Below are 57,671 nucleotides of genomic sequence, written 5' to 3'. Positions count from 1 at the left end.
ATGACTAAATTCATGTAATGCTGTACCTTGTGGAGGTGTTAATTTACCTTCACGTACTGCAATAATTTGATTTTCTAGGAATGTTTCTACTCTATCTCTTGCTTTTTTAGCTTCTCTATAACCTTTGAATGCAGTACCGATATTTTTGAATGAATCGATCATAGTATCCATATCTTTAGCACAGCTTTCGATTTCTTCAGGAGAAGCGATAATGCCTGCCCATCTAAATCCAACTTTAGTTAATAGAATGATAGATTCTTTATAAACGTTAACTTCGTCCATTCTTTCCATACGTTCAGTATTCATAAACCAAGTACTACGTGTAAGTTCTCTCAAATATTCTAAGTTTTCTTCAGTCATTAATGACATAAATAGAGCTTTACGGTCTATGTGTTTTTTACCACCAGTAGTATGTATAGCGCCTTTACCGAATAAAGTATTAACAACACGTTTAGGTAACGTACCTTGTCTTTCAATTAATTCATTGTTATAAAAAATCTCTGCAGCTTCTTTACCGCTAAATACAACTGTTCTTCTTCCACCTAATGCTCTTAATTCAAAAATATTTGTATCAAATTTCTCAAGTCTATTTGGTACATATTTATAGCCTTCTTTTAAGACTTTTAATGTACTGTCTAGACCTCTATCTTTTGGTATTTGCTTACCCATAAAGTTAATGCCCCCTAGAATTTTTGTAAATTTCATATACTTACATATTATTTCATTTTCTGCGAAAATAATCAATCAACTACTATTATCAATTGAAAATTTTATATCTTTGTCAACTAATGCATGCCTTTTTGACCACTCAATTAGCGTATCTGGATAAACGACATCATCTTGAATCGATTGACTTAGATTATCAACTGGAAAACTAAGTATAAATCGTTGATCAATAATTTCTTCAACAATATTAAAAAATGATAAATTCCCACTTGTTGGTCTTCCGACAAGATTGACTATTCCCGATTTTGCTATTTTATAAACGAGCCATTCAGCTGCATAAGATGTATCCTTATCAATTAAGACCACAATTTCTTCAAATCGACTTAATCCGATAAAATCAATTTTATCATCATCAAAGAGTTTCCAATCACCAACAGGTTGATCCAAAATATTTTGATAAAAAGCTTGTTCATTCATTTCACTGCACGCTTTATACAAACGTTCTAATTTTTGCTTAAATAACGTCTTATGACGCTCTCGCTCAACCTTTACGTGTGTGTCTCTCGTTAATATCGTTTCTTGATTACCAATCTCATAAAAATAAGGTATAAGAAACTCTGCGATACTTAAATTTTTAAATTGTGCATTCCTAAAATCAAACACGACTTTTTTAGATGATTCTTGAATTTTGGATAATTTATATAACGCTTCAACAGCTTGTTCAAAACTTATATCTCCGTTAAATTCTAATATTGGCACATCATCCTTAACTGTCATATCAATCGTATGTTCAGTACTCACCGGATAATGTCTCAATTCAAAGCGATAAGTTTGATTCGCTCTTTTTACTTCTACTTCATTTTGGAAAGTTAAAATATGTCCCCATTCTTCTCTATGGTATGGTTCATCTTTTAATAAACGATGATATCTCATTCTACAATATTCAATAGAATCCCCTGATAACTGTGTAATTTCATCACCAACAACAAAGCGTATATCATCCAGCACTTCCATAACAACTAAAGCATCCTTAGTAGCCCTCACCTTAATCCCCACTTGCTTGTCAGGAACTTTCAATGCCTTAATAGACGTATTTAACAAGCCTATATCATAGAAGAAATTATTCATAACTTCTATAAAGACTTGATCAGTCAGATGAGATGAGGTCACAATATTTTTATACTCTTCATAAATAGCGTTCTTTTGATCAGCATCTACAATAGCATGTTCTGTTTGACGATATACATATTCATATAAAGACACATAAGGAAGCATATTTTTCACCCCAGACTCATTTTCTAAATTTTACTAAGAACTAAGCATTAAATCAATAGTGTATAAAAATAGAGACTGAAACACTGTTTAATGTTTCAGTCTCTCATATAGCTATATACTTTTCATATATTTAGAAATCATCGTAATGAATTGTGTTACTTTCAATTTCTTTACCATCTACTTCAACGCGATATTCAGCTGATTCGCCTTTTGGAATCGTGAAATTAATGCTTCTTGTTGTATCTTTTTTAATCGTAAAGGAATCTGCAACTTTTTTAATATCATTTGATTTATCTTTAACAAAGATTTCTACTTTTTGACCTTTTTTACTATCAGATCCTGTAAATGGTATATAAACTGATTGTGTATATGTTTTATCTCTTGCATTATCATTGTTGTCATCATTTTTATCTTTGTCATCTGATTTATCTGAGTCAGAGTCTTTATCTTCACCTTTAGATACATCAAAGTAAATCGTTGATTCGACTGGCAATTGTCCATCTTTAAATGATTGTTTGACAATTGTATCTGCTGGTTCATCACTTTCAACTTCAGATTGTTCTACTTTAAATCCTAGCGCTTCAAGTTCAGAAGTTGCTTTACTGATTTCTTCACCCGTATAATCTTTAACGTATTCTTGCTTCACGCCGATTGATTTTGTCAAAATAATCATCGTATCTTTAGGTACGACTTTAGAACCTGGTTCAATATTTTGATTAATTACTGTGCCATTCACCGCTTTATCGTATTGTTCTTTTATACGGACAGATTCAAAGCCTTGTTTTTCTAATTGCTTTTTCGTTTTGTCTGCTGATTTTCCAACATAATCTTCTACGGTAAACGTCTTAACACCTTGAGATATCACTAAATCAACTTTAGTCATCTCTTTGACTTTACTACCTACTTTAGGTGTTACTTTCATAACTTCGCCTTCTTTAAAGCTATTACTATAGGCTTCTGTTATTTTGCCTTTACTTAAACCTTTTTCATCTATTAAAGCTAAGGCTTCACCACGTGATTTTCCTAATAAGTTAGGCACATCTACATATTTAGGTGCTGTTAAGGCAAAACCGATTGCACCTACTAACATACATAATAGTAAAATAGGTACAAAAACGATTAACCATTTATTTCGCTTACGTTTAGGCTTATTTGTTTCCGTATTTTGTTGTTGTGCATTAGCATTTTGTTGCGTCGTTGCATTTGGAACAGTCTTTGTATCACTTTCTTCTTCATCTGCTTTTATAACGGGCATTGTTTTAGTATCTGAATCAGAATCATACCTAGGTAATTCATCTTTACGTTCATCATCCAATGCTGTTAAAAGGTCATTATACATTTCATTTGTATCACGGTACCTGAGTGACTTTTCTTTACGCGTTGCTTTCATAATGACATTTTCTATACTTTGAGGTATAGATGGTCGTTCTTTTCTAATAGAAGGCAACTCTTCTTGAATATGTTTAATGGCTACACTTACAGGCGTTTCCCCATTAAATGGTGGGTGTCCTGTTAATAATTCATACAATACAATACCAATAGAATAAATATCTGATGATTCATCTGTTGATTGACCTTTAGCTTGTTCAGGCGATAAATATTGAACAGAACCCATAACATGATTCGTTTCAGTTAGAGCTGTTTCACTTAATGCCCTTGCGATACCAAAGTCTAATATTTTTAACGTCCCATTTTTAGTCATGAGAATGTTCTGCGGTTTAATATCTCGATGAATAATTCGATGATGGTGTGCATGTGCGATACCTTTTAAGATTTGAAGCGTCATTTCAACCGCTTCATCTGCAGATAACTTACCTTCTTTACATAGATATTCCTTTAATGTTGGTCCTTCTATATATTCCATAACAAGGTAATAACAATTATCATCTTCTTCTACATCCAGTACATTCACAACGTTACTATGACTTAAAATCGTCGTATTTTGAACTTCTCGTTCGAAACGTTCAACGGCTTTTTCTTTTTCATAAGGCGGTATGTTGATTACTTTCACTGCTACATCACGGTTCAAGATCTTATCTTTCGCTAAATAGACGTTACTCATACCACCGCCACCAAGATACTTCACAAATTCATAGCGACCGGCGATTATGCGACCTATCATATTTTTCCACCTTCAAATGGATATAATATTAACGAGATATTATCTTTACCTTCGACTTCTATTGTTTCTTCGATAAGCGTTTCACCAATATCCTCAACCGTACCTTTATGAGACATCACAATTTGTTGAACGTCATCTTCATGTAAGTAATCTGTCAAACCATCTGAATTTAAAAGCAAATAATCATAAAATTTTGTATTGTAGTAAAAAATATCTGGGTTAACACGTTTATCTGTTCCCATAACTTTTGTAATAATGTTTCTTTGAGGATGCGTGAAAGCTTCTTCTTTCGTAATTTCCCCAATCGTAACAAGATGATTAACAAATGTATGATCATTTGTTAATTGCATCATTTCACGACTGTTCATCAAATAAGCACGTGAATCACCTATATTAGCTACAACGATGTCTTTTTCATAGACTAGAGCACAAACACAAGTTGTACCCATGCCTCTATACATCTCATTGTTCATAGACTCGTTATATAATTGTCTGTTTATATCAGCTAAGTTAGATTGCAACCAATCTTCAGCATGATCATATTCAATATAATTTTCATCTTCGAATCTAGCTTTAAGTGAATCATTCACAAATTGACTTGCAACTTCACCAGCAGCATGTCCACCCATACCATCACAAATCACTAATAACACTTGACCTGTTTGATTTGTATAGATACCACCTGCATCTTCATTTTGTTCTCGAAATTGACCGACATCTGTAAAAAACCGTGCTTCCATGATTTGTTACCTCGTTTCTTCTTTTCGCTCTTTTGCTCTTAGTTGTCCACATGCAGCATCAATATCTGCACCTTGATTACGTCTTATTGTAGCATTTATCCCGTTTCTTTTTAATTCTTTTTCGAATTTAAAGATATCTTCTTTTGATGTTTTTACATAATCACGTTCTGGTACGTGGTTAACTGGAATTAAGTTCACGTGACAGTTTAAATGTTTAATTAATTTTGCCAATGCTTTTGCATGATGAACTTGGTCATTCACGCCTCCGAATAAACCATATTCAAATGTGATTCTTCTATTCGTTTTGTTGACATAGTATTCAATAGCTTCCATTAATTTATCTAAATCATAAGCTCTGTTAATAGGCATCAATCTAGAACGTGTTTCATTATCAGCTGCATGTAAACTCAATGCGAAGTTTATTTGTAGTGATTCATCAGCAAAATCATAAATTTTAGGAACAATTCCTGATGTAGAAACTGTAATATGACGTGCACCGATGTTTAAACCTTTATTATGATTAATGATTTTTAAGAATCCCATCATTTCATCATAGTTCTCAAATGGTTCACCAATACCCATAATAACAACTTGGCTAACACGCTCATCCGTAGCATCTAAAGCTTTTTGAACTGTTAATACTTGCGCAACAATTTCACCCGCTTCAAGGTTACGTTTCAATCCACCAATTGATGAGGCACAGAACGTACAACCTATACGACAACCTACTTGAGTTGTCACACAAACTGAATTCCCATATTCATGTCTCATTAATACTGTTTCAATCGTGTATCCATCTTGTAATTCAAAAAGAAACTTGATAGTTCCATCTTTACTTTCTTGTTTAACAGCTACTTCTAACGTTGTAATTTCAAATGATTGAACTAGTTTTTCTCTCAATTCTTTTGAAAGATTTGTCATTTCGCTAAAAGCGTCTACTCTTTTAACATATAACCAATCAAAAATTTGTTTAGCTCTAAACTTTGGTTCTGATTGATCGATCAACCAATCTTCTAATTCTCCTAATTGTAATGAATATATTGAAGGTCTTTCGAAGTTTGGCATAAATTTATTGCGTTTTTTCTGTATCGCTGGCATATTAACTTTCCTTTCTCTTAATTTTAGTAATAAAGAAACCATCTGAATTATAATCTTGAGGTAGTAGCTGTAATGTTTTAGTTTCTTGATTTGTTCTTGGATCTATAAATGGTGCGAATTCAAACTCTGGATTTGCTTTTAAGAATGAATAAACAACATTTTCATTTTCCATTTGTTCGATTGTACAAGTTGAGTACACTAATTCTCCATTCGGTGCGAGAGATTTACTCGCATTTTCAAGGATCTCTAATTGTAAGTGCCATAATGATTCAACATCTTTTGACGTCTTGTCATATTTAATTTCAGGCTTTCTTCTCATGACACCAAATCCACTACACGGTGCATCTACAAGGATGTAATCATATGTTTGATCAAAAGGCTGAGTTGCATCGTGTACAGCTGCTGTTACATTTTTAAGTCTTAATTTTTTGATATTAAAATCAATTAAATCTATTTTATGTGGGTGAATGTCAAACGCATCAACATGACCTGTTTGATTCATGATTTCAGCGATATGACAAGTCTTACCACCTGGTGCACTACATGTATCTAATACTGTACTATTCGGTTTTGGATTCAAAATTTCTGCTACAAACATTGAACTCTTATCTTGTACAGATAATAAACCATCTTTAAATAATCTATCATTTACAATGGCTTCACCTTTAACATGTAAACATCTTTCTATGTCTTTATCTATTTCGACAGTATAACCATTACTTTGTAATCTTTCAACTGCATCTTCAACAGATATACGTGTTGTATTTACTCTTACTGTTGTATCTGGCGGTGTTAAACTTAGTAAACACATTTCTCTTGTCTTTTCATATCCAAAATGTGTAATCCAATGTTTCGTTAACCATAAAGGTACACTACCCTCTATTGAAAGTTTCTTATCATCATGTTTGATTTCATCTAATGTTCTTAATGGTGTAGACATGAAATTTCTAAGAATCGCATTGATTGCTTTACTATTGTGTAAATCACCGCGTACTTTAGCAATATTGACAGCTTCATTGATAATCGCATGATTTGGAACTTTATCTAAATATACATATTGATATGCACTCATGATTAATAGACGTTTCATCCAACCTTTTAACTTCGTCTTAATAAAAGGTTCAATTAAATATTCTAAAGTGATTTTTCTTTGTAAAGTACCATATACAAGTTCTGTTAATAATCCGACATCTTTTTTAGATACGGCTTCGTTTTTTATCGCTTCATTAAGTTGTAGATTACTATATGCTTCACCTGTTAGTACATCATCTAGAATCGTTAATGCAACGTTTCTTACATTGTTTTTCATCATATTAATTTAGTCCCATCAATTTTTGATTGTAATCCGCTTAAATAATCTCGTGCTTGCACACGTTTTTTACCTGCTAATTGTATTTCAGTTAAAGCAACACCATCTTCACTACCTGTTGCTACAATAATAGCTGATTTAGTTGTTTCAACAATTTCTCCTGGATTACCTTTAACATTTCTTACAATTTCACTGCGCCACAATTTCATATTTTTATCATTCATCGTTGTATAAGCAACTGGCCAAGGTGATAACCCTCTAATATGGTTATGAATTGATTCAGCATCTTGTGTCCAGTCAATTCTTTCATCTTCTCTTGAAATATTTGAAGCAAAACTTACAAGAGATTCATCTTGAGGAATGCTATCATTTGTTCCATTAAAAATAGTAGGTAAAGTTCGTTTCAATAATGCTGTACCGAGTACTGCTAGTTGATCATGAACATCTCCTACTGTGTCGTTCTCTTTAATGTCGATTTCATCTTGGCTAATAATATTACCTGCATCTAATTTTTCTGCCATATACATAATTGTTACGCCTGTCTTCTTCTCACCATTCATAACTGCATAATGAATCGGAGCACCACCGCGATATTTAGGTAGCAATGAAGCATGTACATTGACTGCTTTATATTTTGGCGCATCTAATAGTGATTTTGGTAATAGCTGTCCAAATGCTGCAGTTACGATTAAATCAGGTTGTAAATTAATAATCTCTTCTAATTCTGGAGAATGATTTAATTTTTCAGGTTGATATACTGGAATATTGTGTTCGACTGCTACTTTTTTAACAGGAGGTGGTGTCAGTACTTTTTTTCTACCTACTGGACGATCAGGTTGAGTAACAACTGCAATCACTTCATGTTCTTCGATTAGCATTTCAAGAATGCCTGTAGAAAAATCTGGTGTACCCATAAATACAATTTTACTCATCCTTATACATCTCCTCTAGTTCTTCTTCGCTAATTTCTCTTGTCATCTTATCCGTGAATAACTCACCATATAAATGATCTACTTCATGTAAAATAATACGTGCAATATCATCATACGCAGTTAGTTCAACTTCATTACCATTTAAATCATTACTTTTCACAACAATCATTTTACTTCTGTTCACTTCTCCAAAGACGCCAGGTACGCTGAGACAACCTTCTACATCAGCTTCAGTTTCTTCAGATTGAGAAACAATCGTTGGATTGATCAGCTGCAAAATACCTTCTTGCTCCATATCAACAATCGCAACTTTAAGATCAACGCCAATTTGAGGTGCAGCTATACCCACCCCATCATTTTCAAACATTGTATCCTCTAAATCAGCAATTAATGTTTTTAAAGACTCATCAAAAGTCACAACATCTTTAACTTCTCTATTTAATATTGGATTTGGTACCGTAACAAGTGGTTTTACAGCCATATCTATCGCTCCTTTTTAAAAACTCATCGTATAATTATAACGTAAATCAATATAAAAAGCGACAGGGAAAATTCATCTACAGTCGCTTATATTGATTTGATAGAAATTTTTAAGTAATCGAAGTAAAATTGAATTACCAATAAATAACAGAAAGGAGTCCTTTATGAACACATCCGATTACTATCAATATTTACTCGCACTTGAATCACGGAAGATTTTATCGAAAGATGAGAGAAATAATCTTCTAACTTATTACAATGGTAAAGAAGGAGAACGCTATTTAAAATTATTTTTAAACACGATACCAAACATCTGCTATATTTACGACTTCGAATTCGGTAATCAACATCATGTCCAAATTGATTATTTAGTCGCAACAGATAATACACTTTTCTTATTTGAAATTAAACATTATAGAGACGAGTGGCACTTCGAACAAGATTTCTTAAAAAATAGTTACGGAATCACTACGAAATCCCCCATTAAACAAACTCAATTTATGAAATCTGAATTAGAAAAATTACTGTATCAAAATGGTATACATATAAATATTCAGCCTTATATCATTTTTACGAATCCTCATTTTATACCCGTTGGAAACTGGCCACATGATCAAAATATCATCTACTTCAATCAATTGAATCAAATCAAAGATATTTTACTATCCCAATCATCAAAGTTTAACCCCGCATTATTAAACTTTTTATTGCAACACAAGAAAATTCACTCCACTTATTATCAAAAAGAAATCACACCATACTTCGACATCAGCTTAGCAGGTATAAAATGCCCGAGGTGCAGAAAAATGAACACAATCAATATAGTAGAAAGTAAAATCTACTATAACTGCACGTACTGTCATTGTAAGATCAAATCCGAAAAAATCATTCTGTACAATTTGAAAGAACTCTATTATTTAAAAAGAGACGGCTTCACATTTGATGAAGCCATCCAGTGGTGTTATCCGGTGAAAGAATATACGATTGGTCGTGTTTGTAACAAGTATTTTAAATCAGCTAAGAAAAGAAATAGAAAATTCTTCCCTAAATAAACTATTGTGGTGTTCGTTATTTGCACTTTTAACAAGAACTGCTTTTAACGGGGTCAGTATTTGCACCTTTAGCCAAAACTGCTAATAACAGTATCAGTATTTGCACCTTTGGCCAAAACTGCTAATAACGAAGTCAGTACTCCCCCACATACATCAATTTCTTGAATTTAATCTATTTATTGATATTATCAACTTGAGGTGAGGATTATGCACACTAAAAATAAAAATGAATTGGAATTCACCATTTTCAATATTGATGTTAAAGTTGTTACTTTTTATAAATTTCTATATCAAATTAACGATATCATTCTTGCGATGATATTTATAACGGGTAGTATTCTATTTTTTAATGAATCAACTACTTTTGCAGGAACTGTTCTATTTGTAATTGGGAGTTTCCAAATGCTCATTCGTCCTTTGATTGCAATTTCAAGAGATATTCACATAAGCAAAATTAGAAAAGAGAACTAGAATTAGACATCATCAATATTTAATACCAAATCAAATTCCAAGTGATACCATTGTTACTTCATGTGATCATCTACTTAAGAGATTATATTTTTCATTCTATTATAATTAATTGTATGTCCAATTGTTCTTGCAACTGCTTTTGCAGTATCGTTAGATGATGATAATTACATTGTATATAAAGCATCTCTCATTGTTATTTTGTCACCGACTTTCAATTTCACACCAGATTCTCCAACAAAATCACTTTCATTGAAAGTTATTGTATTGTTGATGTTTTCCATGTTTTCTAACATAACGATTGCTGTTACTACTTTCATCATACTTGCAGGATTTTGCTTAAGTGTCTCATTTTTCGACAATAAGATTTCTGGTCTGAAATTTGTTAACAATACTGGATTTACTTTTGGATATTTGATGATTGAAAACGAAGAATTTGCATCTCCTATTTTTGTAACATCATAATTTTCGTTACTATCTTTCTTAATAGCTTCATCAATTGCTATTTTCGAATCATTAAATCGATCCGAACTACCTCTCATAATAGTAGCAACAAATATTTCATTATTTGTATATATAATCGCTGTTAAATTTTTTATAAAACCAACTGTTCCCGTTTTACCACCCAAAATTTTGTAATAATTATCAATAGACGGACTAGCTACACTTGTTTCTACTATCAAACTTCTAGCATTTTGTCCTAATACATGTAGATTGTACGATTTTTGTCCCCAAACATTGGCAATTTCTTGATATGCACTCGCTTGTAAAGTAAAAATATTAAAATCATATGCTGTAGATAATTGACCAACAGCAGTTAGACCAGTTGAATTAAGTATTTTTGTATCGTGGCATCCTAATTGTATTGCTTTTTTATTCATTTCTTTAATAAAAATTTGTTCAGCTTGTTCATCAGTTATATCAGTGTCATTGAATTTTTTTATCTCTTTATCGTTATGTATAGTCATTACATCACTCCTCATTTTTAAAGATGATTGTAAAAAACACTAATTCATCGAATTACGTTAACGAAACTTGAATTCATTATACCAACAAGTAGTGTTACTTTCATTTTTGACTATTAATACATTACAAAGTGATACCTCTCATTATTTGCACCTTTGGACAGAACTGCTAATAACAGTATCAGTATTTGCACCTTTGGACAGAACTGCTTTTAATGGCACCTGTACTTACGTAAAAACCTACATTTTCATCTATACACATACAAAAAACCCGTGAAATCTTCACATTTCACGGGTTTCTTTCTATTTACATCATCATTTGCGGATTAATCAAAGAAAATTACTACTATCCGACATAGTCTAAAATGATTGATCATTGCAGTATTTATAAAATATTATCAATTAAAATTTTCAATACATTTTCCTGTTGTCTACAAAAATTGCCCTTTTTTTGCCCTTGCTCAAATTTTAAGTTATCAATCTAGTTTCTACATTATAATATTGTTTTCTATAAATTTAAATATTATTACTATTAATAAACTACCTTTACAAAACAGAACGCTTGTTCGTACGATGAATATAATGTATAGTATAGTAAAGTAAATTTCTTAGGAGGAAATAGTAATGGAATTGAATAAAGTTGTAGAAGAAAGTATGAAAATTCGTAAAGCATACCATGCTTTAGAAGAAAAATATCATGGTAGAAAATGGGAAATACAAGAAGATGCATTGGCGATGTCAACAGATGTTGGATTGATTAACAGACTTATAATGGATGAAGCAAATATTTGGCCAGCTAAAAAAGATGAAACAAATAACTTAGAATATAAAATCGGTGAAGTTGTATGGTGGTTAGCAGTTATATCAGATAAAAGTGAAGTGGATTTTAACAAAGCTGTAGAAGATTTTATCAAGAAAAAACAAAATGATTTTAATATTGAGTAAATTTTACAACCTGTATTAAGTAACTGTTTTTCGGTTACTTTTTTATTTTATAAAAACACCCGCCAATTAATAGGACTACTTTAGGAATTTGTACCCACGTAATAAATCAGATGAAAAACGAGATGATAAATAAGCTAGAATACATGGAAAAAGAGAAGGTTTTTAATCAACTTGCCCCGAGTTTGCCCTCAAAATCACTTAAAAAGAACAGAATGGTCGTTAGTATAATAGAATAAAAAATTATACGTGATAAAGTTGTATTAAGAAAATTAAATGATATGTTAGCGCAGAAATTATTTTATGATCCACCAGCAACGATTAAGTATTGGGAAGATGGATACTACAAAACTATTGAATGTGAGATAAATAGATTTGATAGTGAAAGGAATAAGTTAGAAGTTATTAAAGACAAGCAGAAGATAAGATTGAATATGGATTGTATTGTGGGAATAGAGTAAACTATTTTTATAAGGAGATGATGATTATAAATATAAATTTTTATACAAAAAGTGGAAGTATTGATAAAATTAATTTCTTATACGATCATGGTGTAGAATTATTTGCTGCTATAGTTACTTTACTTGCTTTTGGTCTTACGTTTTATAGTATTTGGAATAATAATAAAAAAGATAAAGATAATGAAATAAAAAGAAATCATAAAACATTACAGATGATAGATTTGATTACTGAGCATCATAGAAAAAAATTTGAAGTTATGTTAAGTAAAATCAATAATTTTGATTATAATATTGGTAATGTTGAATTATTACATGATGTACCCATGTATGAAATAAAATTTGATTCAGGTTATCCTCCATATAAAAATATATATAGATATGAAACACCTTTGTTTAACTCATATATAACATTTTCTAAATACGATTATTTAAAAAGTGAATTAGTCATTAATTGTATTGATAATTACGATTTTGAGATAAAAAAATTAGTAAGTAACCATCATTTAAGTTTAAATAATGATTCATTAGATAAAATAACAAATAAATTACTTACTTTGAAAAATTTAAAGTTTGGTATAAGTGACTTTAATTTACTTTCACTATATTTATATGAGTCATCATATAAATACGAAATATATAAAGGTAATAAAAAATATACTGTAAAATATGATCAAGAATTATCAAAAGCATTAAGTCAAATAGAAGCTCTATGTAAACTAATTAAAGATGTTCAAAAACCTATATCATAATAAAAAGGCGACTGTCTGTAGCAGCCACCTCTATATAGTCTTAACCTCTTCCGCTTAATTAAATTATAGCATATAAAAAACCCACCAATTAAGGTGGGTAATTTTTATGATTAAATTAAATTTTCATTATCATTTGTATCTATATTTTCATAATCACTTTTATCATCATACGGATTAATAAAATCAATTATATTTTCTTTGTACTTTAAAAATAATGCTATAATTGTTGCTATTCCCAGTAAATTAAATATTTTATTTTGTTTTTTCATTAATAAAATCCCCTATAAACTTAGATGATTGACCCTTTTCTAAAGAACAGAATTTTTCATAAAACTTTTCTATTTTGTCTTTATATTTTTTTTTGTGTTCATCTATATTTTTTAATTCTTCAGCTAATTTAAATTCATCTGTTATGATTTCTCCTGGTAAATCATTCATATAATCCATATAGAAACCTCTTAAACCTTTATCATATTTCTCTATATCATATGCAAAGAAATATTGCGGTCTTTTAAGTATACCAAAATCAAACATTACTGATGAATAATCCGTAATAAGTGCATCCGATATTAAATATAATTCAGAAATATCACTATAATTAGATACGTCAATTGCAAAATCTTCATATCCATTTAAATCTAAAGCATTAGCAATTAAATAATGCATTCTTAACAGAATCACATAATTTTCTCCTAATTCTTTTTGTAGATTTTCTAAATTAATCTTTAAATCAAATAAGTATTGTCCCTTTTTGACAAATTCATCATCTCTCCATGTAGGAGCATACATTATAACTTTTTTATCTTCAGGTAAATTTAAGTCTTTTTTGATTTGATTGATGTATTCTTGATCATTGCTTCTGTTAACTAATATATCATTACGTGGATAACCAATTTCCCAAGTACGTTCTTCATCCATCCAAAATGCCGTTTTAAAAATATTAGTAGAATACCTATTTGGAGAAACTAAATAATCCCATCTAGAAGTCTCAGCATAAAAATTCTTTTTATATTTAGCTGTTGTTGTACCTGGCATTCTTACAACTTTCATATCATTAGCTAAGCGTTTTAATGGTGTACCGTGCCAAGTTTGAATATATATTTGATTTTCTTTTTTATTTAAATATAACGGTAGCCTAGCATTAGAAACCCAAAACTTAGCTTTAGAATAAGCATCATAATATTCTTTAGAGCCCTTTTTAACTTTTTCAGCATTACCTATAATTACATTTTTATCTGGATTATTAAATACCCATATATAGTTTAATTTAGGATAATTTTTTTGCATATACTCATAAATATATTTCGGGCTATCACTATAGTTCTTACCACCAAATGATTCAAAAACAATTGTATTTGAATCTACAGATTCTTCCTTATCCAATAGTTGATATTTAGACCTATTTTTCATTTTATTATTTTGCACTATATTTTTAACATGTCTACTTACACTTCTTAAATTGTTGACATATTTAGCATTTTCTACAGCGTTCATAGATAAAAATAGTATCTCTAAATTATAAAGTAGTTTTGAGTCTTTTAATAAATCCCACTTTATGGTCTTAACAATTTTAACCAATGGTTTCTCGAGCATATTATACCTTAACTCAATGTCTCTTAAGGAAGGGTCAAAACCATTTTTAATCTCTAATTTCATTTTATGAGTTAAAAAATTTAAGACTTTTTTATTATTTGTCCTCTTTACTGAATCGATGTAACTATTGACGTAGTCTTCAAAAGTTAAAATAAAATCTTGGTCACTTAGAGTGTTTCCTTCGAAAGGATCATATATTTCTCCTCTGTAATAAAAAGGAAAGTCAAATAATCTTACAAATCTCTCAGCATAGTTTATATAATCCAGTATAAATGATGCATCTGTATATATTTTTAAATTTTCATTAAATCTAATATTATGCGCTTTTATAATTGCTGTTTTAAATAAAATATTACAAGCAGTATTTTTTCTTAAAAATGAATTGGGATTTGATTTTTGAGTTAAATATTCAATTCTTATTTTGTCTTTATCTACATATTGAGGTTTATTAATTGTAAATTTATGAATAGGTGCTATTAAACCATCTAATCCATTAACTTTTGACAAATAATACTCAACAGCATAACTTGCCAATTGATCATCGGCATCTAAAAACATTAAGTATTGTGTGTTAACTTTTTCTAATGCTTTGTTACGAGCGTATGCATGTCCAGAATTATATTCTAATTTAATATACGTAATACTTTTATCGTAATCACTAATTGAGTCTTTAATCAAATTAGCTGATGAATCAGTTGAACCATCATCAACTATAATTAAATCAAAGTTTTGATTTCTTTGTTTCTTTATACTTTCAATACAATCTAAAATATGTTCTTCATTATTATAATATGTAATAATAATTGATAGCTTATTCAATTTTATCTCTCCATTTTCTAAACTCTTTACTATTGTAGCTCATCTAATAATTTTTTATAGTTATTTATCGCAGATTGCTTACTAAAGTTTTCACTTAATTTTACATTTTTAAGAGAGTTATTTCTAGCATTTTCCATAGCAATTGCTAACTCATCTATATTATTCTTATCTACCAATATACCATTTTGATAATTTTCTATTAATTCACTTGGACCATACTTAATATTATAAGATATAATAGGACAACCATTGTTTAAACTTTCCATTATAGTTAATCCAAATCCTTCAAATTTACTCGTCAATATAGATGCTATTGATTTCCTAAATACTTCTTTTGGATTATTTGTATATCCTTTAAACTCTACAAATTCTTCTAAATTTAATTCACTTATGAGGTTTAATAATATGTTTTTTTCTCCGTCTTCATCTTTCCCATATATAAGTAACTTTGATTCATACCCTTTTTTAATATACTTACTGAAAGCTCGTATAATATGATCAATTTGTTTTTCTTTAGATATCCTACCTACGTAACAAAACTGGTCAATCTTATCAATAATGTTGCTATCATTTATTCTTTCAACGAAGTGAGGTATAACTTTTATTTTACTATCATTAATTTGAAAGTCTTGCTGAATGTCTTTCTTTTGATAATTAGTAAGAACAATATATTTGTCTATTTCACTATTTTTATTTAATGCAATTTTGTATGAGCCTCTAATTCCATTATCAACTAAATGAGTACTATGAAATACTAATACCCTTTTCAGCTGTTTATTACACTCAATTAAAGATTTATCTAATAACCTAGCATCGTTGAATACTATAGCACCATCTTCAAAAACATGATTGAAATAATAAGTGAACATTTCTTTCTCGTTTTCAAAGAATTTATAAGGTCTACTATCACGATATAGTATGATATATAATAATTTGCTTTTTTCAACATCTGAGAAATACTTTTTTAAATATAATTCCCCTCTTTTATTGTAATATTCTTCATATAATTTTGAGTATTTAGTTGCAGAATAATTAGTGATTCTATGAAGTACGCCGTTTTTTGTATATTCTCGTCTTTCTAATTTCTTCTTTGAGAAAGGACTCATAAAATCTTCGAATTTTAATACATTAGTTCCCACATAAAAATTTCTGTATAAAACATACTCTTTGTCTTTATAATATCTAACAATATTTTTATCAATTTTTTCAATTAAATTTGGTACTTTAATCTTAGTTTCTTTTATTCTTTTATTAAAAATAGTTGGTTGTGTATACTTTTCTAGCAAGTTATCATTTGATAACCATTCATAAATATTTTTTATTATTAAAGAATCGTTTATAAGTCCTCTATCCTTAAAATCCTCATATATATTTATGTAATCAGGATCGTAGTTTGTTGTATGTATGATTGATTTTTGATTAAGATTCTCTTCAAGAAATTTAATCCTATATAATAAAGATTTAGTTCTACCTCCATGTACTTTTGGTAGTATTGATGTAATAGTATGTAGCAATACAATCACTCCTTCAATCAATTTAATACTTCAATTAAAAATTATTATAAAAAAACCCCACTCATAGGAGTGAGGGTGCATATCAAACTTAATTAAGATAAAAAAGTTTGTAAATTAATTAAACCATATTATGAATATATTGTAAATTATTAATCCTAGTATTTAATAAACAAAATGCTATTCATTTAGGTGGGCTTTTGCGTATTCAAATAATAACTTTGCACTTGATAGGCTTAAATTGTCTATAGAATTTTCGCCATTTTTAAGCCTACCAATTTTTGATCTACTTAATCCTGTTCCCTTTTCAATTTGATACGCAGTAATATCTGATGCTAACAATAGTCTAATCTCTGCATATACCTTATCTATTTCATTCATCAAATCACCCACTTAATAACTAATATTGCTATAAGTAAGATACCTGCACCGATTAAAAATTCTTTCTTTTCTTCTTTAGTTGTCTTGCGTACATTGATTTGCATTTTCATTGTTTTACAGTGAGTATTATTGTATTATAGTTAATGAGAAGGAGAGCAAGCTCTCCTGTTAAGTTATTGCTCGAATGTGAAGTCAATCTTGATAAAGTAGAAGTTTATCTTGATTGTGATTCTTACACATTTGAGCTTTTTTGTTTTACTCACTGTTTGCCACCTCCTTATATATTAATAATAACATAAACGTTCACGAACGTCAACTAAAATTAAAGATTTATTCTTAAATTTTTACATAAAAAATAACCCCATCACACAAAGTGACAGGGTAAGTAATGGACGTTTTAATATGAAAAAATTATCATCAAAGCTATAATCTACAAGGGTAGCCTTGATATTTCTATATTCCACATATAATTAATGTTAAACATAAAAATAATACTCCAGCCAATTTTCGTAGACTGGAGCATGTAATACATAAAAGTTTGTAATTTTGAGATTAGCCAAATTCTACTTATGTAGCTAAAGCTAGCTACATTTATTTCTACCCGTCTATGTATATTATAAACAAAAACAACCCTACCTAGTTTCCGCTAGATAGGGTTTTGTTAATAGTTGCATTAATTAACCTATAGAGTATGAAATTACGAATAATTTTATGAATACATTTTATCATAAATTTTTAAGATATTGTACCCCATAATGAACCAACTCCATGATTTGGTGGATTTACACCGTTCCATGTTCTTATTGGGATATAAGTACGTTTACCTTTACTATCGGTATAACCTATCCAAACATGCCCATCTTGTAAACATACTTCATCATACCTTACAGATTGACCTGAAGTAATACTCCCAGCCTGAGGCATACTTCTAAAAGGACCATCATATCTCTTAATAATTGTAGTGCTAGATGTAAATCTTGCTGACTCTGTTTTATACCAAGTACCATATTGGTTTTGTTGCCAACCACTTGTCGAATTATTATTAAACGTCGGTCTAATAAACCACATTTCTGTATCATAGTTATGATTGACTCTTTGGGCTACTTCAGATTTGTTTAGTCCTCCACCATACCAGTTTTGATCTAAGCTTTGGAACTGCATCAAATTACCATCAATATTACCATTCGTTACAATTGAAGTATGACCTGCTACCAAAAACAGAGGAACAATCTATCGAAGAAAATACAACAGAAATTCCTCAATCAGTTGAAGATACAACCACAGAACAACCTAATCAAGTGCAACAAACTGAGCAAAATGTTTTAACAGAAGAACAACCACCACTATCTGAACAACAAGTTGGATACGATGGTTCGCAACCTGGATGGAATTATAATGAAGATACAGGACAATTTACTGACAGAGATCCAAACTTTGAAAGTAATATGCAAAAAGAAGAAGAATTAATTGACCAATTAGAAAATGGCGATTTATCACAAGAAGAATATTCTAACCAAATGGACGAATTATGGAATCAATAATAATAAAATAATAGCTTTAATTTAGCTGACCACTAAATATTTTGGTCGGCTTTTATTTCAAACTTAAACCGAACATACGTTCTTATAAATTGGAGGAATAGAACATGAATACAAACACATTAATTGAAATCCCAGAAAGATATAAACAATTTAGAACTGGAATATCAAAATTTGCAACTTCAAGAGATAACAAAAGAATAGAAAATAACGATCAAGCAATTATTATTTACTTTGATGAAACAGACAACATTGAGCCTTTGCTATTTGATAAAGATATTGTAGTTATTAATGATGAAATGAACGGTACTCCTTTTAACCAGTTTGTTGCAGAAATTAATTTTATTGAATCAGATAGATTTGAAATAAAAAAACTATCAAACTATGTTGCTATAAATAACACCAGCTACTCTATTGAAGATATAAACAAAATAAATATAATCGGTAAAGTGATTAAGTTAATTAGATCATTTGATTAGATTTGGAGGATATTTTATGAGAGTCGAAGATATAGTAAATGATATCACTGCGTATACAATTTTAGATAACAGTGATTTAAATATAGAGTTTTTAAGCAATATTTATAACATTCTAGTCGTTTATAACTCCCCTATTACACTTTATGCCAAAGTAAGAAACAGAGACGTTATATTCGTCAAAAATGACACTACAGAAAACATGTGGAAAGCATTTTGTCATGAGTTTGCACATTTTCATTTGCATTTTGGCAATCAAACGAAAACAAAAAGTTTATTTAATTTTAAACAAGAAGCTGAAGCTGAAAAATTTTCTTTATTATTACGTATGCCTGAAAGATTAATCGTTACAAATGAGTTATGGACTGCCGAACAACTTGTATATTATTTTAAGGTAACGTATTTAGAGGCATATAAAAGACTAGAGATGTTAATCAATAGAAGTAAAACACATCGTCTAGTAGGCATTAAATCTATCTAGGAGGAATATTAATGTGGGTAGAAAAAATTAAAAATAAACATGGAAAGACACAATATAGATACTATGAAAAGTTTAAAGACCCCTATACTGCAAAATGGAGAAGAACAAGTGTAGTTCTAAATACAAACAACAAACAATCAAATCGTGAAGCAATTAGATTACTTGAAGAAAAGATAAAAAAAGAGATTAATGATTATTCTAGGGATAATAAGGAATTAACTTTTCACGCTGTGATTACTGAATGGTTTACATTACACACAAAAACATCAGGCATTAAGCCCACAACTTTACAAAATCATAAAATATTAATCAATCATTTAAAAGATTCAATAAATAAAGATGTATTACTATATAAAATAGATCATGCCTTTATGCAAAAACTTGTCATTAAATTATTTGATAATCATTCATCAAAAGTTTCAATTAGAGTATTAAATATGTTTGTAAGAATAATCAAGTATGCTGATAGTCATTTTAAAACTAATCTAAAAACAGAATTTGATACTATTACAATTCCAAAAAAACCAAAAACTATTGAAGAAATAGAAAAGGAAAAGAAAAAGCAATTTAATTACTTGGAAATGAATACTGTTTTAGAAATTAGAGACACCATTTTAAACAGCAAATATAATAACAAAAGGATGAAGTTCCTAGTTGCTAGTATTATCGAATTACAAGCATTAACTGGACTTAGAATTGGAGAAGTACAAGCGCTTAAAGTTGAAGATATTGACTTGCAAAACAAAACATTATCTGTAAATGGCACAATACACTGGTTAAAAAATGACGAAGGTTATGGTTATAAAGATACAGCTAAAACTATAGGTTCACACAGAACCATTTCATTGAATAAACGTTCATGCGATATATTAAAATCTGTTTTGTTAGAGCATAAAGCAATGGCTAGGTGGGTTGATAAATATAAAGATAGAGGATTTATATTTACAACTACAGGTGGAAACCCTATATACTCTCATAAAATAAATAGACTCTTAGCAATGGCAGCTAAGAGCCTAAATCTTGATAAACATATTACAACACACACATTTCGACATACACATATAAGTTTGCTTGTTGAAATGAATATATCATTAAAAGCTATAATGAAACGTGTAGGACATACAGATGAACAAACAACTATAAAAGTATATACTCACGTCACCGAGAAAATGGACAAATTACTTATTGAAAAACTCGAAAATATCCCATATTAGATAAAATCAATCAAATCTGCCCTTACTTTGCCCTTTGATAGTTTTAAAAATATATTTATAAGCTACAAACATTGGCAATTAAGGGTATTTTTCAATTATTTACATCATCATTTGCGGGTTAATGTCTATTTCTAGTGATAGTTTATCTTTTAAGTATTGCTCGTGATAATAATCATCTAAATATTGTAAGGCTGTTAATAAATCTGGTTCGTTCTTAAATTTAATTAATATTTGGAATCGATGTCTATTATTAATACGTGACAACGGGCTTGGTGATGGTCCTAATACAAAGGATTGTGTTGTAACGTGTTGCAACAATATACCATGTATATGCTTGGATGCTTTTAATACTTTTTTAATATCTGTATGACTAATAGTCAAATTCACAAGATAATAATATGGTGGGTACTTACCAATCTGTCTAAATTTCATTTCTTTTTGGTAAAAGGACATATAATCATTGCTTGTGACATCTAAGATAGCGTAATGATCTGGATTATATGTTTGAATCATGACTTCGCCTTGTTTCTCATGTCGCCCTGCTCTACCTGCAACTTGAGTCAGTAATTGGAATGTCTTTTCACTCGATCTGAAATCTGGCAAGTTTAACATCGTATCTGCATTAAGTACGCCTACTAATGTAATATTTTCAAAGTCCAGTCCTTTAGCAATCATCTGTGTCCCTAACAGAATATTTGCTTCTTGATTCCCGAAAGCTGTTAATAATTTTTCGTGAGCTCCTTTTTTCGAAGTGGTATCGACATCCATTCTAATAACTTTAGCGCGTTCGAATGTGTCATATATAATTTCTTCGACTTTCTGCGTGCCAACACCCATTTGTCGTATATGTTCACTTTCACAACTTGGACATCTTTGAGGCATAGGTTCACTGTATCCACAATAATGACATTTTAAATCATCATGTGTCTTGTGATATGTAAGCGAGATATCACAATTTGGACATTGTGGTACGTGTCCGCAATCTCTACATAATACAAATGATGAATGTCCTCTTCTATTTAAGAACAATACAATTTGTTCCCCTTTATCAATGCGATCTTGAATAGCTTTAGTCAGGTCATTAGAGAACATCGAACGATTACCTTCTTGAAGTTCTTCCCTCATATCAATGAGTTCAATTTCAGGCATTTTCTGTTGATTTACACGATCTGGTAATCCTAAATATTGATAAACATTTTTCTCTGCACGTGCAAAAGTTTCTAGACTTGGTGTAGCTGATCCTAATACGACTGGGCATTTGTGATATTCACTTCTCCATATCGCGATTTCTCTTGCATGATATCTCGGATAATCTTCTTGCTTATACGTTGCTTCATGCTCTTCGTCAATGATAATAAGACCTAATTTTTCAAATGGTGCAAAGACACTTGATCTTGCACCGACTGAAACACTCGCTTTACCATCTCTTATTTTTTGCCATTCATCGTACTTTTCACCTTTAGATAAACCGGAATGTAATACAGCAACTTCATCACCAAAGCGCGCTTTAAATCGGTTAACCATTTGAGGTGTTAATGCAATTTCAGGTACAAGCATAATCGCCTGTTCACCTTTTTTAAGTACATTCTCAATAGTTTGTAAGTATACTTCTGTTTTCCCTGAACCCGTCACACCATGTAAAAGAAACGTCTTCGATTCATTATTACGAACCGCTTCATCAATCTGTGTAAAAGCTTCATGTTGCGCTTCAGTTAATGCTTTATTATGTTCTTTTTCAAAAATACGATGCTCATACGGATCTCTATTCATAATGCCATCGTATTTTTCTAATATTTGATTTTTAACAAGCGTATTGATACTCGATTCTGAGAAACCTTCTTCTTTTAATGTTCTGAGCATGACATCTTCTCGTCTATGTTCAATTAAATAGTTCATGACATCAAGTTGTTTTTCTTTTTTACTCAATGACATCAAAATCTCATCTAATCGATCTGTAGGGACGATTCTTACACAAGTTACATATTTTCTTGTAAGTTGTTGACCTACAATTGTGTCTTTTATAATTGCCTCATTTTCTACAAAGTCTTCTAAAATAGAAACAATTTGAAGTTGTTGCGCTTGTTCAAATGTTAAAATACCTTCTTTATTAAAATGATTTAAATATTGTGCAGGAATCCCTTCTGGATCAGCAACACAATATACTTTTTGATATTTAGCTTTGACAGCACTCGGTAACATAATTTCTAAAGCCGAAATACGCTTAACTAAGTGAAAGTTAGACATCCATTCACTCAGTTCAATGAGTTCCGCTGTTAACTCTGGTTTAAAATCTTTAACACGAATGATTGATTTTAATTTAGACTGATCAATGTCACTTGTTAATTCTTCACTTATGCCAATGACAAACCCTTGAATTTTACGTGGACCAAAAGGCACTTCAACTCTAACACCGACTTTGACGATATCTTCAATATCTTGCGGAATTAAATAATCAAATATTTTGTCGACATTTTTAGCTGGAATATCTACGACTACATTTGCAATCAATCTTCCCACCTACTAGTAATTTCATTTAAAATTTTGATGGCCACTTGTTGTTTAGAAGCTTTAGCAATTGGTACTTTATCTCCATTTGCAAAATACATATCTACTTCATTATCTGAAGATCTAAAACCAATTGCCTCATTCGCAACGTGATTGGCAACGATGACATCTGCATTTTTCTTTTTCAATTTACCCATTGCATATTCTTCGACATTATCTGTTTCAGCAGCAAATCCAACTAAGTATTGCTTACCTTTATGTTCTCCTAAATATTTAAGGATGTCTGTCGTTCTTTTAAATGTAAGCTGCAAGTCGCCATCTTTCTTTTTCATTTTATGTTCAGAAGTTTCAACTGGTGTGTAATCAGCGACTGCTGCTGCTTTAATAATCATGTCCATATCATTCATACGTGATTTAACAGCTTGGAACATATCTTCAGCACTTGTTACTTGAACAAATTCTACGCCAACAGGTTGCGTTAAATTTGTCTCTCCACTTACTAATGTAACGTTCGCCCCTAAATCTCTTGCAGCTTCAGCTAATGCATAACCCATCTTTCCACTTGAACGATTTGTAAAATAGCGTACAGCATCTACTTTTTCAACTGTTGGTCCAGCAGTTACAAGTACGTTTTTACCTTTTAAAGCAAATGTTTCTGGTTGTGCTTGTTCTTTAAAATAATCATCAATAATTGTCAAAATGGTAATCGGTTCTTCCATTCTACCTCTTGCAACATAACCACAAGCTAAATAACCTTCCCCAGGCGCGATGAATTTATAACCATAATTTCTTAAACGAGACATATTTTCAACGGTAGAAGGATGTTCAAGCATATGAACATTCATTGCTGGTGCGATAAAAACAGGAGCAGTCGTAGCGAGTAATGTTGAAGTCACCATGTTATCTGCTAAGCCATTCGCTAATTTACTAATTGTATTAGCTGTTGCAGGCGCAACAATGACTGCATCAGCCCAGTCAGCTAACGTAATATGTTGAATTTCACTGACATCTTTTTCGTCAAAAGTATCTGTATAAACGTGATTGCGACTGATAGCTTGAAATGCCAATGGTGTCACAAACTGTTTCGCATGTTCAGTTAACATGACGCGCACTTGATAGCCGCTTTGTGTTAATTTGCTCGTTAAATCTATAGCTTTATAGGCAGCTATTCCCCCAGTTACAGCTAGAAGTATATTCTTCATTTGTGTACTCCTCCGATTAATTCGATTCTTAAACTTTATACTTATTATACATTCTTTAAAAAAGACTGTCATGAATCTAAATTACAATATCCATATTCAATAAAAAGACCTTTCATGTATGGATTGGTCGTCCAAACATAAAAGGTCTTTCGTTAATTCAAATGATTAGTCTTCTAATTTAGCATATACTTTATGAGCTGCTATTTCTTCTAGTGCTTGACCTACATTTTTTAATGAACGATATTCATCTAATAATAAACTGTCAGGGTGTTCTTGTAGTTCACGTGCTCTCTTAGCTGCAGTTGTTACAACTAAATATTTAGAATTGATGCTGTCTTTTAATTCGTTTTGTGGTGGGTATAACATTATTTTTTTGCCTCCAATATCATTTTTCTGTAACGTGCTTCAACACGTTCTCTTTTTAAGTGTTCAGCTTCTACGATGGCTTGAATACGCTCTTTCGCTAATTCAACTTCATCGTTTACAACAACATAATCGTAAAGGTTCATCATTTCAACTTCTTTACGCGCTTCAAGAATACGGTTCTGGATGATTTCATCTGATTCCGTTCCGCGACCGACAAGTCTTTCTTTCAAATGTTCAAGACTCGGTGGTGCTAAGAAAATAAATAATGCTTCAGGGAATTTCTTTCTAACCTGTTTAGCACCTTCTACTTCAATTTCTAAAAATACATCATAACCGTTATCCATCGTATCTCTTACGTATTGTACTGGCGTACCATAGTAATTACCAACATACTCAGCATACTCTATAAATTGGTCATCAGCTATTAAAGCTTCAAATTCTTCTCTTGATTTAAAGAAATAATCTACGCCATCCGTTTCTCCTTCACGCATGTTTCGAGTAGTCATAGAGATAGAATATTTAAAATCCGTACTCGGATCATCAAATATTGATTTACGTACTGTTCCTTTACCAACTCCAGATGGGCCAGAGAGCACTATCAGTAACCCTTTTTCTATGTTCATGTCAAACGACCTTTCCTAATGAATACTAACGATTTATTATCATTTTGTTTTTTTATATCTTACCATATTTCAATTCTATATGGCTAGAGACGTTTAAAGATTAAACAGAATTATACTCATTTAATCCCTTACATGTTACAATAAATTGACTTTTGATAAAGGTGTGAATGCAAATGGCTTTTGATGGCTTATTTACTAGAAAGATCGTTGAAGATATACAATCGCTCGTAACTGGGCGAATTCATAAAATTACTGAACCTAGTAATGACACAATTATATTAACAATTCGAAGTGAACGAAAAAATAAACAATTACTATTATCAACACATGCAAATTTCAGTCGTTTTCACTTAACTGCTGAAAAATTTGATAATCCTTTCGACCCACCAATGTTTCTTAGAGTTCTACGTAAACATTTAGATGGCGGCATTATTCAAAGTATTACTCAAATTGGTAATGACCGTTTAGTAGAAATCGATGTTCATTCTCGAGATGAAATTGGTGATTTAAGAAAACGAACAATCGTATTAGAAATTATGGGTAGACATAGTAATATCATTTTAATTGATGGCGACCGTAAAATTATCGACGGCTTTAAACACCATACACCTAATACTAATACTGCTCGTACAATTATGCCAGGTTTCAAATATGAATACCCACCTACTGTTAAGAAATTAAATCCTTTCGAAGTGGATGATATTAATAAATATATTGATTTTAATTCGGGTAAAATTGACCGACAGCTTCTTCAACAATTTGAAGGTTTTAGTCCGCTTATAACGAAAGAGATTACATCTAGACGACCATTTATGAATCAAGAAACATTAGTGGAAGCTTTTAATGAAGTAATGGATGAAGTTCAGCAATCACCTAATCCTGTTATTTACAGTGATGATTCGACTGGGAAAGAAATTTTCTACTTTATGCCGTTACATTCTTACGGAAATGACTATATGTCCTTTGATAATTTACACGAATGTTTAGATAGATTTTATGAATCACGTGGTGAAAGAGAGCGCGTTAAGCAACGTGCATTAGATTTAGTTAAAATTGTCGACCAACATCTTCAAAAAAATCGCCATAAACTTGAAAAATTAATTAATGAGCGAGAAGCGGCTCGTAACAAAGATGAGCAACAATTATTTGGAGAATTAATAACGGCGAATATGTATCAAATTAAACAAGGTGACAAATCGTTAGAAACTATTAATTATTATAACAATGAGCCTGTTACGATACCTTTAAATCCAACAAAATCACCTTCAATGAATGCTCAATATTATTACAAACAATATAACAGACTTAAGACACGTGAAATAGAGTTAGATAAACAAATCAAATTGACACAATCTAATATCTTATATTTCGAATCATTAGAACAACAACTTGCCCATATTTCTGTTGATGATATTGATGACATTAGAGAAGAATTAGAAGATCAAGGTTTTGTTAAGAAACGTAAAAATAAGAAAAAGAAAAATTCTAACAAAATTACGTTAACGACATTTATTTCTACAGATGGTCAAACGATTTTATTAGGTAAAAATAATAAACAAAACGATTACTTAACACATCGTGTCGCAAGAAAAAATCAATTATGGTTCCATACGAAAGATATTCCAGGTTCACATGTTGTCATACAAGAAGACGAACCAACGCAAAAAACAATCGAAGAAGCGGCAATGATTGCTGGGTATTATTCTAAAGCAAGTCAATCAGGTCAAATCCCAGTTGACTACACTGCTATAAAGAATGTCCACAAACCGAGTGGTGCTAAACCAGGATTTGTCACTTACGACAGTCAAACAACACTTTATGTCACAACTGATTATGACGACATTAAAAAATTACTTAAAAAATAACAAAAACTTTCATAACTTGACTAGCCAGAAATCATTTTCAAAGGCTTATCAGTTATGAAAGTTTTTCTTTTATATATTGCATTTATGACTGTTGTTCAGGTAAAGCAAGTTGGAAATTCACACCAAATTTATCTTGAACCCACGCAAATTCTCTAAATGTTGGTGGTAATTCTGTTTTAGGCATGAGAATCGCACCACCCGATTTAAGTTTAGAATATAAATGTTCCATTTCCATTGCTGATTCACACGTTACATATAATGACATTGCAGGATTCATCTCAATTTCAACACCATTTGTTTGGTCAATCGCCATAAATATTTGTCCATTTATTTTAAATATAGAATGTTGAACAGTCCCAGGTTCACCAGGTCCCTCTTCACCGTATTTAACCATTGTTAAAATTTCACTATCTTTAAAAATAGACGTATAAAAATTAATCGCTTCTTCAGCTTCACCGTTAAACATTAAAAATGTCGTAATTTTTGGTATCATTGAATAAACACTCCATCAACAGATTTTAATCATTTTTTAAATCGTATATAATTTAGTATAATCTTATTAAGCGTTAAAGACAAAGGAGAGGTTTTATGTCACTTTCATTATTGTTACCGATCGTCATTATGTTAGCCATTATCATTGTCGGATATATATTTATTAAACTATTTATGGATTAAAATACAACATAAAGCAATGCTTGGATCAACATCCAAGCATTGCTTTTTTAATTATATTTCAATTATTTACTTGCTACTAAATCTATGCCAAATAACCATGGAACCATGAACCATACAAATCCGACGATAATCACACAGCTGATTAAGTTTAACCAAAATCCGGCTGTCGCCATTTCTCGGATCGTTACTTTGTCTGTACCAAATACAATCGCATTTGGTGGTGTTCCGACTGGTAACATAAATGCACAGTTTGCAGCCATTGCTGCTGGAATCATTAATGCTAGTGGATGTACATGAATACCAACTGCTATTGTAGCTAAAATTGGTAAGATCATTGTAGCTGTTGCAGTATTAGATGTAATTTCTGTTAAGAATAATACAAACAGCGTAACAATTCCTATAATTAAGATGATATTGACGCCATCTAATCCTGAAATTTGTTTACCCATCCATTTATCTAATCCACTTTCTGTAATGGCAGAAGCTACTGCTAAACCACCACCAAATAGTAATAAAATGCCCCATGGTAAATCTTTAGCAATTGACCAATCAAGAATTCTAGCAAATTTGCGTTTTGCTGGAATTAAGAAAAGTATAACAGCGATAAACATTGAAATTGTGCCATCTTTAACTAATTCTGTAAAAGGTAATTGTGCTAATAAGAATTCTCTAGATACCCATAAAAATGCAGCTAAACAGAATAGTGTGAATACAACTTTTTCTTCATAAGTCGTCTTACCTAAAGACTTTAACTCTCTTGTAATAATTTCTTTCCCACCTGGAAGTTCTTTCATGTCATGTTTAAATACTACAAAATTTAAATATGCCCAAGTTATCGCGAGTATGATAATGACTGTAGGTACACCCATAACCATCCATTGACCGAATCCAATTTCTTCTCCGAAAATCTTCTCGTATTGACCTTTCAAAATAATAAGAGGCGGTGTCCCAATTAAAGTTCCCAATCCTCCGATTGTACCTGCATAACCAATACCAAGTACTAAAGATTTTTCAAATTGTGATAAGTTGTGATGGTCATTACCTTCAGCTGTTAATTCATTCGCTTCTTTAATAATTGCCATACCGATTGGAATCATAATCATTACGGCTGCTGTGTTTGAAACAAACATCGATAATGCACCTGTTGCAATCATAAATCCTAATAAAATTCTACCTGTACTCGTACCAATACTTTTAATAATGACGAGTGCAATTCTTGTATGTAAATTCCATCTTTCCATCGCAACTGCAATAATGAAACCACCTAAGAATAGGAATACAATATCATCTCCATATGCACTTGAAACTGTCGCGCTATCCATAATTCCGCCTAATGGAAAAAGGAATAAAGGCATTAAACTTGTTGCTGGAATTGGTATAGCTTCAGTAATCCACCATACGGCAATCCATAAAGTGGCAGCCATAACGTAGACACCATTTTGACTCAGTCCATCTGCTTTGAAAAATAATAACACAACTAAAAATAGTAATGGACCTAATATTAATCCGATAAGTTGTGCAGTATTGTAAGCTTTCAATTCAGGATCTGGTTTATTTTGATTTTTTAATGCATCCGTTGAAAAGAACTTTAACATTTCTTTCGTACGTCCACTTTCTTTCCAAAGTTGATTCGTAAACTTATTATCACGTTTATTCATACATTTCGCCCCCTTTAAAAGTGTATACGTTTACATTTTAACAAACGTCATTCTTAATTCATACAATTTTCTGAATATTCATGCTTAAAAAATAAAAACTACTAAAAAAATTGATACCAATTTTTTTAGTAGTTTTTTCTTAATGTCTTATTAATCATCAAAGAACCCTTTTGCTTCTAATTCTTTTTTGATACTTTTAAATATATTTTTGTCGCCTAAATCATATCTTCTCTGTCTATTCACGTTTGTGTTATTCGAATAACCTGTACGTTCGTACATATTTTCGTCTCTTACTTCATAGTGATTAAAGTCAGGTTTCGCATTAGAATCTTTTTTAAGAAAATCATTAATATGTCCCCATTTTTTTATCTGCTCTTGTTCTTCTGCAGCAGATAATTTATGTTGGCTTTCCATAAAGACCCCCCTTATCTTGACTTTATTATAAAGTATCTTTCCAAGCTTTTAAAGTTTTTATATCTTTATTTTCGATATAACCTTCTTTTTCAGCTACTGAAATCAGTTCATCATAATTAGACAAAGTATAAAATGGGACATCGATTGCTTTGAAAGCTTCTTCTGCTTTGTTAATACCATATGTAAAGATTGCAAATACCCCTAATACTTCCGCGCCATCTTCAATTAAAGCTTCAACAGCATTAATTGAAGAACCACCTGTTGAAATTAAATCTTCAATTACAACTACTTTTTTCCCTTTGCTTAAAGCACCTTCGATTTGATTCCCTTTACCATGACCTTTGCTTTTAGATCTCACATAGCTCATCGGTAATTTTAGTTGATCCGCAACAAATGCTGCATGCGGAATACCTGCTGTTGCCGTACCAGAAATAATTTCAGCATCTTGAGCGTGTTCTTTGATCAATTCAATTAAACCTTGATAAATATTTTCTCTAATTTCAGGATATGCTAATGTCACTCTATTATCACAATAAATCGGTGATTTTATGCCTGAACTCCATGTATATGGATCGTCAGGTGAAAGTGTTACAGCTTTAATTTCTAATAATGATTGTGCGATATTTTGAGTCATATGAATTATCCTTCCCATCTTTGTAATATTTCGTGATATCTTGCTACTGGATCTTCATGTTGCGTAATTGAACGACCCACTACTATATGTGTTGAGCCTAATTTTTTAGCGTCTTCTGGTGTTGTCACACGTTGTTGATCATGTGTCTTATCAGATTCTAAACGTATACCTGGTGTCACTTTCAAGAAAGTTTCGCCGATATGTTCTTGAATTAAATTAGATTCTAATGGTGAACAAACGACACCATCAAGTCCTGCTTCATGTGCCATTTTTGCATAGTGCACGACTGATTCATTGATGGATGATTGAATATTTTGTTCATCTTTCATTTGTTGTTCTGTAGTAGAAGTTAACTGAGTTACAGCTATTAATTTAGCATTAGGATTTGTCTCACGTAATCCTTCAAGTCCAGCAGCCATCATGTTTTTACCACCAGCTGCATGTACATTGATTAAGTCGATATTGAGTTTACCTAATCCTTTTAATGCGCCTTTAACCGTGTTTGGAATGTCATGTAACTTTAAATCTAAAAAGATATCATGACCTCTTTCTTTAATTCGGTTGATCGTTTCAGGACCATTTTGCAAATAAAGTTCCATACCTACTTTTACAAATAGGGGTTCATTAAATAAATCTAAAAATTGATCAACTTCCTCTAGAGTTGCAAAGTCTAATGCAATTATTGGTGTATTCTTCATGTTATTTGACAACTCCTTGTTGGTTATAAGTTCTACCTTTAAGTTCTGTAATATGTTCAACACCTAATTTGTCGAGTAATGTAGGTAATTCATCAATAATATCTTTACATACTGTTGGATTTTCAAAGTTTGCTGTTCCAACTGCCACTGCATCAGCACCAACTGAAATGAAATCAATGACATCTTGAGCAGTTCTCACGCCACCCATTGCGATAATTGGAATATCAACATGTTGACTGACTTCATATACCATTCTTAATGCAACTGGCTTGATTGCTGGACCACTTAATCCACCTATAACATTGCTTATGATTGGTTTTCCAGTCTTCGCATCAATTCTTAATCCTACTAAAGTGTTGATCATCGTTATACCGTCTGCGTATTCTGCAATAGCTTTCGCCATTTCTACAATGTTTGTTACATTAGGAGATAACTTTACATACACTGGCACTTCTGAAACAGCTTTTACTTTTCTCGTCAGTTCTTTAGCCACTTCAGGTACAGTACCGAATTGAATCCCACCTTCTTTAACATTTGGACAAGAAATATTCAATTCTAGTGCATGAACATTTGATGCTTGTGAAATATGTTTGGCGACGTAAACATATTCTTCTTCAGTAGAACCTGCAACATTAGCAATAATGGGTACATCATATTGTTCAAGGTATTTCAATTCATGTTCCATAATATGGTGAACACCTGGATTTTGAAGGCCAATCGCATTAATCATACCGCTTGCCGTTTCAGCGACACGTGGCGCTTCATTACCGTATCTTGCAAATTGAGTTGCTGCTTTAATCATGATTGCGCCAAGTTCTGATAAATCATAAAACTGACTGAATTCTTTTCCGAAAGCAAAGCATCCACTTGCTGGCATGATTGGATTTTTCAAATTTAACCCTGGTAGCGAAATATTTAATCGACTCATATGATGACAGCTCCTTTTTCAAATACGGGACCGTCTGTACAAACTTTGACATAACCCGCTTCATTATCCGTATGGCATACACATGCATAGCAAGCACCGATGCCACACCCCATACGTTCTTCGAGTGAAATATAACCTTTCACATCACTTAATTGAAGTGTTAAAGCTTTCAACATTGCTTTTGGTCCACAGCTGTAAAAAATATCGAAGGGTGTGTCTAAATTTTCAATAACAGTTGTAACAAATCCTTTAGTACCAAGTGTTCCATCTGCAGTTGCAACATACGTATCACCTAACGCACTAAATTCGTCTATATAAAATGCATCTTTAGCACTTTGAAAACCTAATACGTGAATCGTCTTGATGCCTCTAACATTGAGTTGTTTCGACAATTCGTACATAGGTGGCACGCCAATACCGCCTCCAACTAATAAGGCAGTATTTTGCGCTTCATCAACTGGGAATCCGTTCCCTAAAGGTGCAATTACATCTATTGGATCACCTTGTTTTAGTTGTGAAATCAATTCTGTACCGTGTCCTTCTCTTCTAAAAAGCATTGTAAATGTGTCTTCTTCACGGTTCACTTCACAAATCGAAATTGGTCTTCTCAACATATGTTCTGTTCCTGTACCAGCTTTAATATGAACAAACTGTCCAGGTTTTTTCATATTTTTCGTAAGATTTCCACGTACTTTTAATTCAAAAATAGCGTCTGCTATTTGATTATTTGATACAACTATCATTATCTCGGACATTATAATCCCCCCACTACATTTGTTCAGTTCTAAATGTCATACTTTCCACTACATCTGCTAAAGCATTTGCCGTATCAAGTGATGTTAAACATGGTATACCATTTTCTACAGATTCACGTCTAATTTGGAATCCGTCTCTTTCGTATACTTTGCCTTTTGTCATTGTGTTGACCACAAGTTGTACTTCACCTTTTTGTATTACAGATAGCAAATCATGTTCGCCGCCTATTTTACCAACCGTATACACTGGGATGTCATGTTCGTTAAAGTATTGTGCCGTACCTTCAGTTGCAAAAATTCTATAACCAATCTCATGAAATCTCTTAGCGATTGTTAGTGCTTCAGCTTTATCTTTATCACTTACAGTAAATAATGCTGTACCTTGATCTTGTACTTTTAAACCACTTGCTGTTAAACCTTTATATAATGCTTTTTCTAACGTACTGTCTTTACCCATTACTTCACCTGTCGATTTCATTTCAGGTCCTAATGTGATATCAACATTTTTAAGTTTATTAAAACTGAATACTGGTGCTTTAACATATACACCTTCTTTATATGGCGCTAAACCACTTTCATATCCTTGTTCTTTCAAAGTGATGCCTGCAATTGCTTTAGTAGCAATCTTCGCCATTGGAATTTCAGTAATTTTACTTAAGAATGGTACAGTACGACTTGCTCTTGGGTTAACTTCAAGTACAAATACTTCTCCTTTAGAAAGTACAAACTGAATATTGATAAGTCCTACTATGTTTAAGCCTTTTGCCAATTTCGTTGTGTAGTCGACTAATAAATTAATTTCTTCATCCGTTAAAGTTTGAGGTGGATAAACCGCAATTGAATCACCTGAATGGACACCCGCTCTTTCAATGTGTTCCATAATACCTGGAATGACAACCGTTTCACCATCTGAAATTGCGTCTACTTCAATTTCTTTACCTGTTAAATAACGGTCAATTAGTACTGGATGCTCTGGGCTTGCTTTAACTGCTTGTTCCATATAATTTCTCAATTCAGGTTCAGCGTATACAATTTCCATCGCTCTACCACCAAGTACGTATGAAGGTCTCACAACTACTGGATAACCAATTTCATTTGCGTTATCTATCGCTTCTTGTACTGAAGTGGCTGTTTTACCTAATGGTTGTGGTACATCAATTTTTTGTAATAAAGCTTCAAATTCTTTTCTATCTTCAGCTCTGTTAAGATCTTCAAGCGTCGTACCTAATATTTGAATACCTTTTTGTGAAATTTTATCTGCTAAATTGATTGCTGTTTGCCCACCAAATTGAACGACTACGCCTTTAGGTTGTTCGTGATTAATGATACTCATTACATCTTCTTCAGTCAGTGGCTCAAAGTATAACTTGTCAGATATTGAGAAGTCTGTTGAAACTGTTTCAGGGTTGTTGTTAATAATAATTGCTTCATAACCCGCTTCTTGTATAGCCCATACAGCATGTACAGTAGCGTAATCAAATTCCACACCTTGTCCAATTCTAATTGGACCTGATCCGAGTACGATGATTTTTTCTTTCTCAGTGACTATAGATTCATTTTCTTCTTCATAAGTACCGTAGAAATATGGTGTTTCTGATTCGAATTCTGCAGCACAAGTATCTACTGTTTTGTAAACTGGATTAATACCATTCTCTTGTCTTAAATCATATATGTCTCGTTCTGATTGTTCCCATCTATGTGCAATGACTTTATCACTAAAGCCGTATTGTTTCGCCCATAATAATGCGTCTAAATCGCCTTTTTTCTCTTTTAAATCGTGCTCAATATCGATGATGTGTTTGAATTTATTCAAGAAGAAGTAATCAATTTGCGTTAATTCATGTATTCTCTCAAGTGATGTACCACGTCTAATGGCTTCACCAATAAAGAATAATCTTTCATCATCTTGTGCTTTAATTCTCTCTTCAATGAAATCTAATTCAAATTCATCGCCATTTGGTAAACCTAAATGATGAACGCCATATTCTAACGAACGAATCGCTTTTAATAATGATTCTTCATACGTTCTACCAATTGCCATGACTTCCCCAGTTGCTTTCATTTGTGTTCCTAGATGACGTTCGCCTTTTTCGAATTTATCAAAAGGAAATCTCGGTATTTTAGAAACAACATAGTCTAGTGCTGGTTCAAATGCTGCATAAGATGTGCCCGTTACAGGGTTTAACATTTCATCTAAAGTCATACCGATTGCTATTTTGGCAGCTAACTTCGCAATTGGATAACCCGTTGCTTTTGAAGCTAATGCTGACGATCTTGATACACGTGGATTAACTTCTATTATGTAGTAATCAAGTGATTTTGGATCAAGTGCTAATTGTACGTTACATCCGCCTTCAATTTTTAATGCACGAATAATTTTTAGAGATACATCTCTTAACATTTGATATTCAACGTCTGATAATGTTTGACTTGGTGCAACTACGATTGAGTCACCTGTATGAATACCAACTGGATCTATGTTCTCCATGTTACATACTACGATGGCATTATCATTTTTATCTCTCATCACTTCGTATTCTATTTCTTTATATCCAGCGATAGATTTTTCTAATAAACATTGTGTAACCGGGCTGTATTTCAAGCCATTTTGAACAACTTCTCTTAGTTCTTTTTCGTCGTGACAAATTCCGCCACCAGTACCCCCCATTGTAAACGCAGGTCGCACGATTAGCGGGTAGCCAATTTCGTTCGCAAAATTTAAAGCACCTTCAATATCATTCACGATATCACTTTCAGGTACTGGTTCATTTAATTCATTCATAAGTGTACGGAATAAATCTCTATCTTCAGCTTGTTCGATTGAAGATAGTTGTGTACCTAATAAACGTACGTTATTTTCTTCTAATACACCATTTTCGTGTAATTCAATTGCCATGTTCAAACCAGTTTGTCCACCTAAAGTTGGTAACAATGCGTCTGGTTGTTCTTTACGAATAATGCGACTCACAAAGTCTAAAGTTAAAGGTTCAATATATACTGTATCTGCTATTTCAGTGTCCGTCATAATTGTTGCTGGATTAGAGTTTACAAGTATTACGCGGTAACCTTCTTCTTTTAGTGCTAAGCATGCTTGAGTGCCTGCATAATCAAATTCTGCAGCTTGACCTATAATGATTGGGCCAGAACCAATTACTAAGATGGATTTTATATCAGTTTGTTTAGGCATTTATTGTACGCTCCTTCGCTTTATGTAATTTAATCATTTCAATAAATTCATCGAATAAATAGTTTGAGTCGTGCGGTCCAGGTGATGCTTCTGGATGATATTGTACTGAAAATGCTGGATATTTTTTATGTCTTAATCCTTCAATTGATTTATCATTTAATGCGATATGCGTCACTTCTAAATCAGTTTGTGCAATAGACGCTTCATCAATTGCATAACCATGGTTTTGACTTGTTAAATCTACTTTTCCAGTTTGTAGATTTTGTACTGGATGATTGGCACCTCTATGACCAAATTTCATCTTATAAGACGTTGCCCCTTGAGATAATGCAAACAATTGATGTCCTAAACAAATGCCGAAGAATGGTATTTTGCCGACTAATTGTTTAATTGTTTGAATGGTTTCTTGTACACTTTCAGGATTTCCTGGTCCATTTGAAACCATTATGCCATCTGGTGAGATATTCAGTATTTCTTCATATGATGTTTGATATGGTACGACTGTTACATCACAGCCTCTTCTATTAAGTTCTCTCACGATATTTTCTTTTTTACCGTAATCAATTAATACAACTTTATAGCCATCACCTGTTGAAATATATGGTCTAACTGATGAAACTTGTTCAACTTCGTCCGTTCTTAACGATTCAGTATTTAAGCGCTGAACAAGACTTTCTATTTCATCAGCATTATCAGTAAATCCAGCTTTAAGGACACCGAATTTTCTAATTTTACGTGTTAAACTTCTTGTATCAACACCTGAGATACCTGGTATATGATAGAATTTTAACGTTTCATCTAAAGACTTACTTGATCTAAAGTTACTTGGGTAATCACACGCTTCTCTCACAACAACACCATTTAAAGTTGGTGTTAATGATTCAAAGTCATCTCTGTTTATCCCGTAGTTACCAATAAGCGGGTAAGTAAATGTAATAATTTGTCCAGTATATGATGGGTCTGAAATTGTTTCTTGATAACCTGTCATTGCTGTATTAAAAACAATTTCTCCAACTGTTAAATCATCTGAACCTAATGCATAACCTTTATATGTTGTACCATCTTCTAATACTAAGTATCTTTTATTTTTCATCTTATACTTCCTCCTTGAAGACGATTTCTCCATCACAAATTGTTAAAATCGGGTATCCTGAAACGACTTCTCCTATAAATGGTGTATTTGTACTCTTAGAAGCAAACTCTTCTGCTCGTATCGGTCTTTCTGTTTCCAAGTCTATGATAGTTAAGTCAGCGTAGCTTCCTTCTTCTAATCGACCATAAGGTAAGTTAAATGTTTCACTTGGTTTCGTTGTTAAAAATGCAACAAGTTGTTCTAATGTGAATTTACCTGTTTTCACAAAGTGTGTGTATAATAATTGGAATGCTGTTTCACTGCCTACAATTCCGAAAGGTGCATCAACCATTGACACTTCTTTTTCTTCTTTAGCATGTGGTGCATGATCTGTTGCGATACAGTCAATTGTTCCATCTAATAATCCTTCGATTAAAGCATCTCTATCTTCTTTCGCTCTTAAAGGTGGATTCATTTTGTAAATCGCATCGTCACCTGGTACGTCATCTTCTGTAAGTAATAAGTGATGAGGTGTAACTTCTGCTGTTACTTTAATGCCTGCTTTTTTAGCATCTCTTATAACACGTACACTTTCTTTAGTAGACACGTGACACACATGGTAATGACAATTTGCTGCTTCAGCTAACAACACGTCTCTAGCAATTTGTACCGCTTCGCAAATTGAAGGAATACCTGGAATGCCAAGTTCTTCACTTCGTTTACCTTCATGCATTGCACCACCATAAATTAATGAATTATCTTCACAGTGTGCTACGATTGCTTTATCTATTTTAGCCGCTTCTTGCATCGCTTCATACATCATTGAAGCTGTTTGTACACCTACACCATCATCAGTAAATTGGAACATGCCTCTATCTTTTAATGCTTTGAAATCAACATGTTCTTTACCAGCTTGTCTTACTGTAATGGATGCATAAGGTAATACTCTTACCACTGCATGCTCATCAATGATTTTGTGAAGACGATCTAAATGTTCAACTGAATCTGGGACAGGCTTTGTATTAGGCATTGGACATACTGTTGTAAATCCGCCTCTTGCTGCTGCTTTTGTACCTGTTTCAATTGTTTCTTTATGTTCGCCACCAGGTTCTCTTAAATGTACATGTACATCAACAAATCCTGCTGAAATAAAATGTCCTTTCGCATCAATAACTTCTTGATTCTCTACTTCTATATAATCATCTATTTTTTTAATTTTGCCATCTTCAATTTCAATTTCCTTGTTAACTAATTGACCTTCTAATAAGATTTTTCCATTTTTGATTATAAGTGACATTTTACTTTTTCCTCCTTGTGATTAAGTACATCATGTATACATGCCATTCTAATGAAGACGCCGTTCTCCATTTGTTTAAAAATTCTTGATTTTGAACTTTCTACAAGTGAAGTATCTATTTCAACACCTCGGTTGACTGGTGCTGGATGCATAACGATTGCATTGTCATGCAGTTTGTTATATCTATCAATCGTCAGTCCGTATGCATTGTGATAGTCTTCTTTACTAAACGTCGTACCTGAATCATGTCTTTCATTTTGTACTCTTAACAACATACAAACGTCTACTTCTTCTATCACATCATCAATTTCTACATATGGTACATCTGAAAAGTTACATTTCCATTGTTCAGGTGCTGAGAACATCACTTCCGCACCAAGTTTCGTTAAAGCATCTGCATTACTTCTTGCTACTCTTGAATTTTTTATATCGCCTGAGATTAAAATTTTTAATCCTTCGAAGTAACCGTATTCCTCATATATTGTCATAATATCTAGAAGACTTTGTGTCGGGTGGTGGCCACTTCCATCTCCACCATTTAATACTGGAATATTAAGCCCTTGTAATGTGTCATAATATGCATTTTCACTATGTCTAATGACTAATGCGTCTACACCAATCGATTCTAAAGTTTTGCAAGTATCATATAAAGATTCACCTTTTTGAACAGATGAAGTACTTATTTCAAAAGGAATGACTTCCAAACCTAATTTTCTTTCAGCCATTTCAAAACTACATTTTGTTCGTGTTGAATTTTCAAAGAATAAGTTTGCGACCGTCATGCCTTTACCAAAAGTTTCTGCACCATTTTCTTTAATGTCTTGTGCTTTCGTTATAATTTTCATGATGTCGTCTTTAGTTAAATCAGTCATTGTTAATAAATTTTTCATATGACACGCCTCCTGAGAATTATTTTATTTTCTTTGGCAATATAAGATTGAGCAAGATACCTACTGTTGCTGCTAAAGCCATACCTTCAATGTTTAAATGTATGCCAATACCTGTGAAGTCTAAATGTGCTTTACCGATTCCTAATACGAGAATGACAGAAGCAATGATCAAGTTACGGTTGTCACCGAAGTCGATATTGTTCTCCACCAACATTCTCAAACCACTTGAAGCAATGATTCCGAATAATAGTATGGAAACACCACCCATAACTGGTGTTGGTATTGTTGAAATCATCGCTGTGAATTTACCAACAAATCCTAAGATTAGTGCAAGTACTGCTGCACCACCGATTACCCATATACTATAAATTCTTGTAATGGCAAGTACGCCAATGTTCTCGCCGTATGTCGTACTTGGTGGCCCACCAATAATTGAAGCCATCATCGTTGATACCCCGTCACCTATTAATGAGCGGTGTAAACCTGGATCTTTGAAGAAGTTCTTACCGACAATTTTATTGATGACGATTTGATGACCGATATGCTCACTAACCGTTACAAAAACGATTGGCAGCATGATTAAGATAAGTCCCCATTGTAGCGATGGTGTGTAATCATGAAACGGTAAGTAAATATCAGGCATTTGAATCCATTTTGCTTTTGAAATCGGCGCTAAGTCCACAATTCCAAATAATAATGAAGATATATATCCAACAATAATTCCGATAAGTACTGGAATGATTGATAAGAATCCTTTGAAAAATACTGAAACGATAATTGTTGTAATTAATGTGATGAGTGCGACTGTAATGTAAATGCCACTATAGCCTTTCATTGCATTTGAATCTGTGTACATCGCCATGTTAACGGCTACCGGTGCTAATCCAAGTCCGATAACCATGATAACCGGTCCTACTACAACTGGTGGTAACAGATTAAGCAACCAATTCGTGCCTGTAACCTTTATAATCAATCCGATAATGACGTAAAGGACACCACTCATAAATAATGCGACAAGCATTTCACCAAGGTCATGTGTCTTGAGTCCGACAATAATCGGTGTTATGAATGCAAAGCTCGAACCGAGATAAGCTGGTATCTTTCCTTTCGTTATCAGTATATAAAGTAGCGTTCCTAAGCCTGATGCAATGAGTGCTGCTGAAACAGGTAAACCTGTTAGAAATGGTACAAGTACCGTTGCTCCGAACATTGCAAATAAATGCTGTGAGCTTAAGAAGAACCATTGTGATGCTTTAGGTTTATCATTAACATCTAATATGGGTTCTACTGTTCGTTTAAACATTTCTTCATTATGTGACATTTCCATTCTCCTATTCAAAAAAAGATCCCTTTACAAGATATGCAAAGGGATCTATGTATACAGTGATACCTATAAAGGTATAGTTATCTCCTGTAACCATATAAGCTCCTTTGCCAGTCTCTCGTACTGATTTAAAAGGATTTATTTAATTTAATTTTACTGCTGTTTGTTGGTCAAACTCTTCTAGTTCAACGACAACTGATTCATTAGATGATGTTGGAACGTTCTTACCTACATAATCTGCTCTAATCGGAAGTTCTCTATGACCTCTATCGACTAAAGTTGCCAAACTTATTTTTCGTGGTCTTGCGTGATCCAATATAGCATCTAATGAAGCTCTAACAGTTCTACCTGTATAAAGGACATCATCTACAATTATGACATGCTTATCGTTAATATCTACATCGATATTAAATGATTTCACTTTAATCGTACCTTGCTGATTCTGAACGTCGTCACGATAATGTGTAACATCAATTTCTCCAGTTGGTACTTGAACTTGTTCGATGTCTTGGATTTTCTGCTCAATTCTGTTCGCAAGAAATACACCTCTTGTCTTTACGCCTAACAAGACAATATCTTTAGTACCTTTGTTCTTTTCAAGTATTTCATGTGACATTCTTGTTAATGCTCTGTTTACAGCAGCAGCATCCATGATTAACCTCTCAGCCATATTCAATCTCCTTCCACAAAAAAATACTCACGTCTTTAGAAGACATGAGTATACACTAGTACCATACAAAGATGGTCTACACGCTCATATTATGTCTTCTCAGCCTCTCTGGACTGTCTGTTAAAGACGCTTTAATTGTTAAAACAATAATATCGTTTTTTCCATATGATGTCAAAGTTTAAATAAAATTAAATAAGTATTATTACACGATGTACTTATTTTTTATCTTCGTGATTTCTTAATTTCTCTAATAATGTTTCAAAATATTCTGGTAGTGGTGCTTCTTTTTCAATATATTCACCAGTAACTGGATGTTCAAAGCCTAATAATCCAGCATGTAAAGCTTGTCCACCAATGTTCAATGTCTTCTTCGGTCCATATTTAGGATCGCCTACTAAAGGAAAACCAATATGTTTCATATGCACTCTGATTTGGTGCGTACGACCCGTTTCTAATTGACATTTAACCAATGTATATTTTTCGAACTTTTCATTTACATTAAAGTGCGTCACAGCTTCTTTACCATCATCCACAATCGCCATTTCTTGACGTTCTTTAGGATTTCTACCGATTGGTGCTTCAATTGTGCCAAATTCGTGAGGTATATTACCGTGTACAAGTGCTGTATATTCTCTTGTCACAGTTTTATCAACTAACTGTTCAACTAATCCTCTATGTGCAATATCGTTCTTAGCAATCATCAATAAACCTGATGTATCTTTATCTATACGATGTACAATACCAGGTCTAATTTCACCATTAATACCTGATAAATCTTTAATCACATACATCAATCCGTTTACTAACGTACCTGTATAATGGCCAGGTGCTGGATGCACAACCATACCTTTAGGTTTATAAACGACCGCAACATCTTTGTCTTCATAATAAACCTCAATACCTAAATCTTCTGCGACAATATCGACCTCTTCGATTACTTTCTCAGTCACAACAATCACATCATTAAGCTTCGTCTTATAATTTGCTTTAATGACTTTACCATTTACTTCAACTAAACCTAATTTAATCCAATCTTGAATTTGATTTCTTGACCAATCTGGATTCAAATCAGGTAATAATTTATCAATTCTTACACCAATTTCATTTTCTGTCTCTATCTTAAATTCAAATGTATTCAAGCTTTTTCCTCCTTGCCCTCAAATAAAATCACAATTATCAATACAATGACACCTATCGTTAAAGCAGCATCTGCTACATTAAATATCGGGAAATTATAGCTGAAAATATATGTATCAACAAAATCAACAACTTCTCCTCTAAACAAACGATCTATAAAGTTACCAATTGACCCTGCAATTAATAAACTTAGTCCAAGTTGAACATCAGGTCGTCCATATCCTTCGTTCTTAAAGAACATAAATAAAATAACGAGCACGACAATTGTTACGATATAAAATAACCACATTTTCCCTTGTAAAATCCCCCAAGCGGCACCTTGGTTTCTATGAGATGTAATATATAAAAAATTACTGATAACCTTTATAGACTCACCCACTTCTAAAGATTTAACAATTAAAAATTTAGTAAGTTGATCAAGCGCGATTAATATAATAATAAAAGTACTCCAAATCGGTACATTGTAACCTTTACGCATCTACTTTCCACTCCAATCTTGATTATTTTACCACATAACACGACCTAATTGTTAATATGATCTTTTAAATTACACATCTAATTCAAACACCACATCACATATTTTTTCTCGCATAAACAAGAAATTAATAAACAAAATAAAAAGAGATCAAGCAACCACAATTGCTTAATCTCTTTCATTCATTAAATTACACTTCATACTTACGAGACAATCTATAAATACCAAGAAAAATTAAAGCAGATAAAATGACTAAACCATTACGTAACCACGTACTATCACTTTCACCCGTCTTAGGTAATTCTTTTTGTTGTTTATCTGACTTATTATCTGCAGTCTTAGCTTTATTGTCAGTAGCCTTTACATCTTTATTATTGTCTTCTTTTTTCACATCAACTTGTTTAGAAGTATCAGAAGATTGAGGCTCAGACTTTTGATTACTCATTGCCACTTTATTCTGATCATTAGATGTATTATTAGCTATAGCCTTATTATCTTTATTTATATTATCTTTATTTATATTATCTTTACTTTGATTAGCAGCATCTTTCTTATCAACTACATTACTCTGACTATCAGATTTTTTATCAACTTTCCCATCATCTTTAGCCGGTTGTTCTACTTTAGCAGGAACATTTTGTTTTGGTTGTTCTGTCATAGACTGATTGTCAGTAGTGTTTTTATTAGGTTCTGTTTGATCATTTTTAGGTTCATCTTTTTGGTCATCTGCTTTTTGATCATCAGATGTATTATCAGACTTAGGATTGTATGTTATACCATCTAATGGTCTAGGATGTTCGCCTACGAAAAGGTCATTTACTTTTCCTTTAGATTTATAGAAATCATAATATCCCCATTGGTCCCAAATGTGCTTATATTTAGGATTTAATTCATTCGTAGGCACACCATCCTTATAAATAAAAAAATCTACTGGTTTTGCATCAATTTCTAATATTTCACCACCCTGTTCAGGTACAGTCATTGAACCATCAAAGTTCACACCTATTGGAGATCTCATTCCTCCGTTATGAAACACATATTTAACAGTTTTATCTTGTTTCACTTCTTCTGCATTAACTTTACCTATTAAAGGTGTTGTTATTGTTGTACATAACAATGTTGATAAAAGTATTTTCTTTAACATAAACTTCTCCCCTTTTTGAATACAAATATAGTATTTTAAATTTTAACCTTCATATAACTTTCTTATATTTTGGTTTATTTTTTTATCGCCTATACTTTATCTTTATTGAAGAAATTTATACCTCAGATTAATTAAGGATATTATACAATGTAAATTTTTACCATTCAATATATTTTTTTACATTTATCATATTAAATTATGCCTCATATAAAAATTGTTAGACATACTTTTTTTACAAAAAAACTCACAAGATTTCTATCTCGTGAGTTCGTTTTATGATTATTAAATTTACACTAATGTTTTAACAACTGTTTGACAGCGTGGGCATAGGTTATCTAATTCGCCTACTGAGCCTAGCTCGTCTGAGTAGTTCCAACAGCGTTGACATTTTTCTCCGTCAGCGTGTTTCACTTTAACTTTCACATATTCATATTCTTCACCGTCTGTTAATTCATCAACGACATCTACTTTAGATACAATGAAGAGTTGTTGTAAGTCTTGGAATTGACTTAAGAATTCAACTGTATCAAAGTCTTCTGAGTTTGATAATGTGATGTGTGCTTCTAATGATTTACCGATTACTTTTTCATTACGTGCGACTTCTAATGCTCTGTTAACATCGTCTCTTAATTTCATCAGTTTAGACCATTTTTCCACTAATTCTGTATCAACTTCATGTGGGTCTGGCATATTTGTTAAATGAACACTTTCTTCTTCAACATGTGGAATATGTCCCCAAATTTCATCAGCTGTATGCGGAATGATTGGTGCTAAGATTTTAGTTAATTTAACTAATGTTTCATAAAGTACTGTTTGCATACTACGACGTTTTAATGAATCTACTTGTTCGATATAAAGGATATCTTTACCGTAGTCTAAGTAAAAGTTACTTAATTCTACGTTAATGAAGTTTTGAATATCTTGATAAATATCTAGATAGTCGAATGCTTCATAGTGAGATAATGTACGGCCAATAAATTGATTTAATCTATTGTGCATATATTGATCGATTTCAAGCATATCTTCATATTTCACACTATCTGTTGCTGGATTGAAATCATTCACATTACCTAATAAGAAACGGAATGTATTTCTAATTTTACGATATACATCAGAAGTTTGTTTTAAGATGTCGTTTGAGATACGTACGTCAGCTAAGTAGTCTACACTACTTACCCATAATCTTGCGATATCTGCACCCATTTGTTTCACAATTTTATCAGGAACGATTACGTTACCTAATGATTTACTCATTTTCTTACCTTCTCCGTCCATTACGAAACCATGAGAAAGTAACATTTTGTATGGTGAGATACCTTTAGTTGCTACTGATGTTGTGATTGATGAGTTAAACCAACCTCTGTATTGGTCACTACCTTCTAAGTAAATATCAGCTGGGTATGATAATTCTGGACGTGTTTCTAACACACCTCTATGAGTTGAACCTGAATCGAACCATACGTCCATAATATCTGTTTCTTTAGTGAATTCACCATTTGGGCTACCTTCATGCGTAAAGCCTTCTGGTAATAAGTCTTTCGCTTCTCTTTCAAACCAAATATTTGAACCGTGTTGTTCGAATAGATTTGCAACATGATTAATTGTTTCTTCAGTCATGATAATATCGCCATTTTCAGCGTAGAAGACTGGTAGAGGTACACCCCATACTCTTTGACGAGAGATAACCCATTCTCCTCTATCTCTGATCATATTGTAAAGACGTGTTTTACCCCAATCGATTTTAAACTTCGTATCATCAATTGCATCTAAAATATCTTGTCTTACTTTACTGATTGAAGCGAACCATTGTTCAGTAGCTCTGAAAATAACTGGTTTTTTAGTTCTCCAGTCATGTGGATATGAGTGTTTGAAGAATGTAAGTTTTAATAATGCGCCTACTTCATCTAATTTTTCAGTGATATTTTTATTAGCTTTATCATAGAATAGACCTTCAAATTCTCCTGCTTCTTCAGTGAATACACCTTTATCATTAATTGGACTAAGCACACCTAGACCATATTTTTGACCTACGATATAGTCATCTTCACCGTGACCTGGTGCTGTATGAACACAACCTGTACCTGCATCAGTTGTAACGTGATCACCTAAAATTAATAATGAAGTACGATCGATAAATGGATGTTGTGCTGTTGCATATTCTAATTCAGCTCCACTGAATTCTTTATCAATTGTAATTGTTTCTTTATTCCAGTCTAATGCTTCACAAACTGAATCAAGAAGTGCTTGGGCAACAACGTATTTTTTGCCTTCTACATTTACTTGTACGTAGTTCAATTTAGGATTAACAGCAATTGCTAAGTTTGATGGAATTGTCCATGGAGTTGTTGTCCAAATAATAAATGCTGCATCTTCATCTACAACACCTTTACCATCTACTACATTAAATGCTACATAGATTGAAGGTGATTTTTTATCTTGGTATTCAATTTCAGCTTCAGCTAATGAAGATTCACTTGAAGGAGACCAGTAAACTGGTTTTTTACCTTTATAGATTAAACCTTTAGCAGCCATTTCACCGAATACTCTAATTTGTGCCGCTTCAAACTCAGGTTTTAACGTAATATATGGATTATCCCAATCACCGTTTACACCTAAACGTCTGAAATCAGCTTTTTGCAATTCAATTTGTTCTAATGCAAATTCTTTACATTTTTCTCTGAATTCAGCAACTGACATTTCTTTTCTTTTAACACCTTTATTTGTTAAAGCTTGCTCGATTGGTAAACCGTGTGTATCCCAACCTGGCACGTAAGGTGCATAATATCCAGACATTGCTTTTTGTCTAACGATGATATCTTTTAAAATTTTATTTAAAGCGTGACCCATGTGTAAATTACCATTAGCATATGGAGGACCATCATGAAGAATAAATGGTGTATTACCTTTATTTTTTTCTAAAATTTTATTGTATAAATCTTTCTCTTTCCACTCTTCTTGAATTTGTGGTTCTTTATTTGGTAAACCACCTCTCATTGGAAAACTTGTTTTAGGCATAAGTAACGTATCTTTGTAATCCATAAGTCTTAATCTCCTTCTTAATAAAAATAATATAAAAAAACTCTAAGCTGAAATAATAGGGACGACATACATCGCGGTACCACCCTTATTAACTCAACTTAGAGTTCACTCATTAAACATATATCATATTCGCAAACAGGTGATACCTAAAGAAATGAATTTATTAGGCTCTCACTATCCCTAACTCGCTTCTCAATTCGTTTATTCTTCAGACTTGTCCTCTTCACTTTTAACTGCTTGATTATTTATCTGTTCTTGATTATTTTCTTCTTCTTTGTTCAAAATGTCAATATTTTCTTCAGTAACTTTTTGTTGATCGACATCATAGTTCAGTAAATAATCCCAATCTTCATTTTTCAATAAATCTAATTGCGCTTCAACTAACATGCGGAAACGTGAACGAAAAACTTTTGATTGACGTTTCATATCTTCAGTTTGGAAACTGATATGACGCGCTTTTTGAAGTGCATCATTAACGATTTGATCAGAACGTCCTTCTGCTTCTTTAATAATAGCATCTGCTTTTAAAACAGCAGTATGTTTCGTTTCTTCACTTGTTTTTTGCGCTTGTAATAATACGTCAGAGATTGTATTTTCGACTGCTTTGAATCGACTAATATTCTCTTCTTTATCATCTATAATACTTTGTAAATGCGCTTTATCTGATTTTAATTTTTCAATTTCATCACTTAAAGTTTGTAGATATCCACGTACTTCAGTTTCATCTAATCCTTTATGAACTCTACTAAATTCTTTTTGTTTGATTTCCTCTGGGGTAAATGCCATAAGTTTTCCTCCTCAGCACTATTTAAACAATGTTCGATAAGCTATTCTTATCTTGCCTTTTTTTGAAGTTCCATTATTTTGAATGATCTTCGCACGTCCATATCCTTTAATAGAGATCAAATCATTTTCTTCGACTATAAAGTCTACTTGTTCGATTTCTCTATGATTGACTTTAACGCGTTTACTTTCAATCAATTTCTTACTAATTGTTCTACTCGTATTTGTAAGGTGTTTAATGATTACATCCAATCTCAATGCACTTACAGTTGCGTCATGTGTCTGCCAATTCTCACTTGATTGTATCATATTTTGGAATGGAATAGAACTCAATTTGATTCCAGCACCTTTAATCTTTGTTAATTCCATCATAATATACGATTCAAATCTCTTTGTCAAAACAAACTGTATACGGTCATTAACAATAATATCCCCTAGTTGATTTCTATCAATCCCAAGCGACATGATCGTACCTAATACATTACGATGCGTCAATTTAACAAATTTTGAAGGATAAGTAAGCTCAATAAGAACCATCTCATAATCCGCTTCAGTCGGTTCAAAATAATCAGGTGCGACGATTGCACGTTTTCTTTCTGATTCTTCATTCCCACCAAAGTAATGTACATTTAAATCATCGAAGCCACCCACGATTGTTTGTAATATAAATTGTTCTCTAGGGTCCAGAAATTCTGTAAGCACTGGTTGATAATTTCGTTCAGCAACTTCACACCTATTTAAAAATAAATCAATAATCTCTTTTTCTTCTTTTCTAAAGTGTTGATATATATCCATTTTGACACCTCTAATTCAATAAAAAATAGGATGTGACATTGCGTCTCACCCTACTGTCATTTATCGTTTAATTATAATATTGGCATTACAGGTACAATCATATTAAATATATTAACTAAACCAACATAGAATAAACTTAACGTTATAAACGCCACTAATGAAGATATGTCTAACATACCTAAAGGTGGGATGATTTTTCTAAATGGTTCTAAAAATGGTTCATATATTTTCCCTAAAAATTGTCCAAATGCGCCTTCCCTAACGCCTGGTAACCATGATGTAAGGAAATAAACGATCATACCATATTGATAAATTTTAACGACGAATAATACAAAGCCTAATATCGTACTTAATAATCCACTATCCATATCTTAAATTCCTCTATTCTTGATAAGGTTCAACTTGTTCTAGTTGCTCAGTAATTGATCCAGCTACTTCAACATTATCAGGTGTACATAAGAAGATGTCTGTTCCTACACGTCTTATATCTCCACCAATCGCATAAACAGTACCACTCAAGAAGTCTATAATTCTTTTAGCTGATACTTTGTCAATGCGTTGTAAGTTTACTAATGTTGTACGTCTATTTTTAAGTTCATCGGCGATATCCTGCGTATCTGAAAATACTCTTGGTTCAAATAAGCACATTTTTGAACTTTGCGCAAAATCCATATTCCCACTCATACTAACGACATTCGTTTGAGATGAATTTGTACGTTTCTCAGTCATGGCCTCTTTCCTTTCAGGTTTTTTAAAATCACGAGAACGTTGTGATTGGTATCTAGTTGTATTTGATTTTTGTGTTGGTACACTTTTTAAAGATTGTTGTTTTGGTTTTTGTTCTTGTATAGATGATTCTTGTTGTGGTGATTTTGTTTGTTCTCTTTGTGGCTCTTCGTATACTTCTTCTTCTTCATCGACTACGAAAAAGCCTTTAAATACATCTTTAATTGCCATAATTTACACTCCTATTCGCCAACTAATTTTGTACCAATTCTTACATAAGAAGCACCTTCTAATATTGCTTCGTTGAAATCATTGCTCATGCCCATAGATAATTCAGTGCAAGGTGCATATGATAAGTTTAAGGATTGTACTTTCTCTTTCAATAATCTTAGTTGGTTAAAATATTGTCTTAATTTTATTTTGTCTTCAGTTAATGGTGCCATAGTCATTAAACCAACTATTTCAATATGTTTAAAATCCTTAAGCTCTCGAATAAATGGGATAACTTCATCAGGCGACATGCCATGTTTTGATTCTTCTCCCGAAACATTCACTTGAACAAAGCATTTTACAACATGTTCAGCACGTTTTTCAATTTCTTTAGCTAATTTTAATCTATCTAATGCATGTAAATAATCAATTTCATTAATGATGTCTTTTACTTTTCTTGTTTGTAATGATCCAATAAAATGCATGATAGCATCATCTGGAAGATGCTTTTTCTTTTCCAAAAATCCTTCAATACGATTTTCTCCAAAGTTTTTCAAGCCTGCTTCATAAGCTTCTTTAGCTCGGTCTATTGTAACATATTTTGTCACAACAATCACTTGAGGAGCCGTATTAAATTCTGATTCTTCACTACTGTTACAAATTTGTGAATTGATTTCTACTAAATTTTCTTTTACTGATTTCAAATCTATACCTACTTTCTACCTATAAATGCAAGCATTCTACCAGTTTGCCCTTTTTCTACTCTATATGAGAAGAATAAATCTGTTTCACTAGCCGTACAATGATTCGTCTTTACAATATGTTCAGGATTAACACCATAATGTATGGCAAGTAGTGCATTTGCTTGTTTTAAATCTATGCCGTATCTATCTTGTCCTCTTTGTACAATGTACGCTTCAGGGTCTATCGGTAATGTTTTGAACTTTTGATAAATGTCTTCGTTAATTTCGTAACTGTCAGATGTGGATGGTCCTATAACAACTCTCAAATTTGAAACCTCGCCGTTATATTGTTCTATCATCTCTTTAATAATTTGGGAATGCGTACCTCTCCATCCGGCATGACAAAGACCAATATAACCATTTTGCTTATCATATAAATAGATTGGTACACAATCTGCAAAGCACATCGTTAATAATAGGTCAGACTCATAAGTATAAAGTCCATCTATCCCATGAAGTGCTTCAGTTAATGCATTGATATTTGTACCTTTATCCTTTGAAGATACTTCTCGAACTTTATTCTCATGTGTTTGAATTGGAAATACCCAATTGTCACAACTAAAATTAATTTCATTGGCTAATATTTGCTGATGCTTTGAAATATTATCTGGATCGTCATTGATATATCGCGCCATATTAAATGCATTCTCCGGATATGGACTATAACCACCTTGACGAGTTGTAATACCTATCGTTAAATCATTTCTATCATCGGCTTCATATGATAAATAATGATTATGTTGATTAAAAATCTCTTTCATTTCATCTCTCCTAACAAAAAAAGTCATCAGGACTTAGCCTGATGACTTTTTAAGTTCATTTATCGTCTAGAGCGTCTAGAACGTCTATCTTCTCTATTTCGAATGAAACTTGGAATATCACTATCATCAGTTGATTCATTTGCTGATTTATTTTCAAATGAAGCTTTTCTTCCTAGTGATTCTCCTTCTTCTCTTTTAGAAGCAGGTTCTTCTGTAGTTCCACCAAATGCTCCGCCACCTTGTGGTTTACGAGCATTAGAAGGTTTGTCATTAAATCCAGTAGCAATTACTGTAACGACTAATTCGTCTTGTAATTCTGGGTTTATAACTGTACCAAAGATCATATTAACATCTTCGTCTGCTGCATCTTGAACAATATCTGCTGCTTCTTGAGCTTCAAATAGTGAAAGTGACTCTCCACCTGTAATGTTCATTAAGACACCTTGTGCGCCTACGATTGAAGTTTCTAATAATGGTGAAGAAATGGCTTTTTTAGCAGCTTCGATTGCTCTATTTTCACCAGAAGATACACCGATACCCATTAATGCTGAACCTTGGTTAGACATAATAGTCTTAACGTCAGCAAAGTCTAAGTTAACTTCACCAGAAACAGCGATTAAGTCCGAGATACCTTGTACACCTTGACGTAATACATTATCTGCTTCTTTGAATGCTTCCATCATAGGTGTTGATTTATCAACGATATCTAAAAGACGATCATTAGGAATAACGATTAATGTATCTACTGCAGCTTTCATAGATTCTACACCAGCAGCAGCTTGAGTTTGACGTTTACGTCCTTCAAAGCTAAATGGACGTGTAACAACACCAACAGTTAATGCACCCATCTCTTTTGCGATTTTAGCAACAACTGGTGCAGCACCTGTACCAGTTCCGCCACCCATACCAGCAGTAACAAATACCATGTCAGCGCCTTGAATAGCATCTTCTATTTGTTCACGTGATTCTTCAGCAGCTTTTTTACCGATTTCTGGGTTTGCACCTGCACCTAATCCACGTGTTAATTTTTCACCAATTTGAATTTTAGATGAAGCTTTAGATAAGTTTAAAGCTTGACCATCTGTATTAATAGAAATAAATTCTACATTGTTCATTCCATGATCTATCATACGGTTAACAGCGTTATTACCGCCACCACCAACACCAATTACTTTTAAAGTAGCTAAATGATTAAACCCTTGCTCAAATTCTAACATTTATTATCCTCCTAATCTTTATGACCCATCAATCAAATAACGATTTCATTAATTTTTTTAATACACTTGGCTTCTCTTCTTGACTTTCCGAATCATATTCTGTTTCGGAGACTCTGTCATGATCAGAATTTGAAGCTTTTGCGTCATTGTTTTTGTTTGATTTCTTTTTAAACCATTGTTCATATGGTTTAACTTTAGTTTCTTGAGTTTCTTCTTCGTATGTTTCTTCTTCGACATTATCAGCGTCATAATTATTCATTGTAACATAATCTAGTAGCTCATCAAAGTTAATTCCACTAGATATAGTAGATATACTAGAAGTAAACTCAGGTTTACGTATACCCATTTGAGACGGTGTATGTACACGTACTTTTTCATTAACCATATCTTGTAATAATTCTTTAATACCAAGTAGGTTTGAAGTACCACCTGTTACGATGAATCCACCGTTAACATTTGTAATACCCATATCTTGTAATAAATCAAATATTTCAAAGAAAATTTCTTCTACTCTTGATTCAATAATTTCACTTAATTCTTTTTGAGTGAATTGTGCGTGACCATCTTCGTTAATTTGTTCAACACTAAAGACATCTTGATCTGATGCAGAGTCGTAGAATGCATGTCCATATTGTTGTTTAATCTTCTCGGCATTGTCATATGTAGTATTTAATGATTTCGCAATATCTGTTGTTATGCTTCTACCTGCCATTTCAATCGTATCAGCATCAACTAAATTGCCTCTTTCATAAAAGCCTACTTGCGTTAAATCTTCACCAATATCAATGACGCAAGCACCAAGTTCAACTTCTGTTGGAGATAATATAGATTGATAGTTATAAGCATCAGAAAATACTTCTAATACATCTACTCCACAAGATTCAACACATTTAATGATGTTGATTAATAATGATTTTGATGTTGCGATAACGCCTGCTTCTACTTTTAATGATTGCGTTGCAACCATCTCTTTAGGATCAGAAACCTCATGTAAGTCATCTACAATAAATTTCATTGGGAATACACCAATGACTTCAGTTTCAGGTACATCATTCAATTCTCTAATGCCCTCTAATACTGATTCTATATGACTGCCATTTATTTCAGTTTCTGTACCATCAAATGGTATTTCAAATTTTTCGTCGTAAATCTCTGTATTCACGATAGGCATTTTTAAGAATACTTCTTTAATATCTATTCCAGAAGCAATTGCTGCTTTTTTGATTGTATCTTTAATTGCTTGTTTAGCGATATCAAAATCATCTATACAACCATTTCTTATACCATTCGTATAAGTTTGCCCTGTACCTATCACGTTAATGCCATTATGAAATTTTTCTCCTACTATTACTTTTACACTCGATGAACCTATATCTAAACTAATATAATAATGTTCCTCCATCGATAGGCACCTCCTCTAACACATGATAATCAAATTTAAACTATTATTAGTTTACATGATACTTGATTTAATGTGAACTAATTATAGGTTTATTTATTGATTTTTTTACTTATTCTTCTGATTTCTCAGTTGATTTTGGTTCTTCTCCAGATTTATCCAATTCTTTAGATAAATCTTGTAATGCTTGGTCTAATTTTTTCTGTTCAGTTTTATTGTTTTCATCTTGTTTTGTTTCTTTTTCTGAACGTTCTTTTTGCTGTTCTTCTGTTTCATACGGTAAGAATGTTACACCGACTTGTAAATCTAAAAATCCAGGTGTTTTGAGCGCTCCAGAATTGTCTCTCTCTAATTTATCAGAAATACTTGGATAATAGTTGATTTTATTCGCAAAAGTTTGAATATCTCCAACAACTTCTACATTATCTGTCATAAATAGTTGGATTCTATTCTGATTGTTCTCACCTGGCTTATAATTAATTTCCGATATCATTGATTTAACTTTAGGTTTCACCTTTTTCAATTCAGGAATCAATTCATTTAATTTTTTAGAACTAAAGTCATTCAAAATCGGAACATCAATTGGTAAATCCGTAGATAAGTTTTTAATTGTTTTTCCATTTTCTAATAATGGTAAGTAACGTTTTTTCTCTTTAACTAAGCCAATCGTTTCATATTCATTTACATTAACTGTTAAATCATTTGGAAAATGACGTTTAATTTCAACACTTTTAACGCCTTCAATTTCTTCGATTTTCGATTTCATATCACTTACAGGAATATTGTATATTCGAGAATCTTTTTTGACATCTAAAGCTTTTTCAATATCGTTTTTAGATACGATTTCTTCACCTTTAATGTCCACTTGATCAACTTTACTGATGTCTGTAAACATGTACAGTAAAATCAAGATAACAAGGAGTATAACACCTATGAATACACCTAATTGAATTTGACGTCTACGTTTTCTTTTCTTCTTTAAAATTTCTAATCGTTCATCTTCCGTAGTCGTTTCAAATTGCAATATATCATCATTGTTATCAGAACTTTTATTCACGGTTGTCACTCCTTTTTTTCACAATTTCTAAAATGTTGGTAAATGTTTTTGGAAACTTTCAATAAATTCGTCGCCACGCGCTTCAAATGTATCATATTGATCCCAGCTCGCACACGCTGGTGATAGTAAGACAACATCATTAGATTGTATATAATCTTGAATCAAATTGACGGCATCTTTAACGTCATTTGCTTGCAAGACTTCTTTACCTTGACTCGCACCTAATGTTTTTAATTTATCTTTTGTTTCGCCAAATGTAACCATCAAACGGACATTATCCATATATGGTATTAAATCATCAAAGTCATTTCCTCTATCTAATCCACCACATAACCAAATGATTGGCGAATTAAATGAACTTAAAGCAAATCGTGTCGCTAAAGTATTCGTCGCTTTAGAGTCATTGTAATACTTATTACCTCTATTATTCCCAACATATTGAAGTCTATGTTTAATACCTGAGAATGTTGTTAAAGTATGCACAACCGACTTCACGTCAACACCAGATAATAATGAAGCTAATACAGCTACAAGTACATTTTCTAAATTATGTTTACCAGGTAATACAATATCTTGCGTATTGATAATTCTTATACCATTATATACAACATAATCATCTTCAATATAAATGCCATTTACTTTTTGATTAGTTGAGAAATATAATATTTTAGATTTAATATCATCTGTATTGATTAAATGTCTTTGTTCATAGTTAAAAATTAAATAATCGTCTTCGGTTTGATTCTTAAAAATATTTTTCTTAGCATTCTGGTATTCTTCTAAACTACCGTGATAATCCAAATGTGCAGAATAAATATTTGTAACAATCGCGATATGCGGACGATAATGGATTGTTCCTAAAAGTTGGAATGAAGATAGTTCAGTAATAAGATAATCGTCTTTCGTAACCTCTTGTGCAACTTTTGATGCAACAACACCAATATTACCGGAAACTTGACCATTTACTTTACTATTACCAAACATATCACCTATTAATGAAGTCACTGTTGTTTTACCATTTGTACCGGTAATACCGATAATAGGTGCTTCTGAAATGTAATAACTCAATTCAACTTCTGTTATGATATCCAATCCTTGATTCATCGCTTCTTGCAATAGTGGAATATTGTAAGGTATACCAGGGTTTTTTACGATTAAAGGCTTATTATCGAGTAGTGACAATGGATGTTCACCACTGATCACACGTATCCCTTGTTGCTCTAATTCAAGTGCATGCGGATCAGATGATAAATCTTTACCATCATTAACTGTTACCTCAGCACCTAATTTATGGCATAACTTTGCACTTTCATATCCACTTTTTGCTAAACCTAAAATAAGAACAGGTTTCTCTTTTAATGCATCATATGCTTTCATATTACATTACCCCTATCCATAAACCAATTGCACCAGTAACGATACCTGTAGCCCAGAATACTAATACTATTTTCCATTCACTCCAACCAACTAATTCGAAATGGTGATGCAATGGGCTCATTTTAAATATTCTTTTTCCTGTAAGCTTGAATGACGTTACTTGTAACATAACTGATAATGTTTCAATTACAAATACTAAACCGATTAATAATAATGTTATTTCTTGGTTAAGCATGATTGAAATCGTTGCGAAAATACCACCAAGCGCTAAGCTTCCAGTATCTCCCATGAACACTTTTGCTGGGTACTTGTTGTAAATTAAAAATCCAAATAAACTTGCAAGCATCACTAAACAGAATAACCCTATTTCTGGCTTATCAAGAATAAATGATAGTGCCGCGTAAAAACCAAATGCAATGATGGATAAACCAGTTGAAAGACCATCTAATCCATCTGTTAAGTTCACAGCATTACTGAATCCAACTTGCCAAAATACTATGAATATAATGTAGAAAACAGACAATGGTAATGACCAATCTGTAAAAGGAATGTTGATAGCTGTTTCAAATTCATAGTTTGGTAATATAACACTTACGATATAGAATATAACGGCTATCGCAATTTGAGCTAAGAATTTTTGTTTACTTGTTAAACCTTGGTTATTTTTCTTAACGACAATAATATAATCGTCTATAAAACCAATAAGTCCAAAACCTAGTGTTACAAATAATAACAGAATGAGCGGACCTACTTGCTCAACATAGAATAACGCA

At 32.2% G+C, this 57,671-nt stretch carries 56 protein-coding genes (2 of these 56 cut by a window edge); 10 read left to right on the top strand and 46 right to left on the bottom strand.

The window, feature by feature from the left end; translation table 11 throughout:
• The 8 genes from LQ686_RS02485 to def all read right to left on the bottom strand — a co-directional run.
• A protein-coding gene (locus LQ686_RS02485; RefSeq protein WP_025904560.1) for a cytochrome P450 crosses the window boundary here: on the bottom strand, positions 1 to 669 show its 5' portion. Its footprint begins 621 nt before the window's first position; only the first 669 of its 1,290 coding nucleotides appear in the window; its start codon is at positions 667 to 669; its stop codon lies off the left edge, out of view.
• Positions 670 to 744: 75 nt separating this feature from the next.
• Complete coding sequence (locus LQ686_RS02480) at positions 745 to 1,941, bottom strand: S41 family peptidase (protein WP_107596818.1); 1,197 nt, start codon at positions 1,939 to 1,941, stop codon at positions 745 to 747.
• A 130-nt stretch (positions 1,942 to 2,071) separates the two neighbouring features.
• Positions 2,072 to 4,063 carry a Stk1 family PASTA domain-containing Ser/Thr kinase gene (gene pknB / locus LQ686_RS02475; protein ID WP_107596817.1) on the bottom strand — a complete coding sequence of 664 codons (1,992 nt, stop codon included), beginning with the start codon at positions 4,061 to 4,063 and terminating at the stop codon, positions 2,072 to 2,074.
• Positions 4,060 to 4,806 (bottom strand): Stp1/IreP family PP2C-type Ser/Thr phosphatase, encoded by a 747-nt coding sequence (locus LQ686_RS02470; RefSeq protein ID WP_037587595.1) that lies wholly within the window; start codon positions 4,804 to 4,806, stop codon positions 4,060 to 4,062. Before LQ686_RS02470 ends, pknB begins: the two co-directional genes overlap by 4 nt.
• A gap of 3 nt (positions 4,807 to 4,809) precedes the next feature.
• On the bottom strand, positions 4,810 to 5,901 hold the full coding sequence (rlmN, locus tag LQ686_RS02465) for a dual-specificity RNA methyltransferase RlmN (RefSeq protein ID WP_107565737.1): 1,092 nt from the start codon (positions 5,899 to 5,901) through the stop codon (positions 4,810 to 4,812).
• 1 nt (position 5,902) lies between these two features.
• Positions 5,903 to 7,213: a 16S rRNA (cytosine(967)-C(5))-methyltransferase RsmB gene (gene rsmB / locus LQ686_RS02460; protein WP_025904565.1), complete on the bottom strand. Its 1,311-nt coding sequence runs from the start codon at positions 7,211 to 7,213 to the stop codon at positions 5,903 to 5,905.
• Positions 7,210 to 8,142 (bottom strand): methionyl-tRNA formyltransferase, encoded by a 933-nt coding sequence (fmt, locus tag LQ686_RS02455; RefSeq protein WP_037587594.1) that lies wholly within the window; start codon positions 8,140 to 8,142, stop codon positions 7,210 to 7,212. Before fmt ends, rsmB begins: the two co-directional genes overlap by 4 nt.
• Positions 8,135 to 8,623 carry a peptide deformylase gene (def, locus tag LQ686_RS02450; RefSeq protein ID WP_107565732.1) on the bottom strand — a complete coding sequence of 163 codons (489 nt, stop codon included), beginning with the start codon at positions 8,621 to 8,623 and terminating at the stop codon, positions 8,135 to 8,137. Before def ends, fmt begins: the two co-directional genes overlap by 8 nt.
• Positions 8,624 to 8,786: 163 nt before the next feature.
• On the opposite strand from def, the gene LQ686_RS02445 reads away from it, so the two are divergent.
• Both LQ686_RS02445 and LQ686_RS02440 read left to right on the top strand, forming a co-directional pair.
• Positions 8,787 to 9,674 (top strand): nuclease-related domain-containing protein, encoded by an 888-nt coding sequence (locus tag LQ686_RS02445; protein WP_107596816.1) that lies wholly within the window; start codon positions 8,787 to 8,789, stop codon positions 9,672 to 9,674.
• Between the two features lie 207 nt (positions 9,675 to 9,881).
• Positions 9,882 to 10,145: a YrhK family protein gene (locus LQ686_RS02440; protein ID WP_107572714.1), complete on the top strand. Its 264-nt coding sequence runs from the start codon at positions 9,882 to 9,884 to the stop codon at positions 10,143 to 10,145.
• Between the two features lie 164 nt (positions 10,146 to 10,309).
• Here LQ686_RS02440 and LQ686_RS02435 read toward each other — a convergent pair whose 3' ends face one another.
• Entirely contained in the window at positions 10,310 to 11,110 is an 801-nt protein-coding gene (locus tag LQ686_RS02435) for a D-alanyl-D-alanine carboxypeptidase family protein (RefSeq protein WP_158263680.1), read from the bottom strand.
• A gap of 621 nt (positions 11,111 to 11,731) precedes the next feature.
• Between LQ686_RS02435 and LQ686_RS02430 the strand changes: the two genes are divergently transcribed.
• From LQ686_RS02430 to LQ686_RS02420, 3 genes are all read left to right on the top strand, one after another.
• Positions 11,732 to 12,052: a nucleoside triphosphate pyrophosphohydrolase family protein gene (locus tag LQ686_RS02430; RefSeq protein WP_107596975.1), complete on the top strand. Its 321-nt coding sequence runs from the start codon at positions 11,732 to 11,734 to the stop codon at positions 12,050 to 12,052.
• Between the two features lie 239 nt (positions 12,053 to 12,291).
• Positions 12,292 to 12,510: a YolD-like family protein gene (locus LQ686_RS02425; RefSeq protein ID WP_311404883.1), complete on the top strand. Its 219-nt coding sequence runs from the start codon at positions 12,292 to 12,294 to the stop codon at positions 12,508 to 12,510.
• Between the two features lie 20 nt (positions 12,511 to 12,530).
• On the top strand, positions 12,531 to 13,259 hold the full coding sequence (locus LQ686_RS02420; RefSeq protein WP_198472176.1) for a hypothetical protein: 729 nt from the start codon (positions 12,531 to 12,533) through the stop codon (positions 13,257 to 13,259).
• Positions 13,260 to 13,369: 110 nt separating this feature from the next.
• Here the strand turns inward: LQ686_RS02420 and LQ686_RS02415 are convergent, their stop codons facing one another.
• The 5 genes from LQ686_RS02415 to LQ686_RS02395 form a co-directional block, all read right to left on the bottom strand.
• The gene (locus LQ686_RS02415) at positions 13,370 to 13,528 is read right to left on the bottom strand and encodes a hypothetical protein (RefSeq protein WP_158011183.1); all 159 of its coding nucleotides are present in this window, start codon (positions 13,526 to 13,528) and stop codon (positions 13,370 to 13,372) included.
• Positions 13,512 to 15,671, bottom strand: a complete 2,160-nt coding sequence (locus LQ686_RS02410) for a bifunctional glycosyltransferase/CDP-glycerol:glycerophosphate glycerophosphotransferase (RefSeq protein WP_198472178.1) — start codon at positions 15,669 to 15,671, stop codon at positions 13,512 to 13,514. Before LQ686_RS02410 ends, LQ686_RS02415 begins: the two co-directional genes overlap by 17 nt.
• Positions 15,672 to 15,700: 29 nt before the next feature.
• On the bottom strand, positions 15,701 to 17,185 hold the full coding sequence (locus tag LQ686_RS02405) for a glycosyltransferase (RefSeq protein WP_239733124.1): 1,485 nt from the start codon (positions 17,183 to 17,185) through the stop codon (positions 15,701 to 15,703).
• A gap of 177 nt (positions 17,186 to 17,362) precedes the next feature.
• Entirely contained in the window at positions 17,363 to 17,563 is a 201-nt protein-coding gene (locus LQ686_RS02400) for a hypothetical protein (protein WP_070373244.1), read from the bottom strand.
• A gap of 735 nt (positions 17,564 to 18,298) precedes the next feature.
• Positions 18,299 to 18,778 carry an SH3 domain-containing protein gene (locus LQ686_RS02395; RefSeq protein WP_239733123.1) on the bottom strand — a complete coding sequence of 160 codons (480 nt, stop codon included), beginning with the start codon at positions 18,776 to 18,778 and terminating at the stop codon, positions 18,299 to 18,301.
• Between LQ686_RS02395 and LQ686_RS02390 the strand changes: the two genes are divergently transcribed.
• The 4 genes from LQ686_RS02390 (at position 18,757) to LQ686_RS02375 (ending at position 21,272) form a co-directional block, all read left to right on the top strand.
• The gene (locus LQ686_RS02390; protein ID WP_107596982.1) at positions 18,757 to 19,104 is read left to right on the top strand and encodes a hypothetical protein; all 348 of its coding nucleotides are present in this window, start codon (positions 18,757 to 18,759) and stop codon (positions 19,102 to 19,104) included. The two genes, LQ686_RS02395 and LQ686_RS02390, sit on opposite strands and share 22 nt — an antisense overlap.
• Positions 19,105 to 19,208: 104 nt before the next feature.
• On the top strand, positions 19,209 to 19,580 hold the full coding sequence (locus LQ686_RS02385; protein WP_107596983.1) for a hypothetical protein: 372 nt from the start codon (positions 19,209 to 19,211) through the stop codon (positions 19,578 to 19,580).
• A gap of 16 nt (positions 19,581 to 19,596) precedes the next feature.
• Entirely contained in the window at positions 19,597 to 20,058 is a 462-nt protein-coding gene (locus LQ686_RS02380; protein ID WP_058612451.1) for an ImmA/IrrE family metallo-endopeptidase, read from the top strand.
• Positions 20,059 to 20,069: 11 nt separating this feature from the next.
• Positions 20,070 to 21,272: a tyrosine-type recombinase/integrase gene (locus LQ686_RS02375; protein ID WP_119475248.1), complete on the top strand. Its 1,203-nt coding sequence runs from the start codon at positions 20,070 to 20,072 to the stop codon at positions 21,270 to 21,272.
• Between the two features lie 99 nt (positions 21,273 to 21,371).
• On the opposite strand, the gene priA is transcribed toward LQ686_RS02375, so the two are convergent.
• The 4 genes from priA to gmk all read right to left on the bottom strand — a co-directional run bounded on the left by priA (position 21,372) and on the right by gmk (position 25,968).
• A complete protein-coding gene (priA, locus tag LQ686_RS02370) occupies positions 21,372 to 23,780 on the bottom strand; it encodes a primosomal protein N' (RefSeq protein WP_107565734.1) in 2,409 nt (802 codons plus the stop codon).
• Positions 23,777 to 24,979, bottom strand: a complete 1,203-nt coding sequence (gene coaBC, locus LQ686_RS02365; RefSeq protein ID WP_107596929.1) for a bifunctional phosphopantothenoylcysteine decarboxylase/phosphopantothenate--cysteine ligase CoaBC — start codon at positions 24,977 to 24,979, stop codon at positions 23,777 to 23,779. The genes priA and coaBC overlap by 4 nt, the downstream gene beginning before the upstream one ends.
• 165 nt (positions 24,980 to 25,144) lie before the next feature.
• The gene (gene rpoZ / locus LQ686_RS02360) at positions 25,145 to 25,345 is read right to left on the bottom strand and encodes a DNA-directed RNA polymerase subunit omega (RefSeq protein ID WP_016911048.1); all 201 of its coding nucleotides are present in this window, start codon (positions 25,343 to 25,345) and stop codon (positions 25,145 to 25,147) included.
• Complete coding sequence (gene gmk, locus LQ686_RS02355; protein WP_025904573.1) at positions 25,345 to 25,968, bottom strand: guanylate kinase; 624 nt, start codon at positions 25,966 to 25,968, stop codon at positions 25,345 to 25,347. The genes rpoZ and gmk overlap by 1 nt, the downstream gene beginning before the upstream one ends.
• A 173-nt stretch (positions 25,969 to 26,141) precedes the next feature.
• Here gmk and LQ686_RS02350 point away from each other — a divergent pair, with 173 nt between their 5' ends.
• Positions 26,142 to 27,833, top strand: coding sequence for an Rqc2 family fibronectin-binding protein (locus tag LQ686_RS02350; protein ID WP_107572716.1), 1,692 nt, complete (start codon positions 26,142 to 26,144; stop codon positions 27,831 to 27,833).
• Positions 27,834 to 27,915: 82 nt separating this feature from the next.
• Here the strand turns inward: LQ686_RS02350 and LQ686_RS02345 are convergent, their stop codons facing one another.
• From LQ686_RS02345 to mraY, 28 genes are all read right to left on the bottom strand, one after another.
• Positions 27,916 to 28,326 (bottom strand): VOC family protein, encoded by a 411-nt coding sequence (locus tag LQ686_RS02345; RefSeq protein WP_107596928.1) that lies wholly within the window; start codon positions 28,324 to 28,326, stop codon positions 27,916 to 27,918.
• Between the two features lie 244 nt (positions 28,327 to 28,570).
• A complete protein-coding gene (locus tag LQ686_RS02340) occupies positions 28,571 to 30,103 on the bottom strand; it encodes an SLC13 family permease (protein ID WP_232193881.1) in 1,533 nt (510 codons plus the stop codon).
• Positions 30,104 to 30,316: 213 nt separating this feature from the next.
• Positions 30,317 to 30,580, bottom strand: coding sequence for a hypothetical protein (locus LQ686_RS02335; RefSeq protein ID WP_025904577.1), 264 nt, complete (start codon positions 30,578 to 30,580; stop codon positions 30,317 to 30,319).
• Between the two features lie 25 nt (positions 30,581 to 30,605).
• Positions 30,606 to 31,214, bottom strand: coding sequence for an orotate phosphoribosyltransferase (gene pyrE / locus LQ686_RS02330; RefSeq protein WP_107596664.1), 609 nt, complete (start codon positions 31,212 to 31,214; stop codon positions 30,606 to 30,608).
• A 5-nt stretch (positions 31,215 to 31,219) separates the two neighbouring features.
• Entirely contained in the window at positions 31,220 to 31,912 is a 693-nt protein-coding gene (pyrF, locus tag LQ686_RS02325; protein WP_107596663.1) for an orotidine-5'-phosphate decarboxylase, read from the bottom strand.
• A 1-nt stretch (position 31,913) separates the two neighbouring features.
• Positions 31,914 to 32,840, bottom strand: a complete 927-nt coding sequence (locus tag LQ686_RS02320; protein ID WP_025904580.1) for a dihydroorotate dehydrogenase — start codon at positions 32,838 to 32,840, stop codon at positions 31,914 to 31,916.
• Positions 32,837 to 33,595 carry a dihydroorotate dehydrogenase electron transfer subunit gene (locus LQ686_RS02315; RefSeq protein ID WP_239733122.1) on the bottom strand — a complete coding sequence of 253 codons (759 nt, stop codon included), beginning with the start codon at positions 33,593 to 33,595 and terminating at the stop codon, positions 32,837 to 32,839. The genes LQ686_RS02320 and LQ686_RS02315 overlap by 4 nt, the downstream gene beginning before the upstream one ends.
• Before the next feature lie 13 nt (positions 33,596 to 33,608).
• The gene (gene carB / locus LQ686_RS02310; RefSeq protein ID WP_107590998.1) at positions 33,609 to 36,782 is read right to left on the bottom strand and encodes a carbamoyl-phosphate synthase large subunit; all 3,174 of its coding nucleotides are present in this window, start codon (positions 36,780 to 36,782) and stop codon (positions 33,609 to 33,611) included.
• Positions 36,775 to 37,875 carry a carbamoyl phosphate synthase small subunit gene (locus LQ686_RS02305; protein ID WP_025904583.1) on the bottom strand — a complete coding sequence of 367 codons (1,101 nt, stop codon included), beginning with the start codon at positions 37,873 to 37,875 and terminating at the stop codon, positions 36,775 to 36,777. The genes carB and LQ686_RS02305 overlap by 8 nt, the downstream gene beginning before the upstream one ends.
• 1 nt (position 37,876) lies before the next feature.
• Positions 37,877 to 39,151 (bottom strand): dihydroorotase, encoded by a 1,275-nt coding sequence (locus tag LQ686_RS02300; RefSeq protein ID WP_037587563.1) that lies wholly within the window; start codon positions 39,149 to 39,151, stop codon positions 37,877 to 37,879.
• A complete protein-coding gene (locus tag LQ686_RS02295) occupies positions 39,139 to 40,041 on the bottom strand; it encodes an aspartate carbamoyltransferase catalytic subunit (RefSeq protein ID WP_037587561.1) in 903 nt (300 codons plus the stop codon). The genes LQ686_RS02300 and LQ686_RS02295 overlap by 13 nt, the downstream gene beginning before the upstream one ends.
• A gap of 19 nt (positions 40,042 to 40,060) precedes the next feature.
• Entirely contained in the window at positions 40,061 to 41,362 is a 1,302-nt protein-coding gene (locus tag LQ686_RS02290; protein ID WP_037587560.1) for a solute carrier family 23 protein, read from the bottom strand.
• Between the two features lie 145 nt (positions 41,363 to 41,507).
• On the bottom strand, positions 41,508 to 42,035 hold the full coding sequence (gene pyrR / locus LQ686_RS02285; RefSeq protein WP_025904587.1) for a bifunctional pyr operon transcriptional regulator/uracil phosphoribosyltransferase PyrR: 528 nt from the start codon (positions 42,033 to 42,035) through the stop codon (positions 41,508 to 41,510).
• 215 nt (positions 42,036 to 42,250) lie between these two features.
• A complete protein-coding gene (locus LQ686_RS02280; RefSeq protein ID WP_239733121.1) occupies positions 42,251 to 43,174 on the bottom strand; it encodes an RluA family pseudouridine synthase in 924 nt (307 codons plus the stop codon).
• Positions 43,171 to 43,650 carry a signal peptidase II gene (lspA, locus tag LQ686_RS02275; RefSeq protein ID WP_037587555.1) on the bottom strand — a complete coding sequence of 160 codons (480 nt, stop codon included), beginning with the start codon at positions 43,648 to 43,650 and terminating at the stop codon, positions 43,171 to 43,173. Before lspA ends, LQ686_RS02280 begins: the two co-directional genes overlap by 4 nt.
• A 187-nt stretch (positions 43,651 to 43,837) precedes the next feature.
• The gene (locus tag LQ686_RS02270; protein ID WP_107596660.1) at positions 43,838 to 44,791 is read right to left on the bottom strand and encodes an LPXTG cell wall anchor domain-containing protein; all 954 of its coding nucleotides are present in this window, start codon (positions 44,789 to 44,791) and stop codon (positions 43,838 to 43,840) included.
• Positions 44,792 to 45,079: 288 nt separating this feature from the next.
• The gene (gene ileS / locus LQ686_RS02265; protein WP_107565520.1) at positions 45,080 to 47,830 is read right to left on the bottom strand and encodes an isoleucine--tRNA ligase; all 2,751 of its coding nucleotides are present in this window, start codon (positions 47,828 to 47,830) and stop codon (positions 45,080 to 45,082) included.
• Positions 47,831 to 48,031: 201 nt separating this feature from the next.
• A complete protein-coding gene (locus LQ686_RS02260) occupies positions 48,032 to 48,616 on the bottom strand; it encodes a DivIVA domain-containing protein (RefSeq protein ID WP_025904594.1) in 585 nt (194 codons plus the stop codon).
• Between the two features lie 18 nt (positions 48,617 to 48,634).
• Positions 48,635 to 49,408 (bottom strand): YlmH family RNA-binding protein, encoded by a 774-nt coding sequence (locus LQ686_RS02255; protein ID WP_037587549.1) that lies wholly within the window; start codon positions 49,406 to 49,408, stop codon positions 48,635 to 48,637.
• A 71-nt stretch (positions 49,409 to 49,479) separates the two neighbouring features.
• Entirely contained in the window at positions 49,480 to 49,776 is a 297-nt protein-coding gene (locus tag LQ686_RS02250; protein ID WP_037587547.1) for a YggT family protein, read from the bottom strand.
• A 13-nt stretch (positions 49,777 to 49,789) separates the two neighbouring features.
• Positions 49,790 to 50,365 carry a cell division protein SepF gene (locus LQ686_RS02245; protein WP_107596659.1) on the bottom strand — a complete coding sequence of 192 codons (576 nt, stop codon included), beginning with the start codon at positions 50,363 to 50,365 and terminating at the stop codon, positions 49,790 to 49,792.
• A gap of 11 nt (positions 50,366 to 50,376) precedes the next feature.
• Positions 50,377 to 51,048, bottom strand: a complete 672-nt coding sequence (locus LQ686_RS02240; RefSeq protein WP_107617819.1) for a YggS family pyridoxal phosphate-dependent enzyme — start codon at positions 51,046 to 51,048, stop codon at positions 50,377 to 50,379.
• Positions 51,049 to 51,056: 8 nt separating this feature from the next.
• Positions 51,057 to 51,848, bottom strand: coding sequence for a peptidoglycan editing factor PgeF (pgeF, locus tag LQ686_RS02235; protein WP_107596657.1), 792 nt, complete (start codon positions 51,846 to 51,848; stop codon positions 51,057 to 51,059).
• Between the two features lie 59 nt (positions 51,849 to 51,907).
• Entirely contained in the window at positions 51,908 to 53,065 is a 1,158-nt protein-coding gene (gene ftsZ / locus LQ686_RS02230) for a cell division protein FtsZ (protein WP_037587538.1), read from the bottom strand.
• A 28-nt stretch (positions 53,066 to 53,093) separates the two neighbouring features.
• A complete protein-coding gene (ftsA, locus tag LQ686_RS02225) occupies positions 53,094 to 54,467 on the bottom strand; it encodes a cell division protein FtsA (RefSeq protein ID WP_107596656.1) in 1,374 nt (457 codons plus the stop codon).
• A 109-nt stretch (positions 54,468 to 54,576) separates the two neighbouring features.
• Positions 54,577 to 55,521, bottom strand: coding sequence for a cell division protein FtsQ/DivIB (locus LQ686_RS02220; RefSeq protein WP_239733120.1), 945 nt, complete (start codon positions 55,519 to 55,521; stop codon positions 54,577 to 54,579).
• Positions 55,522 to 55,548: 27 nt separating this feature from the next.
• Entirely contained in the window at positions 55,549 to 56,898 is a 1,350-nt protein-coding gene (gene murD, locus LQ686_RS02215; RefSeq protein ID WP_107596655.1) for a UDP-N-acetylmuramoyl-L-alanine--D-glutamate ligase, read from the bottom strand.
• A gap of 1 nt (position 56,899) precedes the next feature.
• Positions 56,900 to 57,671: the 3' portion of a phospho-N-acetylmuramoyl-pentapeptide-transferase gene (mraY, locus tag LQ686_RS02210; protein ID WP_107596654.1), read on the bottom strand. 194 nt of this gene lie beyond the right edge of the window; only the last 772 of its 966 coding nucleotides appear in the window; the start codon falls outside the window, past its right edge — the gene reads right to left on this strand; it ends in the stop codon at positions 56,900 to 56,902.

This window comes from Mammaliicoccus sp. J-M41 (assembly GCF_022385935.1).
Taxonomy (GTDB): Bacteria; Bacillota; Bacilli; order Staphylococcales; family Staphylococcaceae; genus Mammaliicoccus; species Mammaliicoccus sciuri_A.
This window is presented reverse-complemented; position numbering and strand designations above follow the sequence as displayed.

What these genes read in the sequence shown, in the direction of transcription:
- LQ686_RS02335 (WP_025904577.1), bottom strand. Translation starts at nt 30,580, where the DNA reads ATGGAAAGCCAACATAAATTATCTGCTGCAGAAGAACAAGAGCAGATA.
- LQ686_RS02380 (WP_058612451.1), top strand. Translation starts at nt 19,597, where the DNA reads ATGAGAGTCGAAGATATAGTAAATGATATCACTGCGTATACAATTTTA.
- lspA (WP_037587555.1), bottom strand. Translation starts at nt 43,650, where the DNA reads ATGCGTAAAGGTTACAATGTACCGATTTGGAGTACTTTTATTATTATA.
- carB (WP_107590998.1), bottom strand. Translation starts at nt 36,782, where the DNA reads ATGCCTAAACAAACTGATATAAAATCCATCTTAGTAATTGGTTCTGGC.
- LQ686_RS02315 (WP_239733122.1), bottom strand. Translation starts at nt 33,595, where the DNA reads ATGTCCGAGATAATGATAGTTGTATCAAATAATCAAATAGCAGACGCT.
- LQ686_RS02415 (WP_158011183.1), bottom strand. Translation starts at nt 13,528, where the DNA reads ATGAAAAAACAAAATAAAATATTTAATTTACTGGGAATAGCAACAATT.
- LQ686_RS02290 (WP_037587560.1), bottom strand. Translation starts at nt 41,362, where the DNA reads ATGTCACATAATGAAGAAATGTTTAAACGAACAGTAGAACCCATATTA.
- LQ686_RS02320 (WP_025904580.1), bottom strand. Translation starts at nt 32,840, where the DNA reads ATGAGTCGATTAAATATTTCGCTACCAGGGTTAAATTTGAAAAATCCA.
- LQ686_RS02385 (WP_107596983.1), top strand. Translation starts at nt 19,209, where the DNA reads ATGAATACAAACACATTAATTGAAATCCCAGAAAGATATAAACAATTT.
- LQ686_RS02435 (WP_158263680.1), bottom strand. Translation starts at nt 11,110, where the DNA reads ATGACTATACATAACGATAAAGAGATAAAAAAATTCAATGACACTGAT.
- pyrF (WP_107596663.1), bottom strand. Translation starts at nt 31,912, where the DNA reads ATGAAGAATACACCAATAATTGCATTAGACTTTGCAACTCTAGAGGAA.
- LQ686_RS02250 (WP_037587547.1), bottom strand. Translation starts at nt 49,776, where the DNA reads ATGGATAGTGGATTATTAAGTACGATATTAGGCTTTGTATTATTCGTC.
- LQ686_RS02350 (WP_107572716.1), top strand. Translation starts at nt 26,142, where the DNA reads ATGGCTTTTGATGGCTTATTTACTAGAAAGATCGTTGAAGATATACAA.
- LQ686_RS02305 (WP_025904583.1), bottom strand. Translation starts at nt 37,875, where the DNA reads ATGAAAAATAAAAGATACTTAGTATTAGAAGATGGTACAACATATAAA.
- ftsA (WP_107596656.1), bottom strand. Translation starts at nt 54,467, where the DNA reads ATGGAGGAACATTATTATATTAGTTTAGATATAGGTTCATCGAGTGTA.
- LQ686_RS02480 (WP_107596818.1), bottom strand. Translation starts at nt 1,941, where the DNA reads ATGCTTCCTTATGTGTCTTTATATGAATATGTATATCGTCAAACAGAA.
- LQ686_RS02375 (WP_119475248.1), top strand. Translation starts at nt 20,070, where the DNA reads ATGTGGGTAGAAAAAATTAAAAATAAACATGGAAAGACACAATATAGA.
- pgeF (WP_107596657.1), bottom strand. Translation starts at nt 51,848, where the DNA reads ATGAAAGAGATTTTTAATCAACATAATCATTATTTATCATATGAAGCC.
- ftsZ (WP_037587538.1), bottom strand. Translation starts at nt 53,065, where the DNA reads ATGTTAGAATTTGAGCAAGGGTTTAATCATTTAGCTACTTTAAAAGTA.
- pyrR (WP_025904587.1), bottom strand. Translation starts at nt 42,035, where the DNA reads ATGGCTGAGAGGTTAATCATGGATGCTGCTGCTGTAAACAGAGCATTA.
- LQ686_RS02420 (WP_198472176.1), top strand. Translation starts at nt 12,531, where the DNA reads ATGATTATAAATATAAATTTTTATACAAAAAGTGGAAGTATTGATAAA.
- LQ686_RS02295 (WP_037587561.1), bottom strand. Translation starts at nt 40,041, where the DNA reads ATGAAAAATTTATTAACAATGACTGATTTAACTAAAGACGACATCATG.
- LQ686_RS02340 (WP_232193881.1), bottom strand. Translation starts at nt 30,103, where the DNA reads ATGTTAAAGTTCTTTTCAACGGATGCATTAAAAAATCAAAATAAACCA.
- LQ686_RS02260 (WP_025904594.1), bottom strand. Translation starts at nt 48,616, where the DNA reads ATGGCATTTACCCCAGAGGAAATCAAACAAAAAGAATTTAGTAGAGTT.
- pknB (WP_107596817.1), bottom strand. Translation starts at nt 4,063, where the DNA reads ATGATAGGTCGCATAATCGCCGGTCGCTATGAATTTGTGAAGTATCTT.
- LQ686_RS02245 (WP_107596659.1), bottom strand. Translation starts at nt 50,365, where the DNA reads ATGGCAATTAAAGATGTATTTAAAGGCTTTTTCGTAGTCGATGAAGAA.
- gmk (WP_025904573.1), bottom strand. Translation starts at nt 25,968, where the DNA reads ATGAACATAGAAAAAGGGTTACTGATAGTGCTCTCTGGCCCATCTGGA.
- murD (WP_107596655.1), bottom strand. Translation starts at nt 56,898, where the DNA reads ATGAAAGCATATGATGCATTAAAAGAGAAACCTGTTCTTATTTTAGGT.
- LQ686_RS02300 (WP_037587563.1), bottom strand. Translation starts at nt 39,151, where the DNA reads ATGTCACTTATAATCAAAAATGGAAAAATCTTATTAGAAGGTCAATTA.
- LQ686_RS02400 (WP_070373244.1), bottom strand. Translation starts at nt 17,563, where the DNA reads ATGAATGAAATAGATAAGGTATATGCAGAGATTAGACTATTGTTAGCA.
- rsmB (WP_025904565.1), bottom strand. Translation starts at nt 7,213, where the DNA reads ATGATGAAAAACAATGTAAGAAACGTTGCATTAACGATTCTAGATGAT.
- pyrE (WP_107596664.1), bottom strand. Translation starts at nt 31,214, where the DNA reads ATGACTCAAAATATCGCACAATCATTATTAGAAATTAAAGCTGTAACA.
- rpoZ (WP_016911048.1), bottom strand. Translation starts at nt 25,345, where the DNA reads ATGTTATACCCACCACAAAACGAATTAAAAGACAGCATCAATTCTAAA.
- def (WP_107565732.1), bottom strand. Translation starts at nt 8,623, where the DNA reads ATGGCTGTAAAACCACTTGTTACGGTACCAAATCCAATATTAAATAGA.
- coaBC (WP_107596929.1), bottom strand. Translation starts at nt 24,979, where the DNA reads ATGAAGAATATACTTCTAGCTGTAACTGGGGGAATAGCTGCCTATAAA.
- LQ686_RS02255 (WP_037587549.1), bottom strand. Translation starts at nt 49,408, where the DNA reads ATGGATATATATCAACACTTTAGAAAAGAAGAAAAAGAGATTATTGAT.
- fmt (WP_037587594.1), bottom strand. Translation starts at nt 8,142, where the DNA reads ATGAGTAAAATTGTATTTATGGGTACACCAGATTTTTCTACAGGCATT.
- rlmN (WP_107565737.1), bottom strand. Translation starts at nt 5,901, where the DNA reads ATGCCAGCGATACAGAAAAAACGCAATAAATTTATGCCAAACTTCGAA.
- LQ686_RS02445 (WP_107596816.1), top strand. Translation starts at nt 8,787, where the DNA reads ATGAACACATCCGATTACTATCAATATTTACTCGCACTTGAATCACGG.
- LQ686_RS02440 (WP_107572714.1), top strand. Translation starts at nt 9,882, where the DNA reads ATGCACACTAAAAATAAAAATGAATTGGAATTCACCATTTTCAATATT.
- LQ686_RS02345 (WP_107596928.1), bottom strand. Translation starts at nt 28,326, where the DNA reads ATGATACCAAAAATTACGACATTTTTAATGTTTAACGGTGAAGCTGAA.
- ileS (WP_107565520.1), bottom strand. Translation starts at nt 47,830, where the DNA reads ATGGATTACAAAGATACGTTACTTATGCCTAAAACAAGTTTTCCAATG.
- LQ686_RS02430 (WP_107596975.1), top strand. Translation starts at nt 11,732, where the DNA reads ATGGAATTGAATAAAGTTGTAGAAGAAAGTATGAAAATTCGTAAAGCA.
- LQ686_RS02270 (WP_107596660.1), bottom strand. Translation starts at nt 44,791, where the DNA reads ATGTTAAAGAAAATACTTTTATCAACATTGTTATGTACAACAATAACA.